Here is a 54011-nt window from a genome sequence, read left to right as displayed (position 1 = left end):
GTGCTCAGGTCGCTGCGAAGGCGCCCGCTGGTGCGGCCGCATCCCAAATTGGAGATCGTGAGACAGAGCGAAGGCTGAGACGCAGCCTTCACTTCTCCAGCGGATTGCCGAACAGGTCGGCCGGGACAGCCGCCGTGTCGGCATCCGAGCTCTGTCGCTCTGATATGCTCCCGCCGAAGGTACGCACGCTCCCAGGCCTGCCCGCCCACAGGGCGATCGGAATTTTTTCACCTGCCTTGATGTCGCGATGTGCCACGAAGTAGCCGCGGTGATCCGGCGCATTCTCGTGTCCAGCCTTCTCGTTTTCGAAGATGCAGATCTCGCCGAGCTTTGGTTTGTAGGCCAATTTGGTTCCCCAGGCTGCCTCAATGAAGGGTACGAGACTGGCGTTCTGAAGACACCTCAGGTTCGTCGGATTCGTCCGAAGCGCCCTCGAACCGTTCGGAAAGGCTCGCGACATAGCTGATGCCCTGCTCTAGCAGGATCTCGGCGGCTCCAAGCATGTCCGTAGACGCTTCGATCGCGCACCCTCGTATCGAGCATGCGAGATAGATTGCGTTTCGGGCAGATTTTAGATCACCACGCTCGCCAGCATCCTCGGCGACGCTTTCCAACGCGCTCACCACGAGCGTGACCATGTCCGCTCTCTCTCCGGGTGACATTTCATTCAATGATCTTCCTGTCATGACAGCCATCCATTCGTGCGCGAGCAGGCGCGCGGGGGCGCTGCTGGCGATCTTATCGGTTTTATGGGGACAGTTTGGACGTGTTCGTCCGTCGTCGACACAATTGGTGATCGAAGAAGATGCCCGCAAGGCCGCGATCCATGCCAAGATGACAACGGAGACTTGCGTGACTTGATCGTCTCGGGGGATGCTAGTCGTCTGAGAAGCGGCGGGGTGGAGGAGCCTTGCGCCTCAGCGTAGCCTCGATGTCCAGGGCGAGCTTGACTCGCCTCGTGTGGAGTTCATCTGCGGTCGGCTCGGACGACGGGAGCACGCTTTCCGGCACTTGAAGAGCGCCGGCGGCGATGGGGTTGGGCAACTGAACGTCCTGCTGCGGCATGGCGATCTCTCGGCGGTTCGCATGGCGGAAAGAGGCCCCGCCGGGGAACGAGCGGGGCCTCTCATGAGGTGATCGCGGGCCTAAGCGAGGGGACGGCCTTGCGGTAGGGGCTGAGTTGAACCGCTGCGATCGCCTTGGGAGCTATGAAATTCTTCAGTCTGCGTTCAGGACGACGAACTCGATCGTCTCCGAGGTAATGACCCGATGCGTTGGATCCGCAAGCTCGATGAGGATCCGGTGTCGGCCGGGCTTCAGCCCGACCACGATAAGCGTCTCGCCACTTGCGTCGACGAAGTGCCACGGCAGGTCGTCGACCGTGATGTGCAGATGGCCTATCCTGGGGGAGACGTCGAGGGCACCCACTCCAAATACCGGGACGATGCGAATGTTCTCCGTCCAACACGCGCCCGTGTGACAGCGGTTCCGGCAGCGGGTCATCGACGACAAGCCGCGGTTCCGCTTCGTTCTCAATCGCGACCAACGGCGACGGGCCTTTGGCGTCTCGGGCACTCGGAAGCTTCAGACTGGCGTCGGCCATGGCGGTCTCCGAAATCTCCGGACCCTTGATCGCGACTTGTTCGTCCTGCGGCCCTTTAGTGGCTACGAGATTGCGCCTGTGATTGCCCGGAGTCGAGCAAGATGCGGTGAGGTGCCGTTAGGAGGCGTTTGCCAGCGCCGTCCGGATCGCCTGCAGCAGTTCACTCGGGCTCACAGGCTTCAGGAAGACCTTCATGGCCCCCGAGCTTTGAGCGCGGTCGCCGACTGCAACGTCGGAATGCGCGGTGATCAGGATGGAAGGGATGGCGACTGACATTCCGGCCAGCCGATCCAGGAGATCGAGACCAGAGATGCCGCCGAGCTGGATATCCGTGACCAGACATGTCGCGGTCTGCAGTTCGTCGGAGTCGAGAAATTCCTCGGCCGAGGCAAACGACGCCGCGTTTATGCCCGAGGCTCGCAGCAGCCCCCTCAAGGCGTCCCGCACGGGCTCGTCGTCCTCGACGCAGACCACGAGCGAAGGCTTTGTCATGGCGACCATAGGCTCAATCCTTCGCGTGGCCGAAAGGCTCGTTCAATTCCAGCAAGTCGTAGTGGCGCACCAGCTCCGGCAGGGTCAGCACATGCATCTTCTGCATCACGTTACCCCGATGGAGCTTCACGGTTGCCTCGGTGATGCCGAGGGCGGCCGAAATCTGCTTGTTCTTCTGACCTTCTACAACGCGGGCCAGCACTTCCTGTTCCCGCTTCGTCAGGGATGCGAAGTCGGCTCGTGCATTGCTGGCGGCTTGCTGCTTCAATGTGGTGCGGTTGTCCAGCTTCACCGCCCTGTTCACGGCGTCGAGAAGGTCCTGCTCGCGGACGGGCTTCGTCAGGAACTCAGCCGCTCCTGCCTTCATCGCCCGCACTGCGATCGGAACGTCGGCATGGCCGCTCATGAAGATAACGGGCCTTTGGAAACCGCCTGCCCTGACCTCCTCAAAGAACTCGATACCGCTCTGGCTGGGAAGCCGGACGTCGAGGATCATGCATCCCACGCTCGTCAGCTTTCCCTTGGCCATGAAGTCGGCGGCCGAGGAGAAGGCCGTCACGTTGAACTTCATAGAGCGCAGCAGGCCGACCAGCGACTCCCGGACACCGATGTCGTCTTCGATCACCACGATATGGCTGGCGCCGTCGTCGCGTGGCTTCTGGTTCATCTGCTTTCCCCTACAAACGGTATCGAGAATTCGAACACAGCGCCGCCTCCCGCTCTAGGCCGGGCAGACAGCGTGCCGCTATGGGCACTGATGATCGACTTGGAAATGGCCAGGCCCATCCCGGTGCCCTGCTGCTTGGTGGAGAAGAATGCTTCAAAGATCCGTTCCGACGCAATGGGGTCGATCCCCTCTCCTGTGTCCTCGACCCTCACCACGACGGATCGCGAACCGTCCTCTTCGGCGGTGAGATCGATCCTTCGCACACCGTCGTTGGCTCCGATGCCCTCGGCCGCATTCAGCATGAGGTTGAGAAGCACCTGCTGGAGTTGAACCTTGTCGCCCCGGATCGCCGGGATGTCGGGCGAAACGGAGACGGACACGTCGATCTGGCGGATCCGGAATTCGCTGCGCAGCATCGTCAGTACATGGGAGACCACTTCCGCGATATCGACCGTACCCATTGACGGTCGCGAGTTCCGGGCCATGCTCCGCACGTTCAGCAGCACGTCGCCCGCTCTCTTTCCTTCCTCGACAAGGCGCTCGGCCGCGAGCTTGGCTTCCGCAACGTCGGGAACGTCGCGGTCGAGCCAGCTCAGACAAGTTGCGGCGTTCGTGACGATTGCCATCAGTGGCTGATTCATTTCGTGAGCGATCGAGACGGTCACCGCCCCCATCGCCGTAAGCCTGTTCATCCGGACAATGTCTGCCTGCGCCTTCTGGAGCGCCTCCTCATTCTTCACTCGTTCCGTGATGTCGATGATGGCGCCGAACACTTCCGCCTCCTCCTCCGGGTTCGTCTCCACACGCGTAACGCAATGGACGTACCGGATCGAGCCGTCGGGCAGCAGGAGCCGATGCTCGATCTCCCAGGGCTGGCGGTCGCGAAGGCCCTTTTCAAAGACAGCGGCGACCATTTCGCGGTCACTCGGATGCACTCGCTCTCTGATCACCTTTGAACTCAGCGCCATCGACGTATCGAAACCGTAGATGTTGTAGGTCTCCTCAGACCAGACGACCTCTCCCGTCAACGGCTTGATCCGGTAGCTGCCGACGTGGCTGAGCTTCTGGGCTTCTGCGAGCGATGCCTGCGCGCGCTGCGCGTCCTCCAAGGAACTTCGTATCCTCTCCTCAGCAAGGCGGGTCTCGGTAACGTCCACGATCGTGCCAATATATGCGCGAGGAGACTGAACCTCGTCGAGGATGAGCCGCCCACGAGCATGTATGAATTTGACGGTACCATCCGGAAGCAGGAACCGATGTTCGACGTTCAGCTCCTCGCCCTGCAAGGCCCGTTGATGGGCTTCAGCAACCATCTGCCTATCGTCCGGATGAACGCGCGAACTTAGCGTTTCAAAATTGATCTCGTTGGCATCGAGACCTACGATATTGGCGCATTCGGGCGAACAGGTGAACACGTCCGTCGCCATGTCCCAGGACCAGGTGCCCGTCTCGATGATACGCTGGGCGACGGCCATCACCAATTGGCTCTGGGCAAGCTCGAACTCGATGCGCTTGAGCTCGTCGATGTCTGTGTTCACGCCGTACCATCGGACGACGTTACCGTCGTCATCCAGCAGAGGAACAGCACGCAGAACGAACCAGCGTGCCTCGCCGTCATGCCGGATCATTCGAGCCTCGACGCCTCCAGGCTTGCCCGAGGTGCAAAGATCCGTCCAGACCTTGATGACCTTGTCGACATCGTCAGGGTGAAATGCGGATACGAAGCCGAAGCCGACTGCTGTCTCGCGGGTGAGCCCGGTGTATTCGAACCACTGCTTGTTGCCGTCCTCAAATCCTCCGTCCGGTGCCCCGATCCAGGCAAGGGCTGGTATCATGTCCCACCCTAGCCTGGGGTCGTCTGCCGCCCTGACCGCAGTAGGGGCAGTGTCAATCTGGTCATGGAAATTGTTGGCAATTGCCGCGGCCGAGAATGCCGTCGCAAGCCACTCGAGGTCTTCGACCCGTGCAGGGGCCGCGCCGTCTGGCATTTCGAGATAGATCGCACCGTCATTCGGATCCGGCAGAGCGACCGGGAGGCAGACGATCGAGTGCCTGTTCCTGCCCCGCCCCGTCGATACAACCTCGCGTACCGTCGCTTCGTCGATGTCGAACGTTCCAAGCCTCCCGGATGACAACGCTACCGAAGAAGTGTCTGCCATTGCAGCCACCGTGAGCTCATTGCCCCGTGCTACGATGAGGAACCCGCGCCTTGCGCCGGACATCGTGACGGCAGCGCGCATGAATGGGCCGACGTCGTGGGCGTCCGACCTGCGTGCTTCCACCGCTCCCGAGCCCTCGTCCATCAGTGACAAAGCTCCATGTCTCTTCCGCCGAGCCACTCCGCCAAGATGCTGTAACGTGGGGCACCTGAATCAGGCATTCGGAATCCCGGCGTTTGCAGAGATCCTCGGCACCCGAGGGTCGAGGATGCGTTTTGCGAACTGTCCTAAGATTGCGCCAAGGCCACCCCAGACGATAAGCTGGAGAATTGCCGACTGCGCCCGGAATGTAAATAGAAGGTCGTCAGGGAAGCCGCTTGGCACTTCCTGAACATCCGGGAGGGCAGACACGAGGATCATCGCCATCGATGCGAAGGCGAGCGCTCCGGCTGGCACCGAGAGCATCCCGCCGTGCCTGCGCCGGATCAAGACGCCGATCCAGAAGGAAAGGGCCATCGAAACGAGGGATAGCAGAATAAGCAGGAAGTAGAGCTCGGTGCGGCTGCCGATCGTCTCGGCGCTACCGATACCAGGAGGATTGGCGGGATATTTCAGCTGCGGGACGAGAACAAGCGAGACATATCCCAATGATGCCAGCGTCCACACAGTCGATCGTGGCCCGAGCCCGAGCCGCCCGTGCAGGCATCCGAGGCCGATTGCCAGAATGCCGCCGAGCGCGACGCTGTAGCTTGCGATCCCCGTCAGGAGACCGAGATTGCGCTGAGTGGCCCGGCTGACGGTTTCCTCTTCCGCATTGCCGTGATCGGCAGCGCTCCCTTCTTCGAAAACGATGGCCCGTTCGACGGTCGGTTCGGAAAACGCTCGCGCGAAGCCGAAGGATAGGAGTGCCACGATCAAACCGGACAGCATCCCGGCAAGGAGAAGTCGCTGAAGCATAGCGGCATCCTCAGTGGCAGGGAAAGCCGAGCAAGTGACGGCCGTCGTGCACGAACTCGTGGACGGCGCTCCCCTGGACGAGTGAAGTTGCGCCCTGCTCGGCGCCGACGAAATAAAGGGTCATGAGCGAGAGAAGCCCGACGAAGACGACCCATGGAAGCAATTCGCCTGCGGTTAGCGGCACGGCAGGCGCCGGGTGGGTGATGATGTGCGTCATGGCAAGTCTCCTGAAGGATTGTGACGCCACATCATGAGCAGGATTCCGGACGCGATCTTTCGTATTCGTTCGATGCCGCCGCAAGTTCGAAATTCCGCCATCGCACGAATACGAAAGATCGATGCCTGTCTCGTTCGTACCCTCTTCGGGAATGCAGGAGGTAACGATGAACCCAACTTCCAGACATAGAAAGATCGCGGGCGTCGTCCCCGCCCCAGCGGACTTGCCGCGGCTGGGCGCCGGGCAGCGTGTCCGGGTCGGTGACCTGACTCCAGTCGGTCACTATCGCGTCCCCACTTACCTTCGTGGCAAGAAAGCGGTGATCGAGGCGATCATGTCGCCGCGGGCCGTCAACAACGAAGAGGAAGGGTTCGGGCGGAACGCCGGATCGCTTGGCGTCTACTATCGGATCGCCGTCCCGATGACTGAGATCTGGAAGGACTATGCCGGATCGCCCGGCGACAATCTCCGCATCGAAGTATTCGAAAACTGGCTGGAGGAGGTCGACGATGACCGTCCATGAAGAACAGGACCACGATCACGATCATGACACCGAGCACGAGCACCCGCATGCCGCGATCGAAACGACGGAGAAGCCGGGGTACTACGACATCATGGAGCAGGCCTTCCAGGAGCTGATGATCGAAAAGGGGTACATCGGCGCCGACGAAATCCGGCACCAGATCGAGGTTCTGGACTCCCGAAACCCTGCCCTGGGCGCCAAGGTTGTCGCCCGCGCTTGGACGGATCCGGACTTCAAGGCACGCCTGCTCGAGAACGGCCGCACCGCTTGCGAGGAACTCGGCATCACCTTCTACGACCTCACGGAGCTGATCGTCCTCGAGAACACCACCAAGGTCCACAATCTCATCGTCTGCACCCTCTGTTCCTGCTACCCGCGCCCAGTCCTCGGGCTGCCACCCGATTGGTACAAAGCGAAGCCCTACCGTGCCCGCGCGGTCTACGAGCCGAGAAAGGTGTTGGCGGAGTTTGGGACGATCATCCCCGACGATGTGGAGGTCAGAGTCAGCGACTCTACGGCGATCCAACGCTACCTCGTGCTTCCGATGCGCCCTCCGGGAACCGAAGGATATAGCGAAGAGCAGCTCGCCACGCTCGTGACCCGCGACGCCATGATCGGCGTGATCCCCGTACGGTCTCCAAACGAAGGAATGGCAGCATGACCGGAAGCGAACAACTTCTCAAACGACTGCCGAACGACATCGGCGGCCTGGAAGCACCTAAGATCGAGCAGACCGATCACGAACTCCTCCCCTGGGAGAAACGGTGCCACGCGCTCGCCGACGTGCTCGACTTCCACAAGATCATCAACACCGAGGAGAAGCGCCGCGGGGTCGAAGCCCTGGGTTCGGAGATGGTCGGCAAGCTCACATACTATGAGCGCTGGATCGCCGCTTTCGCCAACATCGCGTTCCAGAAGCGTCTGATCACACCAGAGGAGCTGGCCAGACAGATGTCGGCCGTGGAGGATCGATGGAGAGCTCACTCCTGAAGCTCGTGCCCCAGCGTGCCTCCCGCTGCTTCGTTGAGGACGACGCCAGCGCGCCGCTTGTCAGAAGGTCGCTCGCCGAAGCAGTTGGCACGATGTTGCTGATCGTGGCTGTGGTGGGCGCCGGAACAGGCGGAAAAGCTGCGCCCATCTCCTCTGCCATGGCCATTTCGGGCACGTTGATCGCGCTGATACTGGCACTGGGGTCGGTGTCGGGCGGCCACTTCAATCCGGTCATCACCGTCCTTCAGTGGCGCGCAGGACAACGCGGTCTCAAGTGCACGACCTGGTACGTGGCCGCGCAGATCCTCGGAGGCATAGCAGGCGCCGTCTTGGTCGATGTCATGTTTGCAGTCCCACCAGGCGCTCCGACTGCGGAGCTTCCGAACGTCGCCGCTATCGTGAGCGAGCGCTGTCTACATTCGGGCTCATGATGGTGGTTTTCGGCAGCAGCCGTAGCACCAGCAAGATGACAGGACCGTTTGCAGTCGGCCTCTGGCTTACTGGAGCGATCCTCGCCACGCCGACCGGATCCATCGCCAAACCTGCCGTTGCCATCAGTCTGCTCATGTCGCCGTCGAGCGCATCGGTGACGGCAGTCGCCCTCTTTATTGTGGTACAGTTCGCTGGCGGCACTCTGGCGGTGGAATGTGTCGATTTCCTTTATCCGTCCGCCGGACGTTGATGGGCGACCTGGCCAGATTTCCACAGGGAGAATACGATGTCGAAGACAGAGCTATTGGCCTCAACAGTTGTCCTGCTCGCGATCTCGGCCGCAGCCGCCAGCGGCCTTACGGGAGAAGCCTCGCCTATTTATGGTGTGAGGGTTCCCGAAGGATATAGGGAATGGCGGCTGATCACAGTTTCGCACGAAGCTGGCAAGAACAACGACATCAGAGCCGTCCTTGGCAACGACATCGCGACAAATGCCTTTCGGGAGGGCACCAGGCCGTTTCCGGACGGGACTATTATCGCGCGTCTGGCATACGTCTACGAGTCCTCTCCGGAGAACGACAAGGTTTTTCCCGCGCCGCAGTCATTTGTCGCCGGCGATCCGACCAATGTGCAGTTCTCTGTGAAGGACTCGAAGAAGTATGCCGACACGGGTGGTTGGGGCTACGGCCAGTTCGAGAACGGCGTCGCCAATCCCAGCGAGCCTCTGATCAAGAGCTGCTTCGCCTGTCATATGAAGCTCGACCCTTCGACCGATTACGTGTTCAGCCACTATTCGCCGTGAGGCCATCATGCCGAGCCATAGGAGGTAGCCGTGAGAACGAAGTGCGTGATGACTCCCGCGGAAACCATGTCAGCGATCCGGGACATGTGGCAGTGCGGTCGCGTCGATGAGGCTGCAGCCCACTTCGCAGAGAACGGCGTTCTCCTCGTTGAGCCAGACAGACAGGCCGTCGGACGCGTCGCGATAGGCGATGGACTCCGGGAACTGGCGAGCCGCCTTCGCTTCTTCGTGGTCGACGACCGCGTCGTGATCCAGCGGGGAAACATCGCCCTTCACCATGCGAGATGGACTGCTCGCTACATGATCGATGGCGCGCCCTCCGCCGAAGAAGTCAGCGGAACGACCGCGGACGTGCTCACGCTCCAAGCTGACGGGCGTTGGGTCGCAGTGGTCAACAACCCATGGGGAAGCGACGTCCTCGATGACTAGGTTTCATTTCCACATTCGCGTCGCCGAAGTGGTCGACCCAGACTACGAGGGCATTGAAATTCAGGCGAAAGACTGCGTCGCCGAGGCAATCTCTGTCGCTCGCCGAATTGTGGCCGAGGCAATGACCCTCGACGAGTCCGTTGGCGACATGACGTGTGAGATTACGGACTGCGACGGGAAGCTGGTAGCGGAGCTGCCCTTTCGGTGCTGCGCGCGGCTGCAGTGAGGCGCGCCGATACCCCAAGTTTGGCGTATTGTCCGGACATCAGGGTGGCACGTCGGCGGGCAGTCCACATCGCAAAGCCTCCATGATCGAAGTCGAGACATTGCTCGCCAGTCCGCCCTGCTGACCGACAAAGTTCATCGCGAGGCGCAGCCCCACGTACACCACTGACAATTTGGCCGCTATCAAGATCCTAGCTCTGCTCGAGGAGCTTGATCGAGAAGGACACCTGTTGCCGAACGCAAAGGCTGCTTAGCGGTCGCCGATCAATCTAACAGCTTCCGAATGGCCATGATCCCCTTCGCTGTGTCTGACCAAGATTGGCGCCATATCAGGAGGCCAACACCCAGCACAGTGGCCATGACGAATGGAATTGGTCCAAGAAACCAGAACGCCGCCGCCACAGTGAAGTAATAGGATCGAACACCGACGCTGAACGATCGGAGTGCCGGGTTGAGGACCATCGTTAGCGCTTCCGTCCATGCCGCAATATCGCGCTCCTCCTGCCGCGATGGACTGGCGCCGATTGCGGCAAGACAATAGTTGAGCTGCCGTACAGCCCAGATGAAATCGGACAGCCCACGCAGCAGCGTTGCGATTATCAGCAAGACTTTCGTCTGGAACAGCCATGCGGGATCCTTGGCCGCGAACACCGCGATGAGACCGTTGCCATTGCCATAGTTCGGCTCCATGAAGAGCGCGCCGCTGAGGCCGACGATGATGATCAGGTTCGCGGATCCGAAGAAGGACGCCGAGTTGATCGTGTGCCCCAGGATGGCGGCGTCGCCGATGAAGTTGTTGTCGCGGGTTAGGGTCTCCCGCATCCACGCAGATCGCACGCGAACCATGTCGACTGAAAGGCTGTCGTTGGGCCGCGGCCAGCCCAATGCCATCAACGGTTCGATCGCAATCCACACCAATATGAAAAAGGTGATCGCAGCTATATTGAGCGCGTCCATCAGGTTCCCCGGCCGAGTTTGTCCGCACACTATCGCGGGTGTCGGCTTCCTCCAAGAGACCCGCTGGCCGAAGCACTCGCCGCTATGGTTGCTCGCGCATACCTGGCGTCGCCTCGCGCTGATCGGCGTCGATGAGGTCGGCCGCCACCACAAACGCGTCCGTGTGCTCGCGAGCGGCTTCTCGGAGGGCCGCAAGGTTTGGGATGTCGTCACCCTCAAGGACATCAAACTCGTGCAGGATCTCGCGCTCCGCCTGTAGCCAGTGGTCCTCGTGCCGATTTTCTAGGCCGCCCTCGGCTTCCCAGATTGAGTAGGCGCGAAGCCGGATCCGTTCGGTAACGTCGACGCCACCGCGACCATTCGGGCGGATCCTTGTTGGGATCGATTTGATGCGTCGACCGCTTCTCGCGGCGTGGTTGCTTTGGCTCATTGTCATTAGCTCGCTCATAGGTCTTCAAATACCGAGAACATAATGTCGCTAGCCACGGCAGTATTTCGAAAATGAGCGATCGCTAGCGAGTGATGTCATCCACGGCGGCGGCAGCGGCTCTCAGCACCCAACATCAATCAGGAAGGATTCGTTGGACCACTCACCCAAGAAAGTGACCGCCTGCCGGGCGCCACCGCCAACAGGGTGGTAGCATCAGTCGGTTCGCCACTGCTACGAGTTCGTCGCTGACAGCCAGAACCTGAGCTCGGGCGATTTCTCCTCCTCGCCATCGATGTATCGCTTCTGCCAAGAGGGATCGGGTACCAGCGGTCTTCCAAAAATCTCGGGGTTCTTTCGCAGCCAGTAACGCCAGGCATAGTGGTCGTAGAGATCGAGAACATGGCACGCGTAAGCCTGAGCGAGATCTTTGTTCCCGCGGACGATGACGAAGTTCTCATCGTTGTTGTGGGAGGCGCGGTAGCCAAGATTGTGCGATCCGGTGATCACCGTGCAGTCGTTGCTGAAAGGATCGATTACGACGATCTTGTTGTGGATGATCGCATGGCCGTAGATGTACATCTCGGCCTCCCATGCACCGAATACATCTTCCTTGCTGATGGCACCCGCCGGGATCGATCTGTAGTCCGGTTCGGGCTTCTCGGCGTCCGCCTTCTTCTTCGGCTTGCCGGGCTCGCCGATCACAGAAACATGCATTCCCCCCTCGTCTGGCTGCTGATTCTTCTGCTTTTCCAGAGCCTCTGCAAAGTTTGACGCGCGCTGCGTGCTTGTCAGAGCTCCGCGGACGAAGAGATTGGGATTACGCTTGAGCGCCCTGCCCGCCGCATCAAGGATCGAATTGTTCCCCGGATCGAATGCGAGGAAGAGCACTGCGTGTTTTGCGCTCTCCATCAGCTTGAAGACATGTTCCATGTCCTCCGGATGCTCCTTGGGCGGGCTTTTCAGAAGATCGACGGTGCTGGGCGCGAACAGGACTTGGATGCTGACATCGCCATCGAGCTTGATTGGGGTCGAGATGGACTCTCCGTTTTTCTCCCGGGCGAACTTTCTGAGAGCCTCAGCCTGGAGTTCGTCCTGGTTGCCGTCAGCCTCATCAATGTCGCTCTTCAGCTTATTCCAATAGTCCATGTATTGCTGAGCGACAGCAGGAGACTCTATGACGAGCGCGTTGTTCGTCTGCGTGCAGAGGCCACTGCTTGTCCAATTGGTCGAACCGGTCATGACAGCCGTCGGCTTGCCGCTCTGGCTCAGGATCAGGGATTTGTTGTGCGGTATGCTGCCGCTCTTCAGGATACGGTCGATGACATTGACACCCGCCTTCTTCAGATTTTGCCTGTTCTCTGCATCACCATCCTCGATCTCCGGATGGTTTTCCTTTTCTGCGATCCGCGCGTTACCCAAGACGACAGTTCTGCTCTTGGGGTCGCCGTGATCGGCCGCCTGCAGTCGACGCTCCAGTCCGTCGGGGTCGTCGAGCTCATAGAGGGCCGCGTGTATCTCCCCACCGTCCCTGTCCGCGCGATCGAGCAATGATGTGACGCCCTCAAAGAGCTGCCCCATCAGGCCTTTCCGGATAGGATCGTCCGGATTCATGATGTGCGGCTTGAGGGCGGCAGCACTGGGCTTATGATTCAGCGCGTTGCTCAATGCCTGCGTGGCGACAATGCCGCGGTTGAAGTAGGCCTTGAAGGATGGCCCCCGTTCCTCGGTCAGGGTGATCTTGTTGCTCAGCAGCGGAGCGATTCCGGTGAGGGGTTGCAGCTTCTCTCCTGCAACCCCGCCCATCGGTACGATGCGGTATTGATATGTGCCGCCGCGCTTGGCAAAGAGATCCTTCCACCAGAACTTCTGGATGGGAGCGTCCTCGGTCGTGAAAGGCGCGTCCTTGTCTTGGCCCTCGAACCGAGCAACCGCCGGAAGGGCTCGCTCAATGCCATCGCCGTCGATCTGAAAGACCGCAAACCCAAGGCATCCGTCGAGATTCCGGTCGTACGTCCAGGCCACAAGTGCGATGTCGTTGTTTGAAAATGCGATGGCAGGCATCCGTCCCTCCCTGGGCAACTTATAGAAGCACACGAAACAGAAACATTGCTGATGGCGGTATTTTTCGAATTTCGACAGCGGGTGATGTACTTGGGATGCCGATAATAGACGTCTATTAAATCAGTGATATGAAGGCAATGAAGTCTTTCTTCATCGCGCCCAAGCATTATCCGAGAATTTCGTGCGGGTACTTGACAGTATACATCTACAATTTATTCTTGCATCTGTCATTGGCTTTGTGTCGCAGTTCCGCATTCGTTTCACAATTGTCTACGAAGGCTCGGCGGCTGGGAAGACAGCTCCGGGACGTGGTGTCCCATGCCAAAATGGCTAGGCCTATTCTTGCCGATCGCCGTGATTTCGAGCTGCATCACGGTAGCTCCGGAAATCTCCACAGCCGCGATCAAGGATGATTTTTCGAGCAAGTCTCCCGGAAAGTATTGGTTTGTCTGCAAGCGCCCTGAGAACCAATTTTCTTTCGGCGACAAGAGCGAGGGTCGCACGGCAATGACTTCCGTCGTGAGCCCCTTGCCGAAGATCGAGGCCCTTCATGAGAAGCACACCGGCTGCATCGACGAGGATACGAAGGACTACAAGGCGGACGGTGATGAACGCTCCGAGTTGTGGGAAGCCAGCGACACCTGGATGAAGCTCGGCAGCGATGTCTGGTATCGCTTCGACATGTTCATCGACAAAAGCATCACCCCGACCACTGGCCGCTTTGTGATCGGTCAGTGGAAGGAAGAAGGATCGGCTCGGAACTCACCCTTGTTGGCACAGCGGTTCAACGGCGGGAATTTTTCGGTCACGGTCGAACAGGACAATTTGGCGCCGGGTCACAGCGACGACGACAATCTCTGCCGGGTGCTCGTCGCGGATCAAGACTCCATCGCCTCAAAGCCTGCGGGCTGGGCCCATGGCGACAAGGAGCCGCCGCCGCCCAAGAACGTTGCAACGCTGATGTCGCATGCTGTGACTGATGGTCCGGTGGTCGCCGTCGATAAAGGGTGTGCGGTCGGGATCGTGCCTGAGCAATACGGGCGCCTCCCCGATCCTTTCGGCAAGTGGACCACGATGGTCTATCACCTGAGACTGACAGCAGAAGGGTCGGCGCTCATCGAAGTCTGGGCCGACGGTATCCTTATAGGGAAGACAAGGGGCCGGATTGGTTTCAAGAAGGACACTCCGCACCTGCGCCAATATTTCAAGTTCGGGTCTTATCGGGATCCAGCCGCGTTCGACACCACGACGAAACTTTCAAATTTCTACCGAGGTAGCGAACGAAGCGAAGTCGATCCGGACGGCGAGCTGACGCCCGACTAGGCCCTACAGAGTCTTGTTGACCGCTCCGCGAACGGTGAATCGCGAGCCGCCCGTCCAGGCCCTTTTCGAGAAGTACACGGGCTGTGTCGATGATGAAACGAAGTGCTACCCTCGCAGCTTATCCTCGGAACCTTTCTGCTTCTGTCGGCCGGGGTGTTTCTGTCTGAAATCTTGGACTTCATCGAAACGGGAACGTGGACGAACATGTCAGTCATGGCGTTCGTTGATCTTCTGACTGAGGACGGAGAGGTAGCGGGTGCCCGATCAGCACTCTTGGGCCTCCGGTTTGTTCTCAGCTTGGTGCCCGTGCTGCCTGTGTTTCTGATGTCGTGCTTCATCGCGCTAGTCTGGAACCCGATCGGCGATTAGCGACGATCACCTCGCGACGTCGACTGAAGCTTTGGCCAATCGTGGCCGACATTCTGGGTGCGCCCAGAGCCCACAAGTGGGCTCAAATCCTGGTGTCGATCGGCATGGCAGTCGTCTCCATTTCGTACAAAGAGGATCGCTGTCGGCGCGACTTACGTCAAATCGCGATTTCTTTCGCCCTGCGACCGAAACCATACGGACGTATGGGCTCCCTTTCCTTCCGCACCGCGCTATGTTCCGAGATCAGCTTTCGAAAGCCCAGAGGTCGCTCATGAAACGCGTTGGCTTCATTGTCAGTCCGAACTTCCAGATGATGAGCCTCGCCGCCCTCCCGGTCTTCGAGTTCGCCAACCGCGTCATGGAGCAGCCGTTCTATGAACTCGAGGTGCTGTCCGAGTCCGGTGGTCTCGTCAAGTCGTCGTTCGGAGTGGCAATCGATACAAAGCCGTTCGACGATCCCGAGTTCGACACCCTCCTCGTCGGAGGCGGCACCGAGATCGAGCCAACCAGCCCCAAACTCCTTTCCTTTCTCGGCAAAGCACGCGCTTCATCGAGAAGGATCGCATCGATCTGCGCAGGCGCGTTCGTTCTGGCTGATGCGGGCCTCCTCGACGGCCGTAGCGCGACCACTCACTGGTACAACGTGCCAGAGTTCGAGAAGCGCTATCCAGGCGTCCGCATGGAAGGCGACAAGATCTTCGTCGTCGACGGCCCGATCTGGAGTTCCGCTGGCATGAGTTCCGGCATCGATCTCGCTCTTGCCCTAGTGGAAAGCGACATCGGTGCCGAGGCGACGAAGATGATCGCCAAGCTACTGGTCGTCTACCATCGCCGCCTCGGAGGCCAACTGCAGTTCTCAGCCATGCTCGATATGGAGCCAAAGACCGATCGCATCCAGCGCGCGCTCGTCTTCGCAAGGTCGAACCTGACTGGCGATCTCTCGGTCGAACGTCTTGCAGAAGCCGCTAGCTTGAGTGTCCGGCAGTTCAATCGCGCGTTCCAGGCGGAAATCGGTCAGACCCCTGCCCGTGCGGTCGAAGCCCTGCGTGTCGAGGCCGCGCGCCTTCTCCTGGAAGGCGGCAGATTGCCAATGGAGGGAATAGCGGAGCAGACGGGACTTGGGGATGCTGAGAGGATGCGGCGTTCATTCCTGAAGATCTACGGGACGACACCTCAGACAATTCGCCGGAATGCCAGATCGTCGGATGAAATCTTCGATCTGGCCAGCATGAGACCGAAGGCGCAAAAGTCGCGCGCAGATCTCGCAGACGCATAGCACGACAGTTCCGATGGTTGGACGAACCCGGCTTCGGTTCCGGGCGCGAAAATGCGCGCCTTCGGGAACCCTAGGCTCTTGTTGGGGGTATCTGAAGTAGATCTTCTTGGGCCGTTGCGGAGATGCAGCCGATGATACCAGCAAGCTACCGATCGAGCTATTACGAAACAGTGCAGGAGCTCGCCGAACTCTCTGGGGGCGCTGTGTGTTGCGAACGCGCGATGTGGAGTGTCGAATACATTGCGCGCGGTGCCTGGTACCAGTTCAACGGATACAGCGGGCCTGGCGAGGTCTTCTCGGCGGCTTCGTCGATGGATCCGGTGGAAGGCTCGGTTACCGATCTCGATCCTGCCCTGCTGCCTCTCATTCTCCTTGATTTTCACTACAACGCGGTTATCGGCGCATATATCGGAACGGAAAAGCTGGCGACACGGATTGCCTTCGACGTGCTTCGCGGTCTCGACTTCATGCCCGAGATCGTCAGCATCCTGATCGCACGCGACGAGGCCGAAGAATGCGGATCGCTGACCCGCACGATGACGCGCTTCGCGTACGTTGGATTCGAGCGGTCGGAGCACGCCGACGACATCGGGTCTGCGAAGTGTCTCGCCCCTACCCCCGATGCGCTTTCAGCCTAGTGGTGCCGCGGACGGCTGCGGGTGTTGAGATCAACGGAGATGGCCTTGAGCACGCCGCTGGCGCCAGGACCGACGCGGCCGCGCTGAACAATGCTACCGTAGGCCGAGAGTGGGCGGACCTCACTGCGAAGAGCTTCCGCTTCGGCCATCTCGGCCCTGTTCAGAAGCCTTGTGAAACGCGCATCCGAGCGAAGATCTTTCGGGATGGCGTCGAGCATGTCATCATGCCATGGGGTCGCGGGCAGCAGACCGTGGCCGAAACTTGAAACCCCGAGGCGTCTCAAATAAGCGTTTCGAGGCACGCTCTGAAGACGAGAGTTTCTGGATCGAGTTCGCAAAGATGGAGCGTAGTGGTCTGCGTGTTCTCGTTGTCGTTTTCGTTCGTTATGCGCTGCTCCAAATGTATCCCAAGGAGCTTGCGGATGCCCGTTGCAGCTGGCCAGACATGGCTGAGGGCGCCCTTGCGCAGCGGCGCTCCCTCAGGTGACTTTGACGAAATCCGCTGCGCCTCTCAGTCCCGAAGCCTGGAAGGCGGTACGACGGTCTCGATCTTGCCCGTTGCCACGTCGTAGACCAGACCAGCAACGGTGAAGCCGGAAGGTACCTTGGATGCCTCCTTGAGCGCATTAACGTCGATCTCGACCGCCTTGTAGGGATCCATGACAGCAAGATCTTCAAGCTTTTCGGTCGGGACCTGCATGTACTTGGCGATCAAGTCGGGTGCGTGCTTGTAGCAGCCCTTGATGCCGCAATCGGTGTGATGGAGGACGACGAGATTCCAGCCTTCGCCGACTTCCTTTCCGGCGACCTTCGCCACCGTTCCCAGGATATCGATGGTTTCGACGATCTCCTCGTTAACGCGGCCGCCGACGTTGCGGATGACCGCTGCCTCGCCCTGTTCGAGCTTGAAGATCTCGACCGGATCGACGCGGGGGTCAACACAGCCGATGATGACGGCTCGCTTGTGTGGAAGCATCTTAAGTTCGGGTTGGAATTTCTCGGCTGCGAACTCGGCATTGCGTGTCGCCAGCGATACAAAATAGGTCATTTTTCTCTCCTCGGGATTGGATTGGCGGCGCAGTCCGGCTACCAGGCTGCGGTTCTGGATGTATTTCTAAGGAACGGCGTAGGCCGCCCGCGTGACATCTGCTATTGCTTCGCGTTTAGGACGTCGGCGTGGAGCTTTGCGTATTCGCCGACCGTCATCGGGCGCTTTCCCGTAATGAGCTCGATGTTGTTGTCGGCACCGGACATATGACCGTGCTGGTAGTCGAGCATCGCGCCGCTGAAGTGCTGCAGGACATATTGGGGGACGCCCATCTGCTTGAGCGAGGCGATGTATTCCTCGATCGGCAGATCCTGGAAGACGATCTTCCGACCAAGAGCTTCGGAAAGTTCTGCGGCCATCTGCTCGTGATCCATTTCGACAGGACCTGACAGCGGGATGGTCTTGCCGATATGACCTTCCGGATTTTTCAGCAGGACTGCAATGGCGCGAGCCTGGTCAGCCGCTGCGATCGGCGAATGGCGGCCCTTTCCGACTGGCATCCTTAGGACGCCCTGCTGGACGAACGGCAGCTGCCACGGATAGAGGAGCCATTCGAGGAAGTAGGTCGGACGCAAATGAATGACCGGAATACCCGACCAGTTGAAGACCTGCTCGGAAATGTAGGTGTCCCTGCAGGAGTCGCTCGTCGAGTTGCGGTCGGCGGAGCGCTGCGAGAGATTGAGGACGGCCTTCATCCCTGCTTCCTTTGCCGCCTGGGCGAAATTGACGGTCGCGTTGATCAGTCCCGGCGCGACGGGCCAGACGAAATATGCCGCCTCGGCGCCTTCGAGAGCGAGAACCAGCGTGTTGATGTCGTTCAGGTCGCCAACGACGACTTCGGCACCCTGTTTGGCGAGAGCGTCGGACCGCTCGTCGATCTTGCGGACCATCGCGCGGACGTCGAGGCCCACTGCGAGAGATTCCTTTACAGCCGCGCGACCGGTATCGCCTGCGGCGCCTGTGATGAGTACTTTCTTGGACATGACTGGAGATCCTTCGGAATCGAGGGTTCGGTTGCTCGGTGCTGATGTTGTTCCGAATCCTGTTACCTCCTGAGGCGCTTCAGGATCCGATGAAGTAAAGATGCTCGCGTCCCCCCCTATCCGGTAGCCGTCCATTTGTGCTAACATCTATCTCGATCCAGCATTAATGACGCCAGAACGACATCGTCTGCGGGATTCGTCGGCTTGTTTTGATCGCTCTTATGTCGATGGCGCATGAAAACGCCACTTCCGGGCGAAGCAAGGAAATCGCATTGAAGGACATACAGACCCTGCGTCTCTACACTCGCGTGGCGCGGCTTGGCAGTTTCTCGGCGGCAGCGCGGGAAAGTGGAATGGTGCAGTCCCAGGTCTCGCGCATGGTTGCCGATCTCGAGGCTTCTCTGGGCGTCAGGCTGCTTGCGCGAACCACCAGAGCGGTCGCGCCCACGGATGCCGGGATCGAGTTCCTCGCGCGCATGGAACCAATCCTTGCGGCGCTTGACGACGCGGAGAACAGCGTCCGCGAAACGGGTGAACTGCGAGGTCGGCTGCGGGTGGGTATGCCTTCCACGATGGGCAACAGGGTCGTGATCCCTCGTCTCTCCACGTTCGCGGAGCGTCATCCCAAGTTGCATATCGAGCTGCTTCTGGACGATACCTGGCAGGACATGGTCCGCGAGGCCGTTGATGTGGGGATCCGCGTCGGTGAGTTGCCGGATGCGACGGGCACGGCTCGTGTGGTGGGCACCATGCAGAGGGTCGTAGTGGCGGCGCCGTCCTATCTTTCTCGCAATGGAAGCCCTGAGCATCCGAACGATCTTACCTCGCATCGAATCCTTGCGGGTCCTGCCGCCACGCAGGCTTCGTCGTGGAAATTCGAGCGTGACGGAGTGATCGTCCCGGTCGAACTCGACCCCTATCTTTCGGTCAACGACACCGAGGGCGCTCTCACGGCGGCGGTAAATGGTCTTGGCATAACGTCCACGACCTCCTGGGCATGCCGTGAGGAGATCGACCGTGGACGTCTTGTCAGGTTGCTTCCGGACTGGAAGACGGCCAGCATACCGGTCCACGCATATTTCCCGGCCGGACGGGCGACGCGCCTGTCTGCTAGATCCTTCGTGGACTTCCTGGTCGAGGAGCTGGCAACGCATCCTGTCTGACCTCCCTGCATGCAATGGACACATTAGGACGCCGCTGCATGCGAAGACGCTACCTATCCATGAAGATGGCTGGACGCCGGTTATCTAGCGATCGGGTTGGTCACATAAGCTTCGGTCCGGACTGATCGGTTGAGCGCATAACGGCAGCTATTTCTCGCTGTGACCATACATTCGTATAGGTGGCAGATCCGCTGAACCGCGCAGACAATCCCGCGAAACGAATACCCGGGAACGAACGCGGATACGGCCGGGCCAAATACGCGTCCGGCAGTATTGGAGGGCGGAATGTCAGACCATCACCACGACCACGAGCACACGGAACCCCCGTCCGAGCTTGAGCTTCGGGTAAAGGCGCTCGAATCCCTTCTCGTCGAAAAGAAGCTGGTCGATCCTGCAGGTCTCGATGCCATCGTCGACGCGTATGAAAACAGGATTGGTCCACGTAACGGCGCCGCGGTCGTCGCCAGGGCGTGGGAAGATCCGGAGTTCAAGAAGCGCCTTCTGTCCAGCGAGAGCACGGCGGCAATCGCCGAACTCGGCTTCTCCGGACTTCAGGGCGAGGACATGGCGGTGGTGGAAAATACGGAGACTGTCCATAACCTGATCGTCTGCACGCTGTGCTCCTGCTACCCCTGGCCGCTGCTCGGTCTCCCGCCGTCCTGGTACAAATCCGCTCCGTATCGCTCCCGAGCTGTCATCGATCCGCGCGGCGTCCTCAAGGAAATGGGTGTCGAAATCCCGGCGCACAAGGAAATCCGGGTCTGGGACAGCACAGCCGAGACGCGCTATCTCGTGCTTCCCGAACGCCCTGCAGGCACTGACGGCTGGGGCGAAAACCATCTCGCCGAGCTCGTCACTAGGGATTCGATGATCGGCGTGGGCTTTCCCAAAGATGCCGAATGGAACCATTGCTAGGAGGCAACGATGAACGGTGTCCATGACATGGGCGGCATGCACGGCCTTGGCCCAATCGTTCACACTCCCGAAGAGCCCGTGTTCTTCAACGAGTGGGAGGGTCGCGTGTTCGCGATGCTCGTTTCCGTGAACGGCGTCGGCCATTTCAACACTGACGAATTCCGGCACGCGATGGAGCGCATGCATCCGGTCGAATACATGACCGTGAGCTACTACGAACACTGGCTGCATGCCACCGAGACGCTGCTCCAGGAGAAGGGAGCGATTACGGCCGAAGAGCTGAAAGCAGCACTGGCCAAGGTGAAGGAAGCGCACGCATGACCCTGCCCGTTCTCACAGCCGACATCGTGCCGTTCGCCCTCAGCCGCGGCACACCCACCAAGGTCGATCTGCCAATCGAACCAGCGTTCGCGATCGGTCAACGTATCCGGACGAAGACGATCCAGCCGCTCGGCCACACGAGACTGGTTCGGTATGCCCGTGGCCGCGAAGGTGTGATCGCGGCAGATCTCGGTGTCTTCACCCTTCCGGACACGATGGCCCACGGCGACATTCCGTCTCCGCAGCACGTCTACAGTGTCAGCTTTACCGCCCAGGAGCTCTGGGGACCGAACGCGGATCCTCTGAACACGCTCCGGCTCGGACTTTGGGAAGAATACCTCGAACCGATCGAAGGAGCCGCCTCATGATGACCGACTACAAACGGCTCCCGACTCCAAACGGTGGCAAGCCGTTCGAGCACCCCTCGCACGCCCAGGCGTTTGCCATGGTGGTGCGTCTGAATGAAACCGGGCTCTTTGCCTGGGACGAATGGGTCGAGGTTTTCAGCGATGAGATCGCGCGCTCCCCTGCGGCACCCGACGAAACTGCCGATCAGGCCTACTACAGACAGTGGGTATCAGCGATCGACCGCCATCTGATCTCGCTGGGCGTCCTGACCGAGGGCGATATGACCGAGCGCGCGGCCGTTTGGCGCCAAGCATATCTGAACACGCCACATGGCGAACCTATCGCTTTGGCGAACGCCACCTGCGCTCCCCGGCACACTCACCATCATTCGCGAGTACGCGGCCCGATCGCAGTCAGCACGGCTAGCGTTCAAGCCCCCGAAACCAGTACGGCATAGGAGACGACATCATGACGGAAGCTATCGCCATACCAGTCGCAGGCACCCTGCCCGCCCCTGTACCGATCCGCGAGCTGATCCCTTGGGCCATCTTCGGCGGCTTGCTCTTCATGCTCGCCATCTACTTCGTCGGCACCGAGGAAGGCGCTACCGCCGTCTTCGACAGCATGTACGTGCATGAATTCGTTCACGACGGACGCCACCTGCTCGGCTTTCCCTGCCACTAGCAGCCAAACAGCTTGACTACGGCCGACCACGGCTCACCAACGAAAGGAAATCAGATGAAAATTGTTCGCAAGGGTTCCGCCGAATGGGCAGGCGGCATGAAGGACGGTAAGGGAGCCATCTCCACCGAGAGCGGCGCACTGAGTGCCTATCCGTACGGCTTTGCATCTCGTTTTGGCGACCTCAAGGGCAGCAATCCCGAGGAACTGGTCGGCGCAGCGCATGCGAGCTGCTTCTCGATGGCGTTCTCAATGGTGCTCGGCCAAGCGGAGCTCACAGCCACCAGCATCAAGACCAACTCTGCGGTGGCCATCGAAAGCGTCGGCGAAGGATTTGCGATCACGTCGGCTCATCTGACGGTGGAGGCAAAGATACCCGGAGCAACCGACGAGCTCTTTCAGAAGCTCGCGACCGCAGCCAAGGAAAATTGCCCGGTCTCCAAGCTGCTAAATGCGAACATCACCATGGATGCCGTATTGGTCAACTGATCAATCGGGGTTGGCGGCATCGCCGCCGCCAGCCTGCTTCTTCACCTACGCTCCGGCTCCGCCATCCACGGGGATCACTGCGCCAGTGATGTAGCTTGCCTGGGGCGATGCGACGAATGCGACAACGGCAGCGATCTCGTGAGGTTGCGCATAGCGCCCAAGAGCGGTACCGGACGCCCGTCGTTCCGCAGCCGGGCCGGAATTGGGGTTCATGTCGGTCTCTACTGGACCGATGCCCAATGCGTTGACCGTGATCCGTCGAGCCGCAAGATCTCGCGCTACACCTTTGATGTACCCCTCAACTGCAGCCTTGCTTGAGGCGTAGTCAGCGACGCCGGAACCGCCTACCCGCGTGGCTGCTGAGGATGACATCGCGATGATGCGGCCGTCGTCGCGCATCAACTTGGATGCCGCGCGTATAGTGGCGATCACGCCTTCCACATTGACGACGCGCATCCGGTCAAGTGCCGCGACATCTTCCGCATCGACTGTCGCCGATGCGAAGACGCCCGCATTCGCTACTAGGATGTCCAGCGCTCCCAGCTTTTCGTGAGCCTGTCCGACAGCATTCGTGATCTCATCGGTATCGCTTTGGTCAGCCTTGACTGCACACGCGCGGACACCCTTTTCGACGAGCGCGGCAACTGTTCGTTCGGCTGCGTCTCTGTTCCCCGCGTATGTTATGACGAGGTCTGCTCCCAGTTCAGCCAGCGCTAGCGCGGATGCCGCACCGATACCTCGGGAGCCTCCGGTGACGAGCGCCGCCTTGCCTGGCAGTATTCGAGCCGTGTTGAGCCCTCCATGTTGGATTGACGTTAAGGATTATCGCCAGAGGACGACGATCGTCCTGCCTTTGGTCTCGCCCCTCAGTATCGCGCGCGCCCGGTCGGAAAGGTCCTGCAAGCCGACCTCGTGGACGGCCACTTCCGGAACCCCATCGGGAAGGACCTCGACCAATCTGCTCCACGCAGCGTTCCGAAGTTCGGTCGGGCAGATTTCGGAATCGACGCCGAGGACGGCTACGCCGCGCTTGATGAACGGCAGCACGGTGGTTTCGAGAGTGCTGCCTCCCACCAGGCCCAGAGATGCAATGGCGCCGCCATAGCTTATGGACGCGAGGACATGGGCCAGCGTGGTGCCACCTACGTTATCGATGGCGCCCGCCCAGCGTTCGGGCAGCAAGGGTTTATCCGGCGCTGTCTTGAAATCGTTTGCGTCGACGATTTCGTCGGCTCCCAGACTGACCAGGTATTCGGCATCGTTGGGGCGGGATGTCGATGCCGTCACCCGGTACCCAAGTCGGTGAAGGAGTGCGACGGCAATGCTTCCGACGCCTCCGCTCGCGCCGGTGACGAGTACCGACCTTTCCTTTGAGATACCGTAGCGCTCCAAAGCGTTGACGCACAGCATCGCGGACAAGCCAGCGCTGCCATAGATCATCGACTGCCGAAGGCTCATACCGCCCGGGAGCCGGACGAGCCACTCGGAGCGGACCCTGGCCTTCTGGGCATAGCCGCCCCAATGACGCTCACCGACGCCCCACCCAGTGAGGATGACCTGGTCGCCAGGCTGAAAAGCCGGAGCAGAAGATTTCTCAACAGTACCCGCAAGGTCAACGCCCGGAACGAAAGGAAACGTACTCACGAGCTGGCGGTGACCAGATCCTGTGATAGCGAGCCCATCCTTGTAACCGAGGTCCGAAAACGCGACCTTCACCAAGACGTCGCCTTCCAGAAGGTCTACTTCGGACAAGGTTTCGACCCGTGACTCTATGGCGTCGCCAGGCTTCCGTAACACGAGGGCTTCGAACGAAGCCAAGGTCCCACTTGATGTAGTGTCATGAGGCATCCTGCCATTGTCGTGGTCCATCGTAGGCTCCAGAGTTTTCCCGCCGATGCCAATTGAGTACGGCCTGAGGACCACGCTAGCGACCTATACGGATGTATGGGTGCAGACTTCGGCATTGTTGCCGCATCGTTGGAGACTTGATGGAAGAGAAGGGAGGGCAATGTGAGCAACGTGAATTTGACTCGGGTCGTCGTGGAGATCGAACACGTCACGATCACCACCTCTAAGCCGTTCGCCGAGACGGCCACCGCCCTAGAGGCTTCAGTGCCACAGGTCGATGATGGCATATGGGAGCGCCTCGAGAACGGCGATGCAGCGAACGTGAGGAAGGAGCTGGAAGCAGGCGCCCCACTGTTGATTTTCGTGAAGCGCGATCACGGAAGCACCGACCAGATGATCGACTACCGTCGGAACTGCTTTCAGTACGAAATCGGCAATCCGCTCACGGCTTCCAAAATGACTAGCAATGTTCTGGCGACCGGGCTTTATGCGCCATTGCGCATCGTGCTCTACGAGAACGAGGACGGGGGATCGACGTTCGAATACGATCTGCCCTCCGCCCAGTTCGGTCAGTTCGACAACGCCGATGTTCTTGAGGTCGGTAAGATACTGGATGAAGAGATCGAGAAGGCGCTGAAGAAGGCTGCCAACTAAAGCAGCGTCACAACCGGGGATCATTCTCCCATCGCTTGAAAATTCCCAAGTTTGAGGCATTCTCGGATCCCATCGAATACACGCTTTGGGGGCGAATTTGACGGGGACAAGGACGGCGATCGTTGAGGCTGCTGCGGCCGCCACCCCGCTGGCCTTCGTTTACTTCAGCGGCTGGGCGTACCTTTCCGCGTATCTCGGTAAATTCGACATCGACGCGACGCAGGTCGACGTTTCGTTAGCGACCGTCTTGGTCTACGCCTTCGTTCCACTCAATTCCTGGCCCGTCCTCCTCACGATTGCTATTCTCGCGGTCTTGTACCTTTTGTCGGTGTTTGTTCGGCCATTTGCGAAACCCGCCAGGCGAGCGGGGCTCGTTCTGATGCTTGCGGCTCTGGTCGGGTTGCTTTTTGTCGTCAGGTATTCAGCGGATGCGGCTGCCAGCGAGATGGCCAGTTTGGTGTGGCTCGGGCAGAAGTCGATCACCAATGCCGTTGTAAAGCCCCCAGAAAAGACTGATCCAAGTTATGAGGAATACGCGCGATGCAGGGATACTCGCCGCTTGCGCCAGATCCTCGGCACGACCTCGACAATGTACCTGCTGTGCCGAAACGATGTCCTGCCTTGCTGGCATGCTGTGCTGTTTGCCGTGCGGAATGACGGGACGATCGCCTATTCGGCCGAGAGAAGGAGAAATAACGATGGAAGCATGGCAAGCTGCAAGACTTGAACTCGGTGCGGCCGCGCTGCTGCTCCTGAGCTGCATCGGTCCCGCCCGCGCGCAGGAAAAGCAACCCGTCGAAGCGAAGATCGACATCCGGAAGCTCATGATCGTCGATGGACCGTACGAACTGCAGGGATCGACTGGAATTTACGGGTTCGTCGTGGCGCGGTCCGGCGGCAAGGCTACGTTTCGGCCTTGCACAGGGCCGATGATCGATGTGGACGACAATAGACTAAAGCGGACGAAGTCGACTTGCGCGGATGAGCCGCCTACCGATGGCAATCCATTCAGCGTCGGCTGCGGCGGAGGTGTCGAAGTACCCTCGCAAGTCAAAGCTGCAATCGCCAAGGAAGGGCCGACAAGTGCTTTAGGGACGATCTTCGAGATGCGGAGCACGACTGACGTCCAAGTCTATGCCACTTACGACGACACTGCGGCGAGCAAGATCAAAGGCATCGACCGCATGGCGACGTGCGGAAATTGGAACATCGGCTTCGACGCGAGCGGCACCGATATCATGCACTTCCTTTCGAAGGACGATGCGACCATGGGGAATTACGGCGACGTGAAGCAATGAGCTGTCGCGACGCTTACGTCACACCTGCAAACAACATGTTCAATGCACGAGCCGCCGATCATTCCGGCCTCGACGACAGCGATTGACTTGCCTGCTCGCGCCTGCTCCATCGCCAATCTCTTTTACGGTTTTGCCGCGGCCGAATATAAGAATTTTAAAGCGCTCGACTTCGTGGCTCATCATCGGTCCGTTCCTATTCGCGGGAGTTGAATTTGAGACCAATTCCCGCGAGGTCTGTAACCTATACATGCGGATAGTTCGTCGCCGGAGGCTTTCCCTTTAAATCTGATGCCACAAGATCCAGAAGGGTCGGCACGGCTTGATGGTTGTCCAGGGAGGGATGCAGATGGTCGAGAAGCGAAAGGTTGAAGAACACTACAGGAGCGACGCTCTGATGGACCGCCTTCAGGCGGCGCTTTCGGACGCGGGTCTGGGCGACGGGAAATTGACGATCGAGCAATTGGCTCCGCTGGATCAGTTTCATTCGCGGGGGCTGCTGGCGACGGTCGAGCTCGCGAAGGCTCTTTCCCCTCGCGCCAACGAACGCGTGCTTGATATCGGGTCCGGTCTGGGCGGCCCGTCGAGGTATCTGGCGGCAACGTACGGATGCGTCGTCGCTGGGATCGACTTGAGTGAGAGCTTCGTCTCCACAGCGACATATCTGGCCGGACGCGCGGGCCTCGACGAAATGGTCGCGTACCAGAAGGGTGACGCCCTCGCCCTTCCCTTCGATGACGAAGAGTTCGACATTGCTTGGACCCAGCACGTTGCCATGAACATCGCCGATCGGGCCGAGTTCTATTCGGAGGCGAGCCGCATCCTGCGACCTAGCGGTCGCCTCGCCGTGTACGATGTTCTTGCAGGAGGCGGAGGCCCCCTCGTCTATCCGGTTCCGTGGTCCAAGACCTCGGAGGGAAGCTGTCTGCTCACACAGGACGAGATGAAGTCCCATCTGGCAAACGCGGGGCTTGAGATAATCTCTTGGAAAGATCGAACGGATGCCGCCCTCGCCTGGTTTCAGGCCTTGCACAAGCAACAGGCCGCTCAACCTGCCCTGCCTGTCGGGCTCGATCTTGCCATGGGACCGGAGTTCAAGATCGCGACAGCAAACCTCGCTCGCAATCTTGATGAAGGACGAGCCGTTTTGATAGAGGCCGTCGCTGTTAAGCGCAAAGTGACTGGGTAGGCGCCCGATGACTGCTTTTGGCGCAATAGGCGGAGCAGGTCTGCCTGGCGTCAGCTTATCCGGACGTTACCTAGTTGCCTCAAATTCTCAATTTAGCCAGTGCATTGTCGAGAGCTTCGAGGTGTGCCGCTGCAATCGCCTCGAGACCTGCTTGCGGTAGGCACGATGTAGTTTGACCAATGCGATTTGGCTGCATCGTCCACGCGCTTCTCGAAGTATTGCCGCCAACCACCATCCAGCAGATTGCTGAGCCGCTCGTCCTCCGCTGCAAGTCGCTGCAAAAGTGCCTCGCTGAACAGTCCTTTCTTCGGACGAGGAGCGAGCCCCGCTGCTAGGAACTCGGGCAGGTCTTGCGAACCGAGACTGTCGAGCGAGAGGATTCCAGAGAACTTCTTCGCTCATTCCCCGAGCGAGTCGCTGAGGAGCCCAAGTCTGAGACGTTGAGCCTCACTGGCTTCACGCTCTTTACGAGGTATTCGCGTTACCATATTGATTGGAATTCCGAAATCCATCTCACGAACCCGCGAGGATGCGAGCGATTTTCCTTGCCAGCCGGGAGAACGTTGTCGGAGCTTTCAGACGATTCTTGGTAACGCGGGCACGTGGCGTATTGTTGGAACTCGAACTGTGAGTCGTCGCAGCCTGTCGGCCGAACCTCTTCACGTCCTCGAAGCTTTCGAGACCCAGCTCCGCAGCGATCGGACAGCGACAGGGCGGCCCAAGATCGACCGCCCTCCATTGTGTTCGTACTGAGGTCATTGGATGTCTCCGAGAGGAGCCACGTTTCATGCTATCCGGCGCGTACCCTTGAAGCTCAGATACCCAACGACGAGCGCGGCGATGAACAGCACAGTCTGGGACACGAGAACGGCGGGCTCGTTGCCAACAGGAGCAAGATCGTGAAGACCGGGCACCTTCTGGAACGACTGGACGATCAGCACGAGACAGTTGAAGTACAGCAGAGCCAGCGCGCCGATGACGAAGGTGGCGTTCCAGAGGCGAGCCGTCGATGCTCTCTTCCAGGCGAACACGGTCACGAGAAGAATGACGACGTTCAGGATGCCGATGACGATAGCCGGGGTCACGCCATGGAACGGGAAGAGAAATCCTCCGAATAGCGTGATGGCGGCAGTTGCGAGGAAGAGCTTCGTCCATCCATCGGCCGGGCGGCGGTTGATAAATGCCGCGACCATCGCGATCCCTGCGACGATCTCTACCAAGCTGACGAGGACGTGGAAAATTGTATAGGCGAGCAGCAGGTCCATTTTTTTCAGTCTCCGTTTTGAGCACCGCAGTGTGTGCTCGCTGTGGCGAATTGCCAGCTATACGAATGGATGGATTTTCGGCGGCGCGGACCTCGCCAAGGAGAGAGAAAGCGAGGATCCGCACCGCCGGAGCAGGTTCAGGCAGCGTCCTGAACCACCACTTCCTTCCGATTCTCGACTTCGACATTCTGGTTCACCTCCGGTTCCGTACTGGGGGTACGGACCCGGTACCAGATGGCATAGAGTGCCGGAAGGAATAGCAGGATGATGACCGTGCCGACCGCGGTGCCGCCGATCAGCGTGTAGGCCAGCGCACCCCAGAAGACCGAGAAGGTCAGCGGAATGAACGCCAGGACTGCAGCCAGCGCGGTCAGGATGACCGGGCGGGCACGCTGTACGGTGGCTTCGACGACAGCGTGGTAGGTGTCGAGGCCTTCATGCATGTTTGTCTTGATCTGTTCCATCAGGATGAGCGTGTTGCGCATCAGGATCCCCGAGAGGCCGATCAGGGCAAGGATTGCCGTGAAGCCGAAGGGCTGGTGGAAGATAATCAGGGTCGGAACGGCGCCGAGCAGACCCAGGGGAGCCGTCAGCAGCACCATGAACATTGCCGAGAACGACCGGACCTGGAGCATGATGACAAGCATCGTCAGCACGATCATGATCGGGAAGACCTTGGCGAGCGCCACGTTGGCCTTCAGGGATTCCTCGACGTCCGCACCGACCTGGATCTTGTAGCCAGCCGGAAGCGACTGCATCAGCGGCTGCAGCGACTTCGTAATCTCGGCCGCCACGTCTGGAGGCTGGACACCTTCCTGCACATCGCTTCGGACAGTGATGGTCGGAGTGCGGTCGCGGCGCTTCAGGATCGGGTCCTCCGTCGTCACTTCCATCTTGCCGATCTGATCGAGCGGGATGGTTTTCCCATCAGGCGCGACCAGAGTAAAGTCGCCGAGACGGGCGGGATCGAGGCGTTCCTCGCCATCGCTGCGAGCGACCACGGCCACGTTGCGGATGTCTTCGCGGACCGAGGTGACGTTCACACCAGTCAGGAGGAACTGCAACTGTTGGGCGGCCTGTACCGGAGAGAGACCGATGAGCTTGAGGCGTTCCTGGTCGAACACGAACTTCACGGAAGCGACGCGTTCACCCCAGTCACGGTTGACGGTGCGGGTATGCGGGTTGGCGCGCATGACTTCGAGAACCTGGTCAGCAATGTCGCGGACCTTGGCTTCGTCGGGACCCATGACGCGGTATGCCACGGGGAATTGCGAGTACGGGCCGAATACGAGCTGGGTGACGCGGACACGACCTTCCGGAGCGAGACCGTCGGCCACCTTTTCGCGGAGGCGGATCTTCAGAGCTTCGCGAGCCTTCGCGTCAGGCGTCAAGACGACGATCTTTGCGAAGGACGGATCGGGAAGTTCAGGCGCGTAGGAGAAGAAGAAGCGTGGAGCGCCCTGCCCGACATACGACGTGACGATCTCGGCTTCGGGTTGCGTGCGAACATAGTCCTCGACCTTCTTCACGGCGCGTTCCGTCGCCTCGATGCTGGTGCCTTCAGGCATCTGCACTTCGAGAAGCAACTCTGGACGGTCGGATGCCGGGAAAAACTGCTTCTTGACGACGGTCATGCCAGCGCCGGCGGCGACGAACATGACGAAGACGACGGATGCGACCAGAAACTTGCGACGGACGGCCCACTTTACGATGGCGCGCAGCCGACGGTAGTTCGGGGTGTTGTAGATCGCTTCATGACCACCTTCGACTGGCTTGATGGTCGGCAGAAGCTTGACGCCCAGGTAGGGAGTGAATGCGACGGCGACGAACCACGAAGCCATCAGCGCGAAACCGACGATCCAGAAGATGTTCCCGGCGTATTCGCCCGAGCTGGACTTCGCGAAGCCCACAGGCATCAGGCCGATGATCGTGACAAGCGTTCCCGACAGCATCGGGGCAGCCGTATGGCTCCACGCATAGGCGGCAGCATGAATGCGATCCATGCCTTCCTCCATCTTCACGACCATGATTTCGATCGCGATGATGGCGTCGTCGACAAGCAGTCCGAGAGACAGGATCAGCGCACCGAGAGTGATGCGGTCGAACGCACGCTCGGTTCCCATCATGATGAGGAATACGATTGCGAGCGTGAGCGGGATTGCAGCGGCGACGATGATGCCACTTCTCCAGCCGAGGCTGAGCAGGCTCACGAGAAGAACCACGCCGAGGGCGACGAAGAACTTCAGCATGAACTCGTCGACGGCTTCGGAGATGTTCACAGCCTGGTCGGTGACCTTCTGCAGGCTGACACCGAGGGGCAGCGATGAGGTCAGTTCCGAAGCCTTCTGCTCGAGGGCGGCACCGAGGTTGAGACCGTTCCAGCCGTCCTGCATGACGACGCTGAGCATCAGGGCATCTTCGCCCTGATGACGGATGCGGTAGGTTGCCGGATCCTCATAGCCGCGGCGAACGACGGCCAGGTCGGAAAGCTTCATGTTGCGGGTGCCGACGACGATCGGAGTGTCCTTGATTTTCTGGACATCATCATAGCCACCATCGACACGGAGATAGACCTGCGGGCCGTTGGTGTCGATCGAACCAGCGGGGGCGACGTTGTTCTGAAGCTGGAGGCTCTGGAAAACGGCTTGGGGGCTGATGCCGAGGCCAGCAAGGCGGGCGTAGGAGAATTCGACGAAGATCTTCTCGGCCTGCTCTCCGAGGATATTGACCTTCTTGACGCCCGGCACGTGCAGGAGCTCCTGACGGAGGTCTTCCGCCTGGCGGACCAGCTCGCGGGCAGGCATTCCCTGTGCCTTGAGAGCATACAGGGCGAAGCTCACGTCCGAATACTCGTCGTTGATATAGGGTCCAATCACGCCGCTTGGCAGCTTGAGGGACTCGTCGCCGACCTTCTTGCGGGCCTGGTAGAATTCTTCCGGGACGCTGGAGGGCGGCATGCTGTCGAGAAGGCTGACAGTCATGTAGATGGCGCCCGGCCGAGCGATCGTCTCGACCCGGTCGTAGTAGCGCAGTTCCTGAAGCCGCTTTTCGAGAGGTTCGGCGACGAGCTGCTGCATTTCCTTTGCGGTGGCACCCGGCCATACAGCCGTGACCGTGAACTGCTTGATGGTGAAGAGCGGATCTTCCGCTCTACCAAGTTTCAGGAAGGCGAAACCGCCTGCTATCGCGATGGCGATGATGAGGAAGAGCGTGATGGCACGTTCCTTGACGGCAAAAGCCGAGAGATTAAAGCCGCTCATTTCGAAGCAATCCTTTCGTCGCCAACGCGGACCGACATGCCTTCGTTGAGAAGATTGACACCTACGGCCACCACGACGGTACCGCGCTCGAGACCCGTGACTACTGCGTTCTCTTCGCCGATTTTCAGAACCTTGACAGGTTCGAAGGCGACTTTGTCGGTCTTCACGACCCACACGCCAGTGCCGGAACCGCGGTCGAAGACGGAGCCGATCGGCACGTCAACCGCGGGTTCGGCCGAAGCATTCGTCTGGAGGTCGATCGAGACCTTGATGGTCGACCCCAATGGAACGTCGGCAGCATTCTGCAGCACGTACCGGGCTTCGAAGGTTCTCGTGGCCGGATCGGCTGCGCTGGAGAGCTGGCGGAGGCGGACTTCGATAGGATTCTCGTCCTCGCCATACATTGTCGCGGTTCCGGTTGACCCAATCGCCGGGCGCACTGTTTCGGGAAGGTTGACGCTGGCTTCTCGCTCGCCGCCATGGGCAAGCTTGGCCACGGGCTGCCCCGCGGCAACTACCTGACCCGGTTCTGCGAGCGTCTCGGTGATGACACCATCGGAGTCCGCGACGAGGACCGCATACGAGGACTCGTTCTTGGCGAAGTCTGCATCCGCTACCGCGGCGTCGAGCTGCGCCACGTCCGTGTCATACGCTTGCTTGGCCTGATCATAGAGCTGCTTGGATGCGGCCCCGACTGCCAGCAGTCTGGCAAAGCGCTTTTCGTCTGCTTCGCTGCGGGCAAGCGCTGCCTTGGCGGAGGTGACGGCGTTTTCCTTTGCGCGCAAGGCGAGACCGAGGTCGACGTCGTCAAGACGCATCAGAGGCTGGCCCTTCTGGACGGTCTCGCCCACGTCGACCAGGCGCTCGACGATCTTGCCGTTCACCCGGAATCCGAGGTTGCTCTCCACGCGAGCCATTACGATCCCGGTGAAAGAGCGCTTCCCGGCGATGACTTCCTTGGCAAGCGCTGTCCTGACCACAGGCGCCTTCAGACGCGGATCACCCGCATCGTCGGCGAAAGCAGGAAGTGCCATCATGATCGTCGATGCGAGGGTCGCTTTCTTGAGGAAGGACAAGACGCTGCCTCCCCCGATCTGCTTCACATTCTTCATTTAAGTCTCTCCTATTTAGGTTGATATCAACCTATCTTGATAATGTTTTCTGATATGTTGTCCGATGTTTGCGGCGTTGCGGCACCCGCTTCGACGCCCCTGGATACCTTGCGCGAATGCATGGTTCGCCAGATCTTCAGTCCCTGCCCTAGCAGTTCCCGCCCGTCTTCAGTGAGGGCAACGGCGCCTCTGCGTCCGCCTCGGGACGGAAGCTTTCTTATTGCCTTCCGCTGCTCGAGCGGACGGAGTGTCGCGGCGACCGTGGGACGGTCCATCACGAGCGCGAAGCCGATCTCGGAGTCGGTCGCGCTCTCTTCGAGCTCGATGACGTAGAGGGTCGCTAGCTGCCAGTTCGTGAGTCCGACCGGGGCCAATGCCTCGTCGTGAGGGATGACTTCGGTTGGCGTCACGCGCTGAAGGCTGAGCCCCTTCGCCTCATCGAATGTGTAGATCCTCTTGAGGGCCATCGACCCGTCTCCATATGAGTTGATATCAACGTATATTGTCCGGCAAAATCACGCGTTTCTTGCTGTGATGATGGCCAAAGCATTAAGGACGCCATCCTTGTCGGAAGCCACTGCGGAACTGATCTCCGCATTGACGGCCTGCCAGAGCGGATAAGTTTCCTCCAGTACGGCAATCCCGCTCTTGGTGATTTCGATACGGCGTGCACGCGCGTCGTCCTCGTCCACCTTGATAGAGATCAGTCCCATTCTTTCCAGCGGCTTGACGTTCGCCGTGATCGTCGTCCTGTCGACGACCAGCGATCGGGCCAGTTCGCTCACGCTCATGCCGCCCGGAACGTTGACCGTCATCAGCAGCGCGAACTGCCAATGGTTCACCCCAGCGTTTCGGAAGGCGTCGTCGAATTTCTTTGCGACCGCCCTGCCCGCTCTGTGGATGTTCAGACCGAAGCAGCTCCGGTCGACCAACAATCTTGCTTGAAAGTCCAGTTCCTGTGTCATTCTTTGAAAATAGGATGATATCAACGTATTGTCAAGCGTGAAATATTCGAGACGCAGATCGTCATCTATCCAGGGCGACCGGACCATCCTCAGGCCGAGATCATGGCCGAGCAGATGACCGGTAGACCGTCGATCGTCTGCATCGAGATGAAGGACAAGTCCGGAATTAGATACCAACTGCCACCAGACTCCGAGGCCCCTGAACACATAGGATCGTCGCGATCCTATGTGTTCAGGGCATGGTTCCGGTAGCAGATGAATGGAAAAGGAAGCGGGCCGAGATCGGCCTGACAATGCAGTTCCTAGTTCGGCAGACCCGCGCGAAGCAAACCCGCGCGAAGCGACCTCCTGTCTTCATCCTTCTCCAGCAGGATCGTACGTTCGAGGAAGGTGTCCACTCGGAAAGCCGGATCGTGCTCGAGCACCTTGGCCGCCTCGAGCGAGGCCTCTCTGGTTCTCCGAAGCTGCGCGTAGGCAGCCGCAAGCCTGAACGACCAAACAGCCTGTGGATCGGGCAGCTTCCGACCTGAGCGAATACAATCTTCGTAACGGCGCAACGAGTAGAAGGCACCCGCGATCTGCGCGTGATACCAAGGCGGATGGAAGGGGTTGAGCCGAACCGCCTGTTCCATGTGGGCAAGCCCCTCTTCAGATCGTCCACGCTGGACGAGCAGGTATCCCATCGAGATCACGCAATCGGCGTCGTGGGGATTAAGTTCAAGCGCCCGGCGAGCGTGGTGTTCGGCGAGATCGTAGTCCCTGTCCTGTAGGAGCACGTGTCCCATGAGGCGCTGGCACGTCGCGTCTTGCGGACTAAGACCGACCCCCGTCCTTGCCAATTCCACAGCCTGTGCTCTGATCTCTTTCGGCGCACCGCTGTAGTCGTGGGAGGCGAGTATCGCCAGGGCCAAGAAGGAATAGGGTAGCGCGTAGCCAGGATCCGCCGCGATAGCTGACCGGAAAAACTCCATAGCCTCCTCGTTGGCCTTTGCATCATAGTCGCGAAACCGCGATAGGCCGCGCAAGTGGAGGTCGAAGGCGACGAGATTAGAGGGCGGCTTCCGGAAGGTCAGCTTCGTCTGGGCGTCCTCTATTCGTCCGACGAGAGATCCGACGATCCTCATAGAAATCTCGTCCTGAACTTCGAAGACGTCCGACAGAACTCTGTCATAGCGGTCCGCCCAGATCGAAACTCCTTCCAACGGCCGGGTCAGTTCCACCGTCACCCGAATCCGGTCGTCGGAACGCCGAACGGTTCCTTCAATCAGATAGTTGACGCCCAGCTTTGCAGCGATCGCCGATATCTGTTCGCCGCTGTCGCGGAACGCGAAGGACGACGAGCGCGCGATCACGAGCAGGGACCGAAATCGCGACAATCCGAAGATGATATTTTCGGTGATCCCGTCGCAAAAGAAATCTTCGCTGGCGTCACCGCCGACGTTCGTGAACGGTAGGACCGCGACTGAAGGGGCTGGTGAGGCGTGCTTCGCAAGGACGGGTTGCGCATTCCCGTTCAGCCAGACGTGTACGGGCCGTACGATATTTTTCAGATCGCGCTCGCCCCCGTCGATCCACTCTACATCCAGCTTTCCCAAGACGTCTTCATACACCCTAGCGGACACCGCCAGGCCGCCCGGAGGAGCTATGCCTTCAAGACGAACGGCGACGTTGATCCCGTCACCGTAGACGTCCGCGTCGTCTGCGACGAGCTCGCCCTGATTGATGCCGACGCGGAATTCGAGGCGGTCTATCGGCTCGCAGTATGAGTTCCGATCATCCATGCGGCTCTGGAAGGTGGTCGCGCAGCGAACGGCGCCGATGACACTTTGAAATTCGGCGAGGACGCTATCTCCGGCCGTGTTGATGATCCGCCCTTTTTCGGCAACGACGAGATCGCCGAGGATAGCGCGACATTCGCGCAACGCCTTGAGTGTCGCCGTTTCCGATTCGCCCATCCGCCTGCTGTAGCCCACGACGTCCGCTGCCAGGATTGCTGCCAACCGTCGCTCCATTAGGACCTCCCGCAGTCTTCAAGGTGCGCACTATACCGCAGCCCATTCTCTCGACCAATGGTCTCGTGCCGCGGGTCACAGCCTCGGATCGGCAAGAAAGTCCAGGTTGCGGTGGTTTAATCCCAAATCCGAGGCACATGAGACTGGTGGCAGTTGCTACCTAACTGCGGACAAGTCTCCCGTCTTCAGGACGCTCTCAAGGTCACGAAGATCTCGAACAACCTCGGCGACTCCCGGAGCCTGATCACGCATCCGGCGACAACCACCCACCGGAGCATGTCGGAAGGCGCGCGGGCTGAACTCGGGATCACGGAAGGCATCCTGAGATTCTCTGCGGGTATCGAGGACACGACCTCGTGGAAGATTTCGAAAGGGCGTCGTCGAGCGTCGCCTAGGCGTCAGCCCGCATGTCCGAAATCGCCGTCTTCTACGACATTGCGACATGAGGGCGCTCTCGGTACCTCACTGTGGTCTCAGGTCTGAAGCTGATGATAACTCCCCGTCAATCGCACAGGACGCAAGGAAATGACCGATTACGACCTCCCAATTCTGATCACCGGAGCCGCTGGCTCCATCGGCTCCGTCGGCAGAACCGCTGCGGAACTGCTTCTGGCCCGTGGCTTCAAGGTCCGCGCCCACGTCCGGACTGAAGACGCTCGCGCTGCAAAGCTTCGCGACCTCGGCGCTGAAGTCGTCGTGGGCGACCTGCTCGATCTCGACGCGGTCCACAGGGCCGTCGAAGGCTGCGAGCACATGTACTTCAGCATGTCGCTATCGCCAAGCTATCTGGAAGCGACCGCGAACGTCGCGGCCGTCGCCAAGCACCATGGCGTAAAGGCCTTCGTGAACATGTCGCAGATGACCGTGAAGGAGATGGACATCTTCAACACGACAACCAGCCCGCAGCAGAAGCACCACTGGCTCGCGGAGCAGATCCTCGAGTGGTCTGGGCTTCCCGTCGTCACCATCCGGCCGACCGCGTTCCTCGAGGCTCTCTATCTCCAGAACGCGGGGACAGTCGGCGCCACGGGCAAGATCCTGGCTCCCTTCGGTGCGGGCAAGAACTCAGCAATCGCTGCCTACGATGTTGCTCGGGTCGTTGCCGAAGTCCTTAGCGATCCCGGCAAGCACGTCGGTGAAATCTACCACCTGACCGGTCCCGTGTCCCAGGACATGGAGGCCGTTGCCAGGGAGTTCTCGGAGGCGCTTGGACGCGAGATCACCTACACCGATGTTCCTGAAGCCATCTGGAAAGAGAAGTTCTCCAGCTTCGGTCTTCCCCAGCACACCGTAGCGCACGTGGCGACGATGGCCGAACTTCACAAGGCCAACCGCTACGACCGATACAGTGACGACGTCGAGAGGGTCACTGGGAAGAAGCCGATGAGCGTGAAGGAGTTCATCGAGAAGCACGCCAAGGCCTTCGCGCCGCCGGCGGCCTGACGAGCGGTCGCGGTCGATCCCGGAGCGCACAGCTGCATGGCTTCGGGATCAGCTGATCGAAAATCGACACCCCGCGATGTCACTTTTCGGTCCTTTCTAGCCCTTCGGTTATGTCCGAAATCACCCTCTTCTGTGACATTGCTGGCTCCCGGATTGGCATCCTATGGATGTATTCGGCGATGGGGAATCGCTTCATCAACGGAGGGTTGGGATGAAGATCGAGCAAGCCTATGGAACGGTCGCGTGGAACACTTCCTCGAAGAGTGGGGAAAGTCCAGATCACAATGATCCACCATCCTTTAGCGCCTCGCTGGAAGGCCTGCTGAAAGTCGAGTCCCCATCCATCAAGGACGAGGGTGAACCCGATCCGAACGCCTGGATAACCGAGAAAGAGAAGAAAGCGCATGAGGCGGTTCTGGATACGTTTTCGCGGATCTCTACGATGAAGCCCGAAGAGTTGATCCGGGCCAAGTATCTGGAGGCGCATCATCTCACGGAGGATGAGGTCTCGAAGTTGCCACCAGACCAGCGTGCCCAAATTGAGCAGGAAATCGAGGACGAAATAGACCGACAGATGGAAGCAGAGATTCGGCGAAAACACGATGCAGAGCTTCAGAAGGCCCAGAGTGCCTGTGGCCTCGGATCTGCAGATACGCTTGTAGCGGCGGGCCAGGATTAGAACTGAGCCCGACAATCCACTACCACAGTAAGCAAGGGAAAACTCCAATGAAGATCGAGATTGCACATGGCACGCCTGTGCTAGACCCCTTCAAGAACTCGAAGGGAGCCCTGAAAGCCGAAGTCTCATTCGCCTCCTTCATGGACACGACCGCTCTCGGAACTCCCGGAGGAATCGCCGGGGGCGAGGACGGTGAAAGCGACCCGGAGGATAACGGCCTGAGTGCCAAGGACAAGAACAGCAGCCAGTCGATCTTGGACGAGTTTGCCAAGTGGGCGCACATGACGCCTGCCGAGCGGATCCGCGCCCAGTATCTCGAAGCTCACGGTATGTCCGAGGCAGACGTCTCCCATCTGCCTCCAGAAGTCCGGCAGGCGATTGACGACGAGATCAAGAAGCAGATCGAAGAGCAAACGAGAGAGCAGGCCGCTTCCAACAACGGCCCTGCTGCGGTGTGACGTCTCCCGGACGCTTCAACGCCTCAGCCGCTGCGGCTGACCCTGATGCCGTTGGCAATGCGCGGAAGGCTTTCGACGCTTTCCGGCGCGAGCTCCCTGGGCAGAAGCTGTCCGGGGAGGTTCTGGTAGGAGACGGGTCTCAGGAAACGCCGAATGGCCATTGTGCCGACCGAGGTCGTCCTGCTGTCCGAAGTAGCCGGGAACGGTCCGCCATGCACCATGGCATCGGACACTTCGACCCCGGTCGGCCAACCATTGGCGAGGATGCGTCCTACCTTTCGCTCAAGGACCGGAACCAACCGGGAAGCGTGGGAATAGTCTTGCTCATCGATATGGAGCGTAGCCGTCAGCTGGCCCTCCAAGCTTTCCGCCAGTTCGACGAATTCGTCGAGATTCGCGCAACGGATGAGAAGACTGCTCGCACCGAAGACTTCCTCCGCAAGGTGCGGATCCGAGAGGAAATCGGGCACGCTCGTCTCGAAGAACGTGGCCGGGCTGCGATTGACTTCGCCCGACGACTTTCCGACTGCGACCCTCCTGACACCACTGTGCCCATGCAGGGTCTGGACGCCGCGATCGAAGGCCGCGTGGATACCGGGGGTGAGCATTGGCCCCGCTTCGGTTTTCGCCACAAGCTGGGCGCTCGATTCCACGAATGCGTTGAGGTCGCCCCCGTCGACCGCCACGAGAACTCCTGGATTTGTGCAGAGCTGCCCTGCCCCGACCGTCAGCGAGCCGACGAATCCTGCGGCGAGCTCGTCAGTCCGCTTCTTCAGGGCTGCGGGGAACAGGAAGACGGGATTCACGCTCGACATCTCCGCATATACGGGGATCGGCTCCTTGCGCCGGGCGGCGATCTCGCAGAGGGCGATCCCGCCCGCGCGCGATCCCGTGAAGCCGACCGCCTTGATCGCAGGGTGAGCTACAAGTGCGGCACCCGTTTCGTTGGCTCCCGGAAGAAGCGCGAATACGCCTTCCGGAAGGCCGGAATCGATAACCGCCTTGCGAACCGCGCGTCCGGCGAGTTCGCCAGTGCCGGGATGGGCCAGGTGTCCCTTGACGACGACCGGGCATCCCGCTGCGAGCGCCGATGCCGTGTCTCCGCCTGCCACCGAGAACGCCAGTGGAAAGTTGCTCGACCCGAATACGGCGACTGGGCCGAGACCGATCTGGCGGAGCCTTATGTCGGGGCGCGGAAGCGGCTGCCTGTCTGGTATCGCCTCGTCGACGCGGAGATCGAGCCACTCGCCGGAGCGAACGACGCGAGCGAACAATCGAAGCTGGTTGACCGTTCTCGTGAATTCTCCCTGAAGCCGGAACCTCGGCAAGCCCGTTTCCTCGACAGCGCGGTCGAGCAGTTCCGGCCCGATCGCTTCGACATTGTCGGCGATCCGCTCGAGGAAAGCCGCCCTCGCATCGAGACTGGCGGAGCGATAGACATCGAACGCTTCGTCCGCGAGGCGACACGCACGATCGACATCGGCTGCGGTCGCAAGCGCGAAGGCTGGGGAGAGCTGCTCACCAGTCGAAGGGTTGGTTGCGCGGAATTCCTTCTCGGATGATGAGGCGGCATCGCCCCCGATGATGGGATCGCCGGTGATTTGAATGGACAAGAGCTTCTCCAATGTTTGGGCTCCCGCTTCCGGAGGACGGGCGCCGTGAGACGATGCGGGCGCGAATGGACTGACGGGAATGCAAAGCGTACTCTCGTTGACGGGCTGAGACTTGTGCCCAAATTTGAGGGATTGCTCGACCCATACTGATGTATAGTTGAGGAGTTTGGTGCGGCAATGAGATCCAGCCGCGTGCCTTGGTGCCCCGCAGAACCGTTTGAAATTGGAAGCCACTGAATGCCTAGGGTCGGTCTCGTCATCTATCCCGAATTCGCTGCCATGAGCTTCGCCGCCATGACCGCGTTCGAGATGGTGAACCTGCGGCGCGGACGCCCCGTCTACGAGATCGAAATGGTCTCCCAACATGGCGGTCTAGTTCGAAGCTCTCTGGGCGCCGATGTCACGACCGCAAAACTTGGCGATACCGAGCTGGACACCGTGATCGTCGCAGGTGCCGACAGGCTGCAGACCTTCGATCAGGGTCTTCTGACGACGCTGCGGGAGACTGCGTCGACGCGAACACGAACGGCAGCGATTTGCACGGGCACCTTTGCGCTGGCGGAAGCTGGGCTTCTCGATGGACGCAGGGCCACTACCCACTGGTACTATGCGACCGAATTCCGTGAGCGCTTCCCGGCCGTGCGTATCGACGAGGACCGGATCTTTATCAACGACGGCGCTTTCTGGACTTCTGCGGGTATGTCGGCTGGAACCGACATGGCGATAGCAATGATCGACGAGGATCTCGGGCCGGACATGGCCAAGGAGGTCGCTCGCATGCTGGTGGTGCAGAGCCGTCGCTCCGGAGGACAGCTCCAATTTTCCGCCCTTCTCGAACTCGACGCCAAGTCGGACAGGATCCAGAACGCCGTCGCCTATGCGCGGGCGAACCTCGGAAGCGGTCTTTCGGTCGAGGATCTCGCCCGGGTCGCGAACCTCAGCTCCCGCCAGTTCAGCCGAGCCTTTCGCGACGAGACGGGACAGTCGCCCGCCAAGGCTATCGAGCGCATGCGTGCTGAGGCCGCACGCCAGATGCTCGAGGAAGGCAGACATCCCATCGAGTATATCGCGAGGGCGACCGGATTTAGCGACAGGGACCGGATGCGTAAGGCCTTCATCAGCCTCTTCGGTCAACCTCCGCAGACGATGCGGCGCGCGGTGAAGGCGGCCCGATCCTGAAGGTGGACCATACGCCTGTATAGCTATCAGTGGACGGTGACTCGGCGCATGGTCCTCCTACCGAGTCGGTCCTCCCACGTGTCGGAGCCCGTCCCGGTGCGACGTCCCCCCTCCCGCCGACCGCGGACGGGCCGCGCGCTTCCGAAACCCTGCAGTGCCGACTGCAACAAGCAGTTCGGCTCCAACCATACATCCGTATAGGTTCGAGAATGCCCGCGTGATCGTAAGTTACGGCTTCGAGACAGGAGCGGTCAGACGATAGCGCATGGTGTGCCAATGACGACGGTAGAGAGCATTGCCCCGGCTCCCTCGGCTGAAGCTAAAGTCGCGACCGACAAGATCCTGTTTCTTGCGCTCGCCCTCACCTCATCCTTTTTCGTCACGCTCGCCGCGCAGTTTGTGACCACGAACATCTCCGACCTCCAGGGCGCTATCGGCGCCACACCCGACGAAGCTTCGTGGCTCTCCACGGTCTACACCATGGGCAACTTCGCGGGGATCGTCTGCGCCGCACCGCTTTCGCGGACATTTGGCATCGGGCCGTACGCCTTCGCCAATGCCGTGATCCTCTGCGTGGTGTCGATACTATGCGCGGGTGCGCCCCCACTTGACGTCTTCATTGCGCTTCGCGCAATACAGGGTGTGGCGGCCGGGTGCTTTGGTCCGATCGCCTTCATGTCGGTCTTCATCGTTCTCGGTGGGCCTCGGCTGCCGACGGGGCTTTTTCTTCTGGCCTTCGTTCTTCTCTTCCCGACGACAGTTGGCCCTGTCGCGTCCGGATATCTCGAAGAGTATGTGGGCTGGAAGGCGCTTTTCGTTGCTCAGGCAACGATCGGCGGCCTGATAGCGATCGGCGCGCTGTTTGTGTACCAGTGGCTGCCACCCAAATGGGAATCCTTGAAGATCGACTGGCTGGCGGTCTTCCTGCTGTCCTCGGGACTGGCACTGATGGTTCTTGTCGCCAATCAGGGCACCCGCCGCTTCTGGTATGAAAGCGATATGATCGGCTGGGCGACGGCGGGAAGCATTGGCGCCTTCGCGGGGTTCGCCTTCCTATGCGCGTTCTCGCCGAAACCGATCATATCGCCGAGACTCTTCATCGACCACAATTTCGGCCCACCTGTAGCCCTCAACCTCGTCTTCCGCGCAGGCTTCGCAGTAACGACCTACCTCGTTCCCCAATTCCTTGCGATCGTCCAGGGATACCGCCCGCTCGATATCGCCAATCTACTGATGTGGGGGGTGATGGCACAGCTCCTTGTGCTGCCTCTCGTCTGGGTGCTGCTGCAGGTCCTGGAGACGCGGTTGGTGATGGCGCTCGGGCTGTTGCTCTGCAGCGTCGCGACAGGCGTCCTGCTCGACAGCACCGGGCTTTCGGCAGCCGACCAGTTCCGCATCCCCATCATGGCATTCGGCGTCGGACAGGTCCTGTTCCTCGCTTCCGACGTGATCATCGGCGCCATGGCGATCAAGCCCGCGGACGCGGCTACGGCCGCCTTCGGCTTCAACATGGGAACCCTCGGAGGAACGACGATCGGCGTCGGGCTGGTCAGCGACCTCGTGACGGAACGCGAGAAATTCCATTCGAGCCTTCTGACCGAGACGATATCGCTCTTCGATTACCTGGACGACGCCAGGATCAGTGCGCTGGCAGCCGGGCTGACGAGCAAGCTCGCCGACGAACACGCCGCTAACGTCCAGGCCGTTTCTGTCGTTGCGAACGCGGCCAGGCGGCAGGCGTGGGTGCTTGCCTTCAACGACGGCTTTCTGGTGGTGGCCGGGGTGCTGATCGTGAGCGCGCTCGGCGTTCTGATCATCGGCCATCATCCGCCGCTCGCGAGTATTGGAGATCATGGAAAATGAGATTTGGCTATGCCCTGACTGGCGGCGTCCTGATTGCCGCCTCCACCTTCCTTGTCGCATCCGCGGCTCTGATGCCGGGCACCTGGCTACCGAGCTTCCGCTCCGACATCACCGACAATGCATACGTTCGGGGAGAGATTACGCCCATCAGCCCAAAAATCTCCGGCTATCTCGTGGAAGTGCTGGTGCAGGACAATCAGGCGGTCAAGCGCGGGGACATCCTGTTTCGAGTAGACGACACCGACTTCAAGGCAAAGGTGCTTCAGGCAGAGGCACAGCTGGCGGCGGACAATGCCGCAATCGAGAACCTGGACAGCGAAATCGAGTTGCAGAAGGCCGTGGTGCGACTGGCAAATGCGGCCTTGCAAGGCGCCGATGCCGAAGCCTACCGGGCAAAGCGCGACTTCGACCGTGCAACGAACCTGTCTCAGAGCGGTTCCGGTTCCGGCGCCAATGTCGACACGACGCAGGCGGCCAGCCTAAGGGCGGACGCGGCCGTCGCCGCAGCACAAGCCAACGTCGAGGCATCCAGACGTCAGGTCCATGTCTTCGAAACCAAGCGACCGCAGCTTCTGGCCGCGATTTCTTCGGCGGAGGCTGCCGTGAAGCTCGCCCAGTTCGATCTCGACGGAACGATCGTCCGCTCGCCCGAGGACGGATGGGTCGGCGCGAAGCAGGCGCAGCTGGGACAGTACGTGAAGCCCGGGGGGCTCCTTATCCCATTCGTCTCCGACGACGTCTGGGTCGTGGCAAATTTCAAGGAAACGCAGCTTCCGGAGATCTCCATCGGTCAGGAAGTCTCAATCGATTTCGACGGGATCGATGCCCCATCGTTCAAGGGCCACGTCGAGAGCCTGTCTCCCGCCAGCGGCGCCCAGTTCGCGCTACTGCCTCCTGACAATGCGACGGGTAATTTCACGAGGATCGTCCAGCGGGTTCCGGTCCGGATCGGTGTTGATCCCGGTCAGCAGAAAAGAGAGCAGCTCCGACCGGGCATGTCCGCCATGGTGCGGCTGCTGAAGGAGCGAAGACCCGCTCAATAGAAGACGAGCTTGTCGATGCTGATCTCGGCAAAGACCGAAGGATCAGGCTTTTCCAGCTCGGTCGTCCGGTACATCGTCCTGCGCGAGGCGAACCTGATGCCCTGTATCTGGACGAAGTCCTTCAGAACGCTGGTGACGGATGCACTCAGGAGATCGAACCGGAATTCCTGCCATCGCATCATGCCGTCGATGCCGACATGGCACATTATCTTCGGAGCGTGCCCGGGAATATGGGGCGGATAGGAAATCTGTGCCCTGCGGATCGTCTCCTCGCCGACTTGGTGCGGCTGCAGCTCCGCGACTTCGAACCCCGCTGATGCAAAGAGAAATGGCTGGGTCACGACGTTCCAGATGGAATAGCTGCATATGTACGCGAGCTGGAAGTCGTCCCACGGCCTGTCGACGCTCATCTCGGCGAAGGAGGAACGGGGATTGTACTGCGTCTCCACATAGCCGCCGTCGGCACTGTCGATCGCCAGCACCTTGGGAGTGAAGTTACTTTCGATGGGTCGGGGATCCGTGCAGTGGAGCCGCACGGTCTGATCCAGCAGGCCAAGCTCGAACAGGCCGCCAACCGATGCCGAAGGACCGCCCCGCGTCGACCAGAGGTCGCCCTCTATCCTGAACCTTCCCTGGGCTCGCCGATACATCGCGAAGAGGTGCTGCCCGCCATGCGCATCCATGATGTCGTCGATCAGAGTGCGCGTTGGCGTTGCCTCACCCATTGGCGGGACATCATGCCTGCAGGAGCTTGGCGGCGCTTCGGCGAACGAAACTTGCGACGTAACCATATCGGCAGACCTCCGACTGGGGGTATCGAAAATGAATCAAGTGAAGCGGCTATCTGTCTGACCTTGGTGACAGAATGGGAAAGTTAGCGAAATTTCTGCGTTTGCATATGACATATTTGACCGTGTTTTCGGCCACGACGCGCGGCAAGGGCGTTAGCCCGGCATAGCCGACTTGAGACTTTCGAGAAGAATCTCGTCGTCCACAGGCTTTTCCAGGAAGGCGATAGCCCCGGCCGCCAGCGCCGCTGCTCGAACGCTCGCATCGAACTGCGAGGTCAGGAATATGATAGGCGGTGCCGAATCTCGGGAGACGAGTTCCGCCTGAAGTTCGATGCCGGACAGGCCTGCCATCTTTATGTCAAGGATGATGCACCCGATTCTTCCGAGGTGACACCCGGCGAGAAACTCCTCGGCCGAGGCGAACGTCTGCGTCCGGTATCCGCAGGATTTCAACAGATCCTGGAGAGCCTCCCGGATGGCAATGTCGTCGTCGACGATCGCGACCGATTGAACTTTGGACATCGCTGCCGCCTGCCTTCAGTTTTCATGCTCTGCGAGGCTAGGCAGCTGGGTAGGTGGTAGTGTCTTCCAGTGGGCGTAGATGACCTCGGCCTTGCGGACAAGATCGGGAAGAGTGCGGCTCCTAAGCTTCTTCATGAGGCTTGCCTTGTGAAGTTTGACGGTGATCTCGCTGAGGCTCATCTCGTAGGCGATCTGCTTGTTCATCAGGCCCTTGACGACGTGCCCCATGCACTCCCGTTCCCGCTTGGTGAGCGCCTTCGAAAGGGCGATGATGGCGTCTTGTTCAGCTTCCCGTTCCCGGCGTTCCCTATCCCGCGCAAGGGCTGTCCTGACAGCATTGAAGAGGTCCTCGTCGTTGAACGGCTTCGTCAGAAAGTCCAGTGCGCCCGCCTTCATCGCCTGGACGGTCATCGGAATGTCGCCGAACCCGGTGATGAAGATGATCGGCATCCTATACCCGAGCGAGGCCAGTTGATGTTGAAGTTCGAGACCGTCAGTCCCTGGCATTCGGACATCGAGGATTATGCAGCCGGGGCTGTCCGGCCGAACGCTGTCAAGGAAAGGAAGCGCGCTGTCGAAGGAAGCGGATCGCACGTCGATCGAACGAAGGACGTCTGCGATCGCAAGACGCATATCCTCGTCGTCATCGATGATGAATACGTCCACTGGAGAGGAATCAGTCATGGCTTGCCTCCGCGGGTAGGCTAACCTGGAAAATGGCGCCTCCCCCTTCATGATTCCGGCCGCTCAGCCTTCCTCCCTGCGCCTCCACCATCGCCCGGCATATCGACAGCCCGATACCCATGCCGGATTCCTTCGTGGTGAAGAACGGGTCGAAGAGCTTCTGCAGCGCGTTGTCTTCGATGCCTCTGCCATGATCTCGGACGCTGATGACGACGGCGTCGTCACCATTCATCGAGCATTCGATGGAAACCTTCTTCTCCGATCCCCCGCCAGAGTTGATCGACTGGATGCCGTTGTTGAGCAGATTGACAAGCACCTGCTGGATTTCGGCCTTCGCCAGCTTCACCTTCGGCATGTGCGAGGGAATTCTCGTCTGCAGTACGATCGAGCCGCTGGTCAGCTCGTGTTCAAGGAGAAGGCAGGTTTCCCCGATCATCTTAGCGACGTCGGTGACTTCCGCTCGAGCCGGATTCCGCATGATCATCTGCCGGGTGCTCTTCAGAATGCCCGCTACCCGGTGTGCATCTCGGACGATACGCTCGGCGGCATCCGAGGCCGATGGAATATCCGGAGACTCCCGCCGCAGCCAGCGAAGGCATGACTGGGCATTCAGGACAACGGCTCCAACAGGCTGGTTCAGCTCGTGGGCGAGCGAGGCAGACAAGGCCCCGACCATGGCCACCCTGGACACCTTTGCCATTTCCGCCTGCGCGGCCAGAAGCGCCTGCTGGGAGCGGTCGCGCTCCGTAACGTCGAACATTCCGACGACCACGCGGTCCAGCCCGATGCCGTCTTCGGGAAAGCTCAGAACAAGGAGCACGGACAGAGTCGTGCCATCAGGCCGTACGATCTTTCCCTTTCCTTCGAAACGGGTCCGGCCGCTGAACAGGCATTCGACGATGCCCGACAGACACTCTTCGTCGCGGGGGATGAACTTCCTGATGGAGCCGGACACCTCCTCCGACGAGCGGCCCAGCAGTTCCAGGGTTGCGTCGTTTACAGAGACGCTCTCGATAAGGTCCGCGCATTCCTGGAGGAACATGGGCGACGAGGCCGAGTGACGTTTCAGGTTGCTCACGCCGCCGTCCCGAAGTTCGACCAGCTTAGCCTTGAGCTTGCTGAAATCCTGTTCCCAGAGCGCCACCCGGCACTGCTCGAAAATCGCACGAAAGCGGGCTTCGCTGCGTTGGAGAGCGTCGTTGGTCCGTTTCAAACGTTCCGTTGCGGCGCGGTTTCTGATCAGGACCGCCGCCGTTGTCGCAATTGCCGCGATTGAGACGACCGCTCGAAGGTTTCCTGGAGGGAGCAACGCGTCGCCACTGAAAGCGAAGGATACGACGGTCAGCATGACGCAGAGTGCGGAAGCCAATAGAATTCCGAACCCTGCAAGCACCTCTGAGGCAAGCAACAGTGCCAGCCCGTAGAGCACGGCAATGGCGCTCCCTGCATTAGTGAACGTGTCGAGGTAGAAGACGAGGCAAATCAGCGTCAGCGACGACAATGCGTTCGCCGTTCGCCCCGGATACCAGCCAGGCGTCAGAATTGCCTCCGTGCGCAAACCAAGTAGATCCACGATACTCTCTCCCAGCGACGCCCCAAGGCCCGACAGTGTCACGCCGTCGGACGTTCCTCGCATGATAGCGCCTGAGTTCCTCATGCGCGACGCCTCGAATCTGAGGGATTCAAGGCCGCAGTAACACCCGGCCGAGCGCCTCCCTCGACAGAACTCGCCGATGCGCATCCGCAGCCTCCGAAAGCGGATATTCCCTGTCGATCAGCACCTCCAGATCGCCGCGAGCCATTCTCGTAGTAGACCGCAGCTTTCATCGGTTCCTCTTCGTCTAATCCAGAATTGAGCCGCCCCAGGGATTGTCCACGGCGACCTTCCAGCTGCCATCTGGCTGCTGCCTGAGAACGTCCGAGGTAAGGCCGCCTACTTCGACAGGTTCTCCCTTTTCACCGACCGACTGCGCGCTCCAGCGCGAATGATGCAGCGCGATGCTTCCGGCCTGAACGACCGTGCGTTCCGAAATATGGAACACCGGAAAGACCTTGGACATCGCGACAAGACCTTCCTTGATCGCTGCTCGTCCCACCGCATGTGAGTCCGGCTGGATGACGAGAACGCCGTCCTCCTCGAAGTAGGCCGCCGCCTCGTCCATTTTGCCTTGCTGGCGCAGGGCTACGATCGTTGCCATCGTCTCTGCCGGGCTCATCTCAACAGCCTCGGCAATGTGCTGAAATCGCTCGCTTTCATGAATAGTCCTTCTGTGCGGCCTTTGACGCCTTTTCCGTTTTGCAAAAGGCATAGTCGCGAGCGGCATCGGGCCGTCCACCTATACATGTGTATGGTCGCGCTGGACCCGGAGGGCGGACAGAGCGACGCTTCTTGCGGTGACTGGCGCCGGATCGTCGAAAGCCCGTGCGAGAACAGCCGCACCTACGATGGAATCGAACACAAGCCGGATCTGGTCCGCGTACAATGCCCGGTTCTCTCTCCTTGAAAGTTGTGAAAACACGTGAAGATGGCCTTCACGCCTCTTCCCTGGAATAACCACGTGGGCTGCCAGCACACCGCCTACAGCAGCGGAAGCTTACAGCCCACAATCGAACTGATAGCGTGAAAGGCGTCCTAGATGGATGCGCGGATCTCTGCAGCAACGAGTTCCGGTGCCTGAGCGTGCGGGTAGTGCCCAATTCCCGGAAGGACCTTGAGTGGAACGCCGAGCTTCTGGGAAAGCTCCTCGCCCATTCCCTTGTTGATGTAGTGGTCGAGTTCGCCCCAGATCACTTTGACAGGGGTCGTAAGCTTTCCGAGGTTGGCCTCGAAGTAGTCCTCGTCCCGAGTGAAGTGGGAATAGTAGTGATAGAAGGCATCACCTGAGCTGAATTTGCCGTCAGTCCATCCTTCCGTCATGTCCTTCACGACGTCGGGATGAATATTCATCGCCGCTTCCGGTGGCGACCCAATGCGGTGCGCGTTGGCTGGAATTTGCGTCCCGGCATTGTTGAAATATGCTCGGGCTTTGGACGCCGTCGGCTCGCTCTTGAGGTTCTGCAAGTTCTCGCTCATGAACTGAGGCCTGTTGAATGGAGCGAAGTCGCCTACGATGATGTTCTTCGCGATGTCCGGCTCTTCCAGCGCCGCCAGCAGGACTGGGAGTGATCCGATATCTGTCCCGTAAATCGTAAGTCTTGAGCAGTCGATACCCGAGGCCAAGACATAGGCTTTCAAGATCGTACTGAAGTCCGTTGGCGAGTAGGAGAACTCCTCCGGCGCGGGCCTCGATGAGAGACCATATCCCGGCCAATCGAACGAGTGGACGTCGTAGTCACTGACGAGGTCGGCTATTACGTCCTTCCAGACCGCCACGGTTTCGGGGAAGCCTTGCAACAGGAGAATGGTGCCCTTCGGTGCCGCGCTCCTCGCGACAAGGCGGCGCAGGCTTATCCCACAGGTAACCTGAAGGTGGCTTATCTCAGGCGCTACAGCGGCCGCAGCGCTTCCGAGCACCTCCGGCGCGCTACGAGCTACGTAGGAAGAGATCGACTGCAGGGCTTTCATTTGAGTGTTCCTCTAAGGATGGAAGTCGGGAGTGCGCAGCTATGCCGCAGCACTTCCGTTGTGAGAGAGCTTCGTTTTGTTGACTCTGTCTCAGGTGCGGCCCCTTGGATCGCGGCGTGCCGAGACCTGCCTATGACAGCATGATCTCGGCGACCTTCTTCCCTTCGTCGATCTGAACCCAGTGGCCAGCATCGATCAGGTGCAGGGTCGAGTTTTGCAGGTTGCCGTGGAAGTCCTTGGCGGTGGCGGTCGTGAGATATGGATCGCGCTCGCCCCAGATCACCTTCGTCGGAACTTCCAGCTTGTTCAGAAGAGGAAGCCGCTTGGTGTTTTCGGCCAGCACGTCGTTGAAACCTGCGGTCATTTGCACGAATGCCGGACCACTGCTTGGAGGCAGCCCGAAATTGGCATCGATAAGAGGCCCGAGGAAATCGACATACGTCTTCACGTGCCTCTCGGGCAACGCCGCCTGCAAGAGAGACCGCTGGAGGTTGAGTAGCGACCCCATGAACTCGGGGTTCTGGGCGATCATCATCGCCACTTCCCTTAGGTTGACTGTTGCGAATACCTCGATCAGTTCCGGCAGCCTGTCGTCGGGCACCGCGTGGTAAACGCAGTTCAGGATGACCAGTTCGGCAACGTCGTCCGGCTGGTCGATCGCGAAGTTCAAACCGGGGAAACCACCGGAGTCATGGACTACAGGTACGATCTTCCCGAGCTTAAGCGCCTCCACGACGCGCTTGAGATCGCCCTGCTGCTGGGCAAACGAGTACTTGGCGCCTTCCGGCTTGTCAGAAGCGCCAAAGCCGAGGAAATCGAATGTCACCACCCGCCGACCAGCGTCGACGAGGTGCGGCACCAGGAAGTCGTAGATGCCAAGATTATCCGGAAACCCATGCATCATCACGAAAGCAGGTCCGGCACCAGGATAGTCCCGCACGTATAGCTTTCCCTGCCCGTGCTCGATACGGTGCTCCTGAAATGATCTAGCGTTGTCTCCGTAGCTTGGAAATGGTTCGCTCATTTTGGTGTCCTTTCAAGCGAGCCTTCTGCCCGCGTGGATGTCGGATGATGTGTCACGTCGACTAAAGCGCAGAACCGCACCGCTCTCGGGAGCGTTCACGCGCGATGTTGATCCGATTGTGGTTGGAGTAAACTATACGGATGGATGGTGGCGGGCCGCGACACCCACCACCGCGGGGCTGCTGTCAATGCGCTCCCGCTCCGCCTCCGGAGGCGTCAGCAGCAAGGCGACTGCGGCGATGGCCAGCACGACACCGATCACCGCGAATATGTCGCTGAAGCCCATAATCAGAGCCTGGCGCTTGACGAGCCTGCCGGGCGTCCGCCTCACCTGTGTCCACCCATACGGATGTATGGGTTTCGCAACCACTCAGAACCACCGAAACCCGCTGGGCGCCGCCGCGGCCGTTGCTTTCGCCTGCCGCACCGCCATTAATCGAGGGTGAAATGACGATCGATCTCCACGGATACCGGACCGGAAACTGTCTCAGAGTCTCCGTCGCATTGGAGGAAGCAGGCCTTCCCTACACTGTGCGTCAGGTCAACCTGGCCTTAGGCGAGCATCACAGCGCCGCACATCTTGCGCTCAATCCTAGCGGAAAGGTTCCGGTCATCGTTGACCATGCTGACGATCCGCCGTTCGTTCTCTCGCAATCCAATGCAATCATGATGTACATCGATCAGAAGAGGCCCGGTGTCCTCTTCCCCGAGAACACCATGATGCGGGCGATCGCCCTCGAGCGCTTCTTTTACTTCGTCACGGATGTCATAGGACCGGGGATGGCGGCGTTCCGCGTACGCGGCAGTGATGAAGCTCGCAACTCCCTGCTGGAATCGTCCCTCAGTGCATGGGCCGACGCCCATCGGTTTGTCGAGAACTCGAAATATATGGGCGGTGACGAATTCTCCGCCGCAGAAATTGCCGCGGCCGTCTACATCCAGGCTTACCACCGCCACATCGACTGGGCAGCGGCGCCCAGGCTGGAACAGTGGCTGCAGCTCGTGATGTCCAGGCCGTCTTTCGAGCGTGGCATGAAAGCCTTCGGGAAGTGAACGTCAGCGGAGAAGGTTCGATTTCGCGAGATCGATGACTTCGGTTCCGCGCCCGCTGAGCACGACCTTCGCCATCCAGAGACTGAACCCGGTCACCTGCTCGAGATTGATCTTGGGCGGCATCACTAGCTCGTCGTGATTGGTCACGACATCCACCAGCACGGGACCATCGTATGCGAAGGCGGTCGTCAGCACCTCTCGCAGATCGGGGCCCTTCTCGACGCGAATGCCCATGAAATAAGGTACCGCCGCCAAATGAGGCGGCGGGATCGAGATTTCAGCAGCTTGGCTCCGTCGGCCGCCGGGCGCCGCCTCGCCCAGCCATACATTCGTATAGGTATCAAATCGACCTACATCGCAGAAGATTCGCACACGGCAAACAGAGGAGACGGCCATGCAGCGAACCTTCCATCGCAACGGAATTTCAATCCTGGCAGTAACAGCGTTTCTGGCTTCCAGTGTAGCCAACGCGCAGTCGGTACCGGACCCTAAACTGCTCGACGTCCCGACCACCAAGGTGCTGGCCATCGGCTCCTTCACTCCGACTACGTCGCCCAAGGTATGGCTTCCTATGGTGCCCCGCGAGGCAAAGAAAACCGCCGACCTCTATTTCGACGGCAAGATCGACCAATGGTACGTCAAGCAGGACAAGACCGGTGTCGTCTTCGTGATGAACGTGAAGACGGCCGACGAAGCCCACGCATTGCTGGACAAACTCCCTATGGGCGTCGCTGGCGTGATGAAGTTCGAGATGATTCCGCTCGGCCCCATCAGCCCGATCCGGATGATCATGACCAATCCGGAGAATTGACCGATGGCTTTCTACAGCAGAGAAAACCCTCCGCCTGTCGGTGAGTTCAAGAACCTCGAGGAAGTCCCGATCCCAACGACAAAGATGCTCGCTATCGGCACCGTAACGGAAAACGGGACCGCGGCCGACCGTGACGATGGGCCTCGTCCATCACTGACGATATTTCCGGTCTTCCGGCGTTTCAGTATCCGAAGAAGATCAATACGAGAGTCGCCTCACGATAGTTAAACGAACCCCTGGGAGGACGGATCTTTCACCGCTGTCCCAGGGGCCTGAGCGCTCTCACGGCCGTCCGGCGCGTGCCGACCCGGTGATCGTGATTTCATGATGACCCGCATATCGAGCCCGCATCTCGAATTCAAGGCGAAAACCGGAATCCGTGCCATTTCACCGCCGATCACACCCTTGCAGGCTTGGCCATCGTTGTCCTGATCGGCTACGGCATTGGCTTCATCAAGGGAGCGGGCAAGGCCATTGAGAAGTCGACGCCGAGCGCGTTCGGCGGAAAGTGTCATAGGAGTACCGAGATGGGTTGGACTTCTCGTATGATGGAAAATCCCATCATACGGTGGTGGCTATTAACGGCATTCTGGGGGCCGGCCCTTTGGCATGTGGTTCCATGGATCTTTCACGGTTGCTGCGACATTTGCCACGCGATAGTTGGATGAAGGGATAGTTCCTTCCTGGAAACAACCGTCAGAGCGGAGGATGCAGTGAACCGAGGTTTCGAGAGTGAGTTTGCTACGGTTGATCTGCTACTCGGATCCGAGTGCGAAAGCCGGGCTGTCGATGGTTTCTGCCTCGCTTGGATCAAGCTGGAGCGGCAGTTGCGAAAAATCACTGCCAATCTGATCTACCAGGCATCGACTCTTACCGCGCGTGACGCAGGAAAGCTTCGCGAGGCTCTCTACGGACATGGAAGTCTCGACTACAACAGCTTCATGGGGGCGATAAATCACCTCAGCGGGATTCCGGTCAGCGATCTAGTCGGTGAACGCTATCGACCTCTCAAAAAGGAAATTGGTGTCTGCTACCGGAACAGACAGAAGATCCTTCATGGTCAGCAAACGGGTCAAAGCCTGGACCGAGAAGCGTTGCTGGCCCGCATCGCCTCTATTCGCGAATGGTGCCGCCTACTGTCGGTCGGCGCAGCAGATCGATTTGGCTATGACGGCTTCGCCGGGAA

The 54011-nt window shown here is 59.8% G+C and carries 63 protein-coding genes and 3 pseudogenes (2 of these 66 running past the window's edge); 34 read left to right on the top strand and 32 right to left on the bottom strand.

Annotated elements, in window-relative coordinates:
• Positions 1–78 (top strand): annotated as a pseudogene (locus tag FHT29_RS03760) (efflux RND transporter permease subunit) (its annotated part extends 192 nt beyond the left edge of the window); the annotation flags it as partial.
• 10 nt (positions 79–88) lie between these two features.
• Here FHT29_RS03760 and FHT29_RS03755 read toward each other — a convergent pair.
• Both FHT29_RS03755 and FHT29_RS03750 read right to left on the bottom strand, forming a co-directional pair.
• On the bottom strand, positions 89–346 hold the full coding sequence (locus FHT29_RS03755) for a hypothetical protein (RefSeq protein ID WP_168599179.1): 258 nt from the start codon (positions 344–346) through the stop codon (positions 89–91).
• A gap of 19 nt (positions 347–365) precedes the next feature.
• Positions 366–638, bottom strand: coding sequence for a hypothetical protein (locus FHT29_RS03750; RefSeq protein WP_246702981.1), 273 nt, complete (start codon positions 636–638; stop codon positions 366–368).
• On the opposite strand from FHT29_RS03750, the gene FHT29_RS03745 reads away from it, so the two are divergent.
• On the top strand, positions 637–861 hold the full coding sequence (locus tag FHT29_RS03745; RefSeq protein WP_168598926.1) for a hypothetical protein: 225 nt from the start codon (positions 637–639) through the stop codon (positions 859–861). The genes FHT29_RS03750 and FHT29_RS03745 overlap by 2 nt on opposite strands.
• 357 nt (positions 862–1218) lie before the next feature.
• Here the strand turns inward: FHT29_RS03745 and FHT29_RS03740 are convergent.
• The 6 genes and pseudogenes from FHT29_RS03740 to FHT29_RS03715 all read right to left on the bottom strand — a co-directional run bounded on the left by FHT29_RS03740 (position 1219) and on the right by FHT29_RS03715 (position 6095).
• Positions 1219–1603 (bottom strand): annotated as a pseudogene (locus FHT29_RS03740) (DUF6130 family protein).
• Between the two features lie 117 nt (positions 1604–1720).
• Positions 1721–2104, bottom strand: a complete 384-nt coding sequence (locus FHT29_RS03735) for a response regulator (RefSeq protein ID WP_168599178.1) — start codon at positions 2102–2104, stop codon at positions 1721–1723.
• Positions 2105–2108: 4 nt separating this feature from the next.
• Positions 2109–2762: a response regulator gene (locus FHT29_RS03730; RefSeq protein WP_168599177.1), complete on the bottom strand. Its 654-nt coding sequence runs from the start codon at positions 2760–2762 to the stop codon at positions 2109–2111.
• Positions 2759–5065: a PAS domain-containing sensor histidine kinase gene (locus FHT29_RS03725; protein WP_168599176.1), complete on the bottom strand. Its 2307-nt coding sequence runs from the start codon at positions 5063–5065 to the stop codon at positions 2759–2761. The genes FHT29_RS03730 and FHT29_RS03725 overlap by 4 nt, the downstream gene beginning before the upstream one ends.
• 69 nt (positions 5066–5134) lie before the next feature.
• Complete coding sequence (locus FHT29_RS03720) at positions 5135–5878, bottom strand: CbtA family protein (protein WP_168599175.1); 744 nt, start codon at positions 5876–5878, stop codon at positions 5135–5137.
• A 10-nt stretch (positions 5879–5888) separates the two neighbouring features.
• Complete coding sequence (locus tag FHT29_RS03715) at positions 5889–6095, bottom strand: CbtB domain-containing protein (RefSeq protein WP_168599174.1); 207 nt, start codon at positions 6093–6095, stop codon at positions 5889–5891.
• Positions 6096–6261: 166 nt separating this feature from the next.
• Between FHT29_RS03715 and FHT29_RS03710 the strand changes: the two genes are divergently transcribed.
• Genes FHT29_RS03710 through FHT29_RS03680 form a run of 8 tightly spaced genes read left to right on the top strand, consistent with a single transcriptional unit; the run spans position 6262 to position 9497 of the window.
• Positions 6262–6618, top strand: a complete 357-nt coding sequence (locus FHT29_RS03710; RefSeq protein ID WP_168599173.1) for an SH3-like domain-containing protein — start codon at positions 6262–6264, stop codon at positions 6616–6618.
• Positions 6605–7279: a nitrile hydratase subunit alpha gene (gene nthA, locus FHT29_RS03705; protein WP_168599172.1), complete on the top strand. Its 675-nt coding sequence runs from the start codon at positions 6605–6607 to the stop codon at positions 7277–7279. The genes FHT29_RS03710 and nthA (FHT29_RS03705) overlap by 14 nt, the downstream gene beginning before the upstream one ends.
• Positions 7276–7608 (top strand): SH3-like domain-containing protein, encoded by a 333-nt coding sequence (locus FHT29_RS03700; RefSeq protein WP_112643342.1) that lies wholly within the window; start codon positions 7276–7278, stop codon positions 7606–7608. Before nthA (FHT29_RS03705) ends, FHT29_RS03700 begins: the two co-directional genes overlap by 4 nt.
• Positions 7590–8039: an aquaporin gene (locus tag FHT29_RS34375; RefSeq protein ID WP_246702980.1), complete on the top strand. Its 450-nt coding sequence runs from the start codon at positions 7590–7592 to the stop codon at positions 8037–8039. Before FHT29_RS03700 ends, FHT29_RS34375 begins: the two co-directional genes overlap by 19 nt.
• A 35-nt stretch (positions 8040–8074) precedes the next feature.
• Positions 8075–8290, top strand: coding sequence for a hypothetical protein (locus FHT29_RS34370; protein ID WP_246702979.1), 216 nt, complete (start codon positions 8075–8077; stop codon positions 8288–8290).
• A 36-nt stretch (positions 8291–8326) separates the two neighbouring features.
• Positions 8327–8842 carry a cytochrome P460 family protein gene (locus tag FHT29_RS03690; protein ID WP_168599171.1) on the top strand — a complete coding sequence of 172 codons (516 nt, stop codon included), beginning with the start codon at positions 8327–8329 and terminating at the stop codon, positions 8840–8842.
• A gap of 30 nt (positions 8843–8872) precedes the next feature.
• Entirely contained in the window at positions 8873–9271 is a 399-nt protein-coding gene (locus FHT29_RS03685) for a nuclear transport factor 2 family protein (RefSeq protein WP_168599170.1), read from the top strand.
• On the top strand, positions 9264–9497 hold the full coding sequence (locus FHT29_RS03680; protein WP_168599169.1) for a hypothetical protein: 234 nt from the start codon (positions 9264–9266) through the stop codon (positions 9495–9497). Before FHT29_RS03685 ends, FHT29_RS03680 begins: the two co-directional genes overlap by 8 nt.
• A 263-nt stretch (positions 9498–9760) precedes the next feature.
• Here the strand turns inward: FHT29_RS03680 and FHT29_RS03675 are convergent, their stop codons facing one another.
• The 3 genes from FHT29_RS03675 to FHT29_RS03665 form a co-directional block, all read right to left on the bottom strand.
• Positions 9761–10453, bottom strand: coding sequence for a DUF599 family protein (locus FHT29_RS03675; RefSeq protein ID WP_168599168.1), 693 nt, complete (start codon positions 10451–10453; stop codon positions 9761–9763).
• An 82-nt stretch (positions 10454–10535) separates the two neighbouring features.
• Positions 10536–10883, bottom strand: coding sequence for a DUF2934 domain-containing protein (locus FHT29_RS03670; RefSeq protein WP_210255362.1), 348 nt, complete (start codon positions 10881–10883; stop codon positions 10536–10538).
• A gap of 231 nt (positions 10884–11114) precedes the next feature.
• On the bottom strand, positions 11115–12944 hold the full coding sequence (locus FHT29_RS03665) for a phospholipase D-like domain-containing protein (RefSeq protein WP_168599166.1): 1830 nt from the start codon (positions 12942–12944) through the stop codon (positions 11115–11117).
• Between the two features lie 342 nt (positions 12945–13286).
• On the opposite strand from FHT29_RS03665, the gene FHT29_RS03660 reads away from it, so the two are divergent.
• The 3 genes from FHT29_RS03660 to FHT29_RS03650 all read left to right on the top strand — a co-directional run bounded on the left by FHT29_RS03660 (position 13287) and on the right by FHT29_RS03650 (position 16550).
• Positions 13287–14267, top strand: a complete 981-nt coding sequence (locus tag FHT29_RS03660) for a heparin lyase I family protein (protein WP_246702978.1) — start codon at positions 13287–13289, stop codon at positions 14265–14267.
• A gap of 640 nt (positions 14268–14907) precedes the next feature.
• The gene (locus FHT29_RS03655; RefSeq protein ID WP_168599164.1) at positions 14908–15912 is read left to right on the top strand and encodes a GlxA family transcriptional regulator; all 1005 of its coding nucleotides are present in this window, start codon (positions 14908–14910) and stop codon (positions 15910–15912) included.
• Between the two features lie 131 nt (positions 15913–16043).
• Positions 16044–16550, top strand: coding sequence for a hypothetical protein (locus FHT29_RS03650; RefSeq protein WP_168599163.1), 507 nt, complete (start codon positions 16044–16046; stop codon positions 16548–16550).
• Here FHT29_RS03650 and FHT29_RS03645 read toward each other — a convergent pair.
• The 3 genes from FHT29_RS03645 to FHT29_RS03635 all read right to left on the bottom strand — a co-directional run bounded on the left by FHT29_RS03645 (position 16547) and on the right by FHT29_RS03635 (position 18581).
• Positions 16547–16834 (bottom strand): hypothetical protein, encoded by a 288-nt coding sequence (locus tag FHT29_RS03645; RefSeq protein WP_168599162.1) that lies wholly within the window; start codon positions 16832–16834, stop codon positions 16547–16549. The two genes, FHT29_RS03650 and FHT29_RS03645, sit on opposite strands and share 4 nt — an antisense overlap.
• Before the next feature lie 227 nt (positions 16835–17061).
• Positions 17062–17598 (bottom strand): carbonic anhydrase, encoded by a 537-nt coding sequence (locus FHT29_RS03640; RefSeq protein ID WP_168599161.1) that lies wholly within the window; start codon positions 17596–17598, stop codon positions 17062–17064.
• Positions 17599–17699: 101 nt separating this feature from the next.
• Positions 17700–18581, bottom strand: a complete 882-nt coding sequence (locus FHT29_RS03635) for an NmrA family NAD(P)-binding protein (RefSeq protein WP_168599160.1) — start codon at positions 18579–18581, stop codon at positions 17700–17702.
• A 272-nt stretch (positions 18582–18853) separates the two neighbouring features.
• On the opposite strand from FHT29_RS03635, the gene FHT29_RS03630 reads away from it, so the two are divergent.
• The 7 genes from FHT29_RS03630 (at position 18854) to FHT29_RS03605 (ending at position 22498) form a co-directional block, all read left to right on the top strand.
• Complete coding sequence (locus FHT29_RS03630) at positions 18854–19744, top strand: LysR family transcriptional regulator (RefSeq protein WP_168599159.1); 891 nt, start codon at positions 18854–18856, stop codon at positions 19742–19744.
• A 285-nt stretch (positions 19745–20029) separates the two neighbouring features.
• Positions 20030–20659 carry a nitrile hydratase subunit alpha gene (gene nthA / locus FHT29_RS03625; protein WP_168599158.1) on the top strand — a complete coding sequence of 210 codons (630 nt, stop codon included), beginning with the start codon at positions 20030–20032 and terminating at the stop codon, positions 20657–20659.
• Positions 20660–20668: 9 nt separating this feature from the next.
• On the top strand, positions 20669–20980 hold the full coding sequence (locus FHT29_RS34905; RefSeq protein WP_210255361.1) for an SH3-like domain-containing protein: 312 nt from the start codon (positions 20669–20671) through the stop codon (positions 20978–20980).
• Positions 20977–21348, top strand: a complete 372-nt coding sequence (locus FHT29_RS34900) for an SH3-like domain-containing protein (protein WP_210255360.1) — start codon at positions 20977–20979, stop codon at positions 21346–21348. The genes FHT29_RS34905 and FHT29_RS34900 overlap by 4 nt, the downstream gene beginning before the upstream one ends.
• On the top strand, positions 21345–21785 hold the full coding sequence (locus tag FHT29_RS03615) for a nitrile hydratase accessory protein (RefSeq protein WP_168599157.1): 441 nt from the start codon (positions 21345–21347) through the stop codon (positions 21783–21785). The genes FHT29_RS34900 and FHT29_RS03615 overlap by 4 nt, the downstream gene beginning before the upstream one ends.
• Positions 21786–21796: 11 nt before the next feature.
• Entirely contained in the window at positions 21797–22012 is a 216-nt protein-coding gene (locus FHT29_RS03610) for a CbtB-domain containing protein (RefSeq protein WP_168599156.1), read from the top strand.
• A 54-nt stretch (positions 22013–22066) separates the two neighbouring features.
• Positions 22067–22498 carry an OsmC family protein gene (locus tag FHT29_RS03605; protein WP_168599155.1) on the top strand — a complete coding sequence of 144 codons (432 nt, stop codon included), beginning with the start codon at positions 22067–22069 and terminating at the stop codon, positions 22496–22498.
• 45 nt (positions 22499–22543) lie between these two features.
• Here the strand turns inward: FHT29_RS03605 and FHT29_RS03600 are convergent, their stop codons facing one another.
• Both FHT29_RS03600 and FHT29_RS03595 read right to left on the bottom strand, forming a co-directional pair.
• The gene (locus FHT29_RS03600; protein ID WP_210255380.1) at positions 22544–23275 is read right to left on the bottom strand and encodes an SDR family oxidoreductase; all 732 of its coding nucleotides are present in this window, start codon (positions 23273–23275) and stop codon (positions 22544–22546) included.
• Between the two features lie 45 nt (positions 23276–23320).
• Positions 23321–24367 carry an acryloyl-CoA reductase gene (locus tag FHT29_RS03595; protein WP_246702977.1) on the bottom strand — a complete coding sequence of 349 codons (1047 nt, stop codon included), beginning with the start codon at positions 24365–24367 and terminating at the stop codon, positions 23321–23323.
• 141 nt (positions 24368–24508) lie between these two features.
• Between FHT29_RS03595 and FHT29_RS03590 the strand changes: the two genes are divergently transcribed.
• From FHT29_RS03590 to FHT29_RS03575, 4 genes are all read left to right on the top strand, one after another.
• Positions 24509–25000: a DUF302 domain-containing protein gene (locus tag FHT29_RS03590; RefSeq protein WP_168599154.1), complete on the top strand. Its 492-nt coding sequence runs from the start codon at positions 24509–24511 to the stop codon at positions 24998–25000.
• Between the two features lie 97 nt (positions 25001–25097).
• Entirely contained in the window at positions 25098–25727 is a 630-nt protein-coding gene (locus FHT29_RS03585) for a hypothetical protein (protein WP_132526905.1), read from the top strand.
• Complete coding sequence (locus FHT29_RS03580) at positions 25699–26298, top strand: hypothetical protein (protein WP_168599153.1); 600 nt, start codon at positions 25699–25701, stop codon at positions 26296–26298. The genes FHT29_RS03585 and FHT29_RS03580 overlap by 29 nt, the downstream gene beginning before the upstream one ends.
• A 340-nt stretch (positions 26299–26638) precedes the next feature.
• The gene (locus tag FHT29_RS03575) at positions 26639–27484 is read left to right on the top strand and encodes a methyltransferase domain-containing protein (protein WP_210255359.1); all 846 of its coding nucleotides are present in this window, start codon (positions 26639–26641) and stop codon (positions 27482–27484) included.
• A gap of 785 nt (positions 27485–28269) precedes the next feature.
• Here the strand turns inward: FHT29_RS03575 and FHT29_RS03570 are convergent.
• The 6 genes from FHT29_RS03570 to FHT29_RS03545 all read right to left on the bottom strand — a co-directional run bounded on the left by FHT29_RS03570 (position 28270) and on the right by FHT29_RS03545 (position 36098).
• Positions 28270–28749, bottom strand: a complete 480-nt coding sequence (locus FHT29_RS03570) for a hypothetical protein (RefSeq protein ID WP_081928497.1) — start codon at positions 28747–28749, stop codon at positions 28270–28272.
• A 137-nt stretch (positions 28750–28886) separates the two neighbouring features.
• Positions 28887–32009 (bottom strand): efflux RND transporter permease subunit, encoded by a 3123-nt coding sequence (locus FHT29_RS03565; protein WP_168599152.1) that lies wholly within the window; start codon positions 32007–32009, stop codon positions 28887–28889.
• Entirely contained in the window at positions 32006–33121 is a 1116-nt protein-coding gene (locus FHT29_RS03560) for an efflux RND transporter periplasmic adaptor subunit (RefSeq protein ID WP_168599151.1), read from the bottom strand. The genes FHT29_RS03565 and FHT29_RS03560 overlap by 4 nt, the downstream gene beginning before the upstream one ends.
• Positions 33122–33147: 26 nt before the next feature.
• Positions 33148–33588 carry a hypothetical protein gene (locus FHT29_RS03555; RefSeq protein WP_168599150.1) on the bottom strand — a complete coding sequence of 147 codons (441 nt, stop codon included), beginning with the start codon at positions 33586–33588 and terminating at the stop codon, positions 33148–33150.
• A gap of 48 nt (positions 33589–33636) precedes the next feature.
• Positions 33637–34086, bottom strand: a complete 450-nt coding sequence (locus tag FHT29_RS34895; RefSeq protein ID WP_281408358.1) for a MarR family transcriptional regulator — start codon at positions 34084–34086, stop codon at positions 33637–33639.
• Between the two features lie 302 nt (positions 34087–34388).
• The gene (locus FHT29_RS03545) at positions 34389–36098 is read right to left on the bottom strand and encodes a tetratricopeptide repeat protein (RefSeq protein WP_168599148.1); all 1710 of its coding nucleotides are present in this window, start codon (positions 36096–36098) and stop codon (positions 34389–34391) included.
• 183 nt (positions 36099–36281) lie between these two features.
• On the opposite strand from FHT29_RS03545, the pseudogene FHT29_RS03540 reads away from it, so the two are divergent.
• The 4 genes and pseudogenes from FHT29_RS03540 to FHT29_RS03525 all read left to right on the top strand — a co-directional run.
• A pseudogene (locus FHT29_RS03540) lies at positions 36282–36493 on the top strand (PLP-dependent transferase); the annotation flags it as partial.
• A gap of 130 nt (positions 36494–36623) precedes the next feature.
• Positions 36624–37541, top strand: coding sequence for an NAD(P)H-binding protein (locus tag FHT29_RS03535; protein WP_168599147.1), 918 nt, complete (start codon positions 36624–36626; stop codon positions 37539–37541).
• Positions 37542–37752: 211 nt separating this feature from the next.
• Entirely contained in the window at positions 37753–38220 is a 468-nt protein-coding gene (locus FHT29_RS03530) for a hypothetical protein (RefSeq protein WP_168599146.1), read from the top strand.
• A 47-nt stretch (positions 38221–38267) separates the two neighbouring features.
• The gene (locus FHT29_RS03525; RefSeq protein ID WP_051942046.1) at positions 38268–38678 is read left to right on the top strand and encodes a hypothetical protein; all 411 of its coding nucleotides are present in this window, start codon (positions 38268–38270) and stop codon (positions 38676–38678) included.
• Between the two features lie 23 nt (positions 38679–38701).
• On the opposite strand, the gene FHT29_RS03520 is transcribed toward FHT29_RS03525, so the two are convergent.
• The gene (locus FHT29_RS03520; RefSeq protein ID WP_168599294.1) at positions 38702–40285 is read right to left on the bottom strand and encodes an aldehyde dehydrogenase (NADP(+)); all 1584 of its coding nucleotides are present in this window, start codon (positions 40283–40285) and stop codon (positions 38702–38704) included.
• Positions 40286–40528: 243 nt separating this feature from the next.
• Here FHT29_RS03520 and FHT29_RS03515 point away from each other — a divergent pair, with 243 nt between their 5' ends.
• The 3 genes from FHT29_RS03515 (at position 40529) to FHT29_RS03505 (ending at position 44376) form a co-directional block, all read left to right on the top strand.
• Positions 40529–41470 carry a GlxA family transcriptional regulator gene (locus FHT29_RS03515; protein ID WP_168599145.1) on the top strand — a complete coding sequence of 314 codons (942 nt, stop codon included), beginning with the start codon at positions 40529–40531 and terminating at the stop codon, positions 41468–41470.
• Positions 41471–41746: 276 nt separating this feature from the next.
• Positions 41747–43333: an MFS transporter gene (locus FHT29_RS03510; protein ID WP_132526929.1), complete on the top strand. Its 1587-nt coding sequence runs from the start codon at positions 41747–41749 to the stop codon at positions 43331–43333.
• On the top strand, positions 43330–44376 hold the full coding sequence (locus FHT29_RS03505; protein ID WP_168599144.1) for an HlyD family secretion protein: 1047 nt from the start codon (positions 43330–43332) through the stop codon (positions 44374–44376). Before FHT29_RS03510 ends, FHT29_RS03505 begins: the two co-directional genes overlap by 4 nt.
• Here FHT29_RS03505 and FHT29_RS03500 read toward each other — a convergent pair.
• From FHT29_RS03500 to FHT29_RS03460, 8 genes are all read right to left on the bottom strand, one after another.
• A complete protein-coding gene (locus tag FHT29_RS03500; RefSeq protein WP_168599143.1) occupies positions 44370–45101 on the bottom strand; it encodes a hypothetical protein in 732 nt (243 codons plus the stop codon). The genes FHT29_RS03505 and FHT29_RS03500 overlap by 7 nt on opposite strands.
• Before the next feature lie 219 nt (positions 45102–45320).
• Positions 45321–45689 (bottom strand): response regulator, encoded by a 369-nt coding sequence (locus FHT29_RS03495; protein WP_132526935.1) that lies wholly within the window; start codon positions 45687–45689, stop codon positions 45321–45323.
• 15 nt (positions 45690–45704) lie between these two features.
• The gene (locus FHT29_RS03490; protein WP_168599142.1) at positions 45705–46373 is read right to left on the bottom strand and encodes a response regulator; all 669 of its coding nucleotides are present in this window, start codon (positions 46371–46373) and stop codon (positions 45705–45707) included.
• Positions 46366–48009 (bottom strand): ATP-binding protein, encoded by a 1644-nt coding sequence (locus FHT29_RS03485; protein ID WP_168599141.1) that lies wholly within the window; start codon positions 48007–48009, stop codon positions 46366–46368. Before FHT29_RS03485 ends, FHT29_RS03490 begins: the two co-directional genes overlap by 8 nt.
• A gap of 205 nt (positions 48010–48214) precedes the next feature.
• Positions 48215–48571 carry a DUF4440 domain-containing protein gene (locus FHT29_RS03475; protein ID WP_168599140.1) on the bottom strand — a complete coding sequence of 119 codons (357 nt, stop codon included), beginning with the start codon at positions 48569–48571 and terminating at the stop codon, positions 48215–48217.
• Between the two features lie 434 nt (positions 48572–49005).
• The gene (locus FHT29_RS03470; RefSeq protein WP_168599139.1) at positions 49006–49938 is read right to left on the bottom strand and encodes an alpha/beta hydrolase; all 933 of its coding nucleotides are present in this window, start codon (positions 49936–49938) and stop codon (positions 49006–49008) included.
• Positions 49939–50068: 130 nt separating this feature from the next.
• Complete coding sequence (locus FHT29_RS03465) at positions 50069–50962, bottom strand: alpha/beta hydrolase (RefSeq protein ID WP_168599138.1); 894 nt, start codon at positions 50960–50962, stop codon at positions 50069–50071.
• Between the two features lie 132 nt (positions 50963–51094).
• Entirely contained in the window at positions 51095–51247 is a 153-nt protein-coding gene (locus FHT29_RS03460) for a hypothetical protein (RefSeq protein ID WP_168598925.1), read from the bottom strand.
• A 161-nt stretch (positions 51248–51408) separates the two neighbouring features.
• Here FHT29_RS03460 and FHT29_RS03455 point away from each other — a divergent pair, with 161 nt between their 5' ends.
• A complete protein-coding gene (locus FHT29_RS03455) occupies positions 51409–52014 on the top strand; it encodes a glutathione S-transferase family protein (RefSeq protein ID WP_168599137.1) in 606 nt (201 codons plus the stop codon).
• Positions 52015–52017: 3 nt separating this feature from the next.
• Here FHT29_RS03455 and FHT29_RS03450 read toward each other — a convergent pair whose 3' ends face one another.
• On the bottom strand, positions 52018–52410 hold the full coding sequence (locus tag FHT29_RS03450) for a hypothetical protein (protein WP_132526951.1): 393 nt from the start codon (positions 52408–52410) through the stop codon (positions 52018–52020).
• On the opposite strand from FHT29_RS03450, the gene FHT29_RS03445 reads away from it, so the two are divergent.
• Entirely contained in the window at positions 52409–52825 is a 417-nt protein-coding gene (locus tag FHT29_RS03445) for a hypothetical protein (protein WP_132526953.1), read from the top strand. The two genes, FHT29_RS03450 and FHT29_RS03445, sit on opposite strands and share 2 nt — an antisense overlap.
• Positions 52826–53538: 713 nt before the next feature.
• Positions 53539–54011: the 5' portion of a hypothetical protein gene (locus FHT29_RS03440; protein WP_132526955.1), read on the top strand. Its footprint extends 103 nt past the window's final position; 473 of the gene's 576 nt are visible here — the first part of the coding sequence; the start codon lies at positions 53539–53541; the stop codon falls past the right edge of the window.

Source organism: Rhizobium sp. SG741, from assembly GCF_012275435.1.
Lineage (GTDB): Bacteria > Pseudomonadota > Alphaproteobacteria > Rhizobiales > Rhizobiaceae > Rhizobium > Rhizobium lusitanum.
Note: the sequence above shows the minus strand (reverse complement) of the source record. Positions and strands in the feature narration are given on the sequence as shown.

Excerpts from the sequence above, each read along its gene's own strand:
- FHT29_RS03745 (WP_168598926.1), top strand. The coding sequence starts at position 637 with ATGTCCGCTCTCTCTCCGGGTGACATTTCATTCAATGATCTTCCTGTC.
- FHT29_RS03750 (WP_246702981.1), bottom strand. The coding sequence starts at position 638 with ATGGTCACGCTCGTGGTGAGCGCGTTGGAAAGCGTCGCCGAGGATGCT.
- FHT29_RS03735 (WP_168599178.1), bottom strand. The coding sequence starts at position 2,104 with ATGGTCGCCATGACAAAGCCTTCGCTCGTGGTCTGCGTCGAGGACGAC.
- FHT29_RS03730 (WP_168599177.1), bottom strand. The coding sequence starts at position 2,762 with ATGAACCAGAAGCCACGCGACGACGGCGCCAGCCATATCGTGGTGATC.
- FHT29_RS03725 (WP_168599176.1), bottom strand. The coding sequence starts at position 5,065 with ATGGACGAGGGCTCGGGAGCGGTGGAAGCACGCAGGTCGGACGCCCAC.
- FHT29_RS03720 (WP_168599175.1), bottom strand. The coding sequence starts at position 5,878 with ATGCTTCAGCGACTTCTCCTTGCCGGGATGCTGTCCGGTTTGATCGTG.
- FHT29_RS03715 (WP_168599174.1), bottom strand. The coding sequence starts at position 6,095 with ATGACGCACATCATCACCCACCCGGCGCCTGCCGTGCCGCTAACCGCA.
- FHT29_RS03710 (WP_168599173.1), top strand. The coding sequence starts at position 6,262 with ATGAACCCAACTTCCAGACATAGAAAGATCGCGGGCGTCGTCCCCGCC.
- nthA (WP_168599172.1), top strand. The coding sequence starts at position 6,605 with ATGACCGTCCATGAAGAACAGGACCACGATCACGATCATGACACCGAG.
- FHT29_RS03700 (WP_112643342.1), top strand. The coding sequence starts at position 7,276 with ATGACCGGAAGCGAACAACTTCTCAAACGACTGCCGAACGACATCGGC.
- FHT29_RS34375 (WP_246702980.1), top strand. The coding sequence starts at position 7,590 with ATGGAGAGCTCACTCCTGAAGCTCGTGCCCCAGCGTGCCTCCCGCTGC.
- FHT29_RS34370 (WP_246702979.1), top strand. The coding sequence starts at position 8,075 with ATGACAGGACCGTTTGCAGTCGGCCTCTGGCTTACTGGAGCGATCCTC.
- FHT29_RS03690 (WP_168599171.1), top strand. The coding sequence starts at position 8,327 with ATGTCGAAGACAGAGCTATTGGCCTCAACAGTTGTCCTGCTCGCGATC.
- FHT29_RS03680 (WP_168599169.1), top strand. The coding sequence starts at position 9,264 with ATGACTAGGTTTCATTTCCACATTCGCGTCGCCGAAGTGGTCGACCCA.
- FHT29_RS03675 (WP_168599168.1), bottom strand. The coding sequence starts at position 10,453 with ATGGACGCGCTCAATATAGCTGCGATCACCTTTTTCATATTGGTGTGG.
- FHT29_RS03670 (WP_210255362.1), bottom strand. The coding sequence starts at position 10,883 with ATGAGCCAAAGCAACCACGCCGCGAGAAGCGGTCGACGCATCAAATCG.
- FHT29_RS03665 (WP_168599166.1), bottom strand. The coding sequence starts at position 12,944 with ATGCCTGCCATCGCATTTTCAAACAACGACATCGCACTTGTGGCCTGG.
- FHT29_RS03655 (WP_168599164.1), top strand. The coding sequence starts at position 14,908 with ATGAAACGCGTTGGCTTCATTGTCAGTCCGAACTTCCAGATGATGAGC.
- FHT29_RS03650 (WP_168599163.1), top strand. The coding sequence starts at position 16,044 with ATGATACCAGCAAGCTACCGATCGAGCTATTACGAAACAGTGCAGGAG.
- FHT29_RS03640 (WP_168599161.1), bottom strand. The coding sequence starts at position 17,598 with ATGACCTATTTTGTATCGCTGGCGACACGCAATGCCGAGTTCGCAGCC.
- FHT29_RS03635 (WP_168599160.1), bottom strand. The coding sequence starts at position 18,581 with ATGTCCAAGAAAGTACTCATCACAGGCGCCGCAGGCGATACCGGTCGC.
- nthA (WP_168599158.1), top strand. The coding sequence starts at position 20,030 with ATGTCAGACCATCACCACGACCACGAGCACACGGAACCCCCGTCCGAG.
- FHT29_RS34905 (WP_210255361.1), top strand. The coding sequence starts at position 20,669 with ATGAACGGTGTCCATGACATGGGCGGCATGCACGGCCTTGGCCCAATC.
- FHT29_RS34900 (WP_210255360.1), top strand. The coding sequence starts at position 20,977 with ATGACCCTGCCCGTTCTCACAGCCGACATCGTGCCGTTCGCCCTCAGC.
- FHT29_RS03615 (WP_168599157.1), top strand. The coding sequence starts at position 21,345 with ATGATGACCGACTACAAACGGCTCCCGACTCCAAACGGTGGCAAGCCG.
- FHT29_RS03610 (WP_168599156.1), top strand. The coding sequence starts at position 21,797 with ATGACGGAAGCTATCGCCATACCAGTCGCAGGCACCCTGCCCGCCCCT.
- FHT29_RS03605 (WP_168599155.1), top strand. The coding sequence starts at position 22,067 with ATGAAAATTGTTCGCAAGGGTTCCGCCGAATGGGCAGGCGGCATGAAG.
- FHT29_RS03595 (WP_246702977.1), bottom strand. The coding sequence starts at position 24,367 with ATGGACCACGACAATGGCAGGATGCCTCATGACACTACATCAAGTGGG.
- FHT29_RS03580 (WP_168599153.1), top strand. The coding sequence starts at position 25,699 with ATGGAAGCATGGCAAGCTGCAAGACTTGAACTCGGTGCGGCCGCGCTG.
- FHT29_RS03575 (WP_210255359.1), top strand. The coding sequence starts at position 26,639 with ATGCAGATGGTCGAGAAGCGAAAGGTTGAAGAACACTACAGGAGCGAC.
- FHT29_RS03570 (WP_081928497.1), bottom strand. The coding sequence starts at position 28,749 with ATGGACCTGCTGCTCGCCTATACAATTTTCCACGTCCTCGTCAGCTTG.
- FHT29_RS03565 (WP_168599152.1), bottom strand. The coding sequence starts at position 32,009 with ATGAGCGGCTTTAATCTCTCGGCTTTTGCCGTCAAGGAACGTGCCATC.
- FHT29_RS03560 (WP_168599151.1), bottom strand. The coding sequence starts at position 33,121 with ATGAAGAATGTGAAGCAGATCGGGGGAGGCAGCGTCTTGTCCTTCCTC.
- FHT29_RS03555 (WP_168599150.1), bottom strand. The coding sequence starts at position 33,588 with ATGGCCCTCAAGAGGATCTACACATTCGATGAGGCGAAGGGGCTCAGC.
- FHT29_RS34895 (WP_281408358.1), bottom strand. The coding sequence starts at position 34,086 with ATGACACAGGAACTGGACTTTCAAGCAAGATTGTTGGTCGACCGGAGC.
- FHT29_RS03545 (WP_168599148.1), bottom strand. The coding sequence starts at position 36,098 with ATGGAGCGACGGTTGGCAGCAATCCTGGCAGCGGACGTCGTGGGCTAC.
- FHT29_RS03535 (WP_168599147.1), top strand. The coding sequence starts at position 36,624 with ATGACCGATTACGACCTCCCAATTCTGATCACCGGAGCCGCTGGCTCC.
- FHT29_RS03530 (WP_168599146.1), top strand. The coding sequence starts at position 37,753 with ATGAAGATCGAGCAAGCCTATGGAACGGTCGCGTGGAACACTTCCTCG.
- FHT29_RS03525 (WP_051942046.1), top strand. The coding sequence starts at position 38,268 with ATGAAGATCGAGATTGCACATGGCACGCCTGTGCTAGACCCCTTCAAG.
- FHT29_RS03515 (WP_168599145.1), top strand. The coding sequence starts at position 40,529 with ATGCCTAGGGTCGGTCTCGTCATCTATCCCGAATTCGCTGCCATGAGC.
- FHT29_RS03510 (WP_132526929.1), top strand. The coding sequence starts at position 41,747 with ATGACGACGGTAGAGAGCATTGCCCCGGCTCCCTCGGCTGAAGCTAAA.
- FHT29_RS03505 (WP_168599144.1), top strand. The coding sequence starts at position 43,330 with ATGAGATTTGGCTATGCCCTGACTGGCGGCGTCCTGATTGCCGCCTCC.
- FHT29_RS03500 (WP_168599143.1), bottom strand. The coding sequence starts at position 45,101 with ATGGGTGAGGCAACGCCAACGCGCACTCTGATCGACGACATCATGGAT.
- FHT29_RS03495 (WP_132526935.1), bottom strand. The coding sequence starts at position 45,689 with ATGTCCAAAGTTCAATCGGTCGCGATCGTCGACGACGACATTGCCATC.
- FHT29_RS03490 (WP_168599142.1), bottom strand. The coding sequence starts at position 46,373 with ATGACTGATTCCTCTCCAGTGGACGTATTCATCATCGATGACGACGAG.
- FHT29_RS03485 (WP_168599141.1), bottom strand. The coding sequence starts at position 48,009 with ATGCGAGGAACGTCCGACGGCGTGACACTGTCGGGCCTTGGGGCGTCG.
- FHT29_RS03475 (WP_168599140.1), bottom strand. The coding sequence starts at position 48,571 with ATGGCAACGATCGTAGCCCTGCGCCAGCAAGGCAAAATGGACGAGGCG.
- FHT29_RS03470 (WP_168599139.1), bottom strand. The coding sequence starts at position 49,938 with ATGAAAGCCCTGCAGTCGATCTCTTCCTACGTAGCTCGTAGCGCGCCG.
- FHT29_RS03465 (WP_168599138.1), bottom strand. The coding sequence starts at position 50,962 with ATGAGCGAACCATTTCCAAGCTACGGAGACAACGCTAGATCATTTCAG.
- FHT29_RS03460 (WP_168598925.1), bottom strand. The coding sequence starts at position 51,247 with ATGGGCTTCAGCGACATATTCGCGGTGATCGGTGTCGTGCTGGCCATC.
- FHT29_RS03455 (WP_168599137.1), top strand. The coding sequence starts at position 51,409 with ATGACGATCGATCTCCACGGATACCGGACCGGAAACTGTCTCAGAGTC.
- FHT29_RS03445 (WP_132526953.1), top strand. The coding sequence starts at position 52,409 with ATGCAGCGAACCTTCCATCGCAACGGAATTTCAATCCTGGCAGTAACA.
- FHT29_RS03450 (WP_132526951.1), bottom strand. The coding sequence starts at position 52,410 with ATGGCCGTCTCCTCTGTTTGCCGTGTGCGAATCTTCTGCGATGTAGGT.